Source organism: Gilliamella sp. ESL0250 (assembly GCF_013345045.1).
GTDB classification, from domain to species: domain Bacteria; phylum Pseudomonadota; class Gammaproteobacteria; order Enterobacterales; family Orbaceae; genus Gilliamella; species Gilliamella apicola_H.
Map to the genome: position 1 here is coordinate 173,015 of NZ_JAAEDV010000001.1, position 57,671 is coordinate 230,685.

The following is a 57,671-nucleotide window of genomic DNA, read 5'->3' on the forward strand; positions in this document are numbered from 1 at the left end:
AGGATATAGCGAATATTTTTCAATATAGGATTTAGCTTTATCTGATGGTGATGATTCAAAGCGAATATCCAATTTCGTGTCGCTAGTAATTGGGGCAATTTGCCAATTATTATCAACGGTAACATCCACTATGCCATATTTTTGGGTGGTATTGGTGATATAAGCCGAAAGAAGCAATCTTAAATCGTCAGGTGAATTAAATTTAATATTTTTTTCGCCTGTACCTGGGAATATGCCACTATAAGCACGATAATTATTGGTGGCAATCAAGAATTCTTGATTAGCATCAATGGATTTTTGTTGATAAGTCAGATTACTAATTCTTTCTGATGTTGGATTAATTAATTGACAATTTGCATCATAGCGCGGTGGTTTAGTTACATCTATTTGATAATTCACGCCATCAATCGTATCAAAATTATAGGTTCTGAATTTTTCCCAATTAATTAAATATTGCGGTTGTGTTAAATTTTTGTCAATTTGATTATAGATTCCAGCTGAACATTCCAGCCACTCTTTAACATCTTTACCTGTTACTTTCACGACAGATAAAATGTTAGGATAAAGGTAGATATCTGCCGCATTTCTAAATGATAAATCGCCTTTTTTGACATCAACAAAAGCACTAGGATCGTTTTTTCTGCCACCTGCTTTAAATGGTGCAATGGCTGATAGAACGGGTAGACCATCGAGATCAGGATCGCCTTGAATAAACTGCTTAACGTAATTGATTTGTGCGTCGCTAATAATTTGTAAGGCAGAAGTATCTTCAACCAGTGCTAAATAGCTGTTAATATCAGTTGACACTTTCCCTATTGGCTTACCAACAAACTCACGCGTACCTTGGTGGTCTTGTTTTAGAATATTGACAATCTTTTTGTCGGCTTCTACTAGCGCTTTCTTATTTTTTACATCATAAATTGGTCTAGCTTCGGATTTACCCGAGACGACTTGCCAATTAGATTTATCGCCATCAAGCACTAAATCCACCAAGCCCAAATGGCTACCCCAATGTCCAGGCATCACAGCTGGAATATGATTAATATTGCCAGTTTTGATATCGGTATTTGGTAGTGAATGAAACTCATCACTAGGGAATACGCCGTGAGAGTGACCAAACATAATTGCATTAATACCTTCTACTTGGCTCAAGTAGTAAACCGAATTTTCAGCTAACGCTTTATAAGGTTCAGTTGACACACCAGAGTGAGGAATCGCAATAATGACATTGGCGCCTTGTTTTTTCATTTCAGGCACTAATAATTTGGCCGTTTCAGTTATATCTTTAACGATAACTTTGCCATCAAGATTAAGCTTGTCCCATTGCATAATTTGTGGTGGTACAAAACCAATATAGCCAATCTTAATGGTGTGTTTATCACCATTTCTATCAATGACAGGGGTATCTACAATAATATATTGTTTAAAAAACGGCTTATTGGTTTTAGCATCATAAACATTAGCGTTAACGTAAGGAAATTTAGCACCTGAAAGGCTTTTCTGCAGAAATTCCAGCCCAAAATTAAATTCGTGGTTACCAATATTACCAACAACATAATCAAGCGTATTGAGAGCTTTATAAACTGGATGAATATCGCCATCATTAAGGCCTTTATTCACGGCATAATCAGCCATTGGGCTACCTTGAATCAGATCGCCATTATCCACAAGAACACTATTTTTAACTTCACTTCTTGCTTGATGAATTAAATTGGCTGTTTTTACTAATCCAAATGTATCTATAGGTTGATCTTTAAAATAATCATAGTTCATCATATTACCGTGTAAATCGGTGGTTTCTATAATTCTTAAATCAACCGTTGCAGCATTAACAATACCGGAAATAAATAGGGGTAAAAAGGTCAGGATGCGTTTATTTTTTTTCATGCGAATCTCCTATTATTCTGATAACTAAATTAGTTAACGGGCATGGCTAGCAACTGTTTCTGATATTCTAAAAATCGTTCAATGATTGCTGGGTGATATTTCTTATCATTAATGCATTTTTTCATCACCTGCTTATCATCAGAGGTAAAACATGAAAAAACATGCTCTATCAAACGACTTTTAACCAATTCTTCGGCAAATGCGGCTTGAATGCCACACAGCGTTATGTCGAGCAATTCTAATCGTGAAAATGCAAATATGGATTGGGCAATGTTATATTCTTTTTCAATATCGGTGCCAAAAATTCCTGCATCATCCGTATTGAGAGTAATGCGAACGCCTTGGTCATAAAGCCGTCTTATTGGGTGCAGATAGATATCGCCGTGTAGTTCATTAACCAAAATACGATTACTGGTGAGTGCAACTTCTAGGGTGATGTTGTTCTTAATCAGTTCATTAATTAGATTTTGATCATCAATGGCTTTAATGCCATGCCCAATTCTTGTTGCGCCATGTTTTAATGCTTGAATGATGCTTTCTGCTGGCTCAATTTCGCCTGCATGATAAGATTTTTGTAAGCCTAATTTAGATGCTAATTGATGTGAATCTTGAAAATCATCGAAATGACCTGCTCTTTCATTGCCTGCAATGTTGAATCCAGTAATAAAATGGTGAGGATTATTTTCAATAAATTTTAATGTTTCATGGACAATTTTAGCACCAAGATGTCGAACGCCGATAACATGATACCTAACGGTAATATTATGATTTTTTTGGACGTCAATAATGGCTTTATCCATTTGTGTTAAGGTTTGTTGGAATCGTTCTTTATCCCAAGTCATCTTGCCATCAAATTCGGTTGCACAGATATGGTAAGGAGAGATAAAAAGTTCACAGTAGATTAGTCCCTGTTTGGCATTTCTACTCAAAAAATCAAATGTAATTAAATAATAATCTTCCGGATTTTTTAAAAAATGAGAAACGGCATCATAAGTTTGAATAAATTCTATGAAATTTGTTTCATCATATCGATAACGTCCATTTTGATACTCTTGCTCATCATATTCTCCCTTTTTATAACATAAAGAACTAGGAAAGGGGATTTGATTTTTATCAGCTAACTTTTGAGCCATAATAGGAGTAATGCTTCCTTCAATGTGCTCATGTAATATGACTTTGGGTATTATTTGATCGTTCATTAGGTATTTAATCTATTTAAAATGAGCTAAATGGTTTTAGTAATAATGACATTAAAACACTTATTAAAACTAAAAATAGCATATTTATTGTTGCTAATTATAAGATTGGCTATTTTACCTTGATAAAACATCTTTCCGCCATAACTTTTGCATTACTTATTTATATTTTTGTTCGGTAAATCATATTTTTACGCTAATTTTGTGCTAGCAAAAGGCAACAACTAATATTGCTGCCTGCATATTGATTAAGTGGTGGGAATGAACAACCACTTAATGAATTATTAATTGATGGTCGTGGTTGATTGTGAATTAGGATTCTCGTTTTTAAAAATCAACATAAACACAATAGCTAAAACCAAAGCATAACTTGCAAAAACAAGCCAGACCGTTTGCCAATCAATGCCACTTGTAGTTGTGTAATGATCGACTACAAAGCCACTAATTACCGAACCTAAATAAGCACCAAGTCCATTAGTCATGGTCATAAATAATCCTTGAGCACTATTACGAATAGTTGGTGATACCGATTTTTCAACATACATTGAACCTGATATATTGTAAAAGTCGAAGGCACAACCATAAACGATCATTGAAAGAAGTAATAGTACAAAGCCGACAGGTGATGGGTCACCATAAGCAAATAAACCAAAACGTGCCACCCAAGCAAACATACTAATTAACATAACATATTTGATACCTAAACGTTTCATAAAGAAAGGTACAAATAAAATAAAGACCACTTCTGAAATTTGAGAAATCGACAACAATACAGAAGGGTATTTAACTACTAAACTATTAGCATATTCTGGGAATTTTTCAAAATCATGCAAAAATGGGTTACCAAAAGTATTGGTGATTTGTAAAATGCCACCTAATAAAACCGCAAATAAAAAGAAGATAGCCATTCTAGGTTGTTTGAATAAAACAAAAGCATCTAATCCTAATGAACTAATGATGCTTTTTTCTTCAGTAGTGTTTTTGGCAGTTGGAATCAGTGGTAATGAGAGAGAATAGAGGCTAAGTAACAAAGAAGATGCAGCAGCTATATAAAGTTGCATGCTACTAAGTTCTAACTGTAAAAAGCTCACAAGCCACATAGCAACAATAAAGCCGATGGTGCCAAATATTCTGATACAAGGGAACTGAGTAATAACATCAAGTCCTTGTGATTCTAAGCAGGAATAAGAGATTGAATTTGAAATTGCGATAGTAGGCATGAAAGCTAAGCAATGAATAAGTATTACAATCATCATCAAGAAAGGTGATGTTACAGAAGCAGCTATAAACAGTGTTATAGCACCTATCAAATGACAAAGTACATATAGACGATTAGCGGGGATCCATCTGTCAGCAACAATACCAAGCAAACTAGGCATGAACAACGAAGCGATGCCCATTGTGCCATATACTGATCCTACTTCAATGCCAGTAAAATCTAATTTACGCATCATGTAAGAACCCAAGGTAATTAACCAGCTTCCCCAGATAAAAAATTGTAAGAAAAATATAACTTTAAGCTGATACTTAATATTCATTTATGATTCCTTATTAATGAGATCTTGGTATAATCTATTATCTAAACACGAATATAATCATTATTTGATAAATAAAAATAAAAAATGGCAGATTACCTGCCATTTTTTTAGTTTTGATTTAATAAAACAGATTCTAGTGCAACTGTGATCATTTCTTTAAAGCCCAGCTGTCTTTGCTCTGCCGACATCGCCTCGCCTTTTCGAATATGATCCGAAACCGTACAAATGGTTAATGCCTTGGCTCCATATTCGGCAGCAACCCCATAAATGCCTGCAGCCTCCATTTCTACACCTAAAATATTATATTTTTCCATAACATCAAACATATCAGGCTCAACACTATAAAAAAGATCAGCAGAAAAGAGATTACCCACTTTCACATTTACACCTAACTTTTTAGCAGCATTAACAGCATTACAGGTTAAATCAAAATCAGCGATAGCGGCAAAATCATGATCTTTAAATCGTAATCGATTGACTTTTGAATCGGTACAAGCACCTAATCCAACAATCACATCGCCCACGTTAACATTAGGGCTAATTGCACCACACGAACCAATACGGATAATGTTTTCAACTCCGTAAAATTTAATCAATTCGGTTGCATAAATAGAACAAGATGGAATGCCCATTCCATGCCCCATAATAGAAACTTTTTGACCTTTGTAATAACCCGTAAAACCTAACATGGCTCTTACATTGGTAACTTCTTGTGCGTTTTCTAAAAAGGTTTCTGCAATAAACTTTGCTCGTAGCGGATCGCCAGGCATTAAAACGGTTTTTGCAAAAGCATTATCAATGGCATTAATATGCGGGGTAGACATCAACTTCTCCTGATATTTGTTTCTAAATCAATATTACTTAAACTTAAATTACTTATTTTTTTATAAACGATTTACCATAATCCATTGGTGATAAGTCAAAATAATCGGCAACACTTTGCCCAATATCGGCAAAGGTTTCACGATGACCTAAAGATCCAGTTGGTACACTATCTCCATAAACAATGACAGGTATATGTTCGCGAGTATGATCAGTGCCAGGCCAAGTTGGATCACAACCATGATCGGCACTAATAATAAGTAGATCGCCGGGATTCATAAGCTTTAACATTTCAGGTAGGCGACGATCAAAATATTCTAACGCAGCAGCATACCCCGAAACATCGCGACGATGTCCATAAGAAGAGTCAAAATCGACAAAATTAGTAAATACGATAGTGTTATCTTTTGCTTGTTTGATTTCTTCTAGTGATGCATCAAATAAAGCTTCAATACCGGTTGCTTTCACTTTTTTGGTAATTCCAACTTGGGCATATATATCGGCAATTTTACCGATGGACACCACTGTGCCTTGTTTTTCATCAACCAACTTTTTAATCATTGTTGGCGCTGGTGGTTCAACAGCAAGATCGTGACGATTACCAGTACGCACAAATTCGCCCGCTTTTTTACCAACAAATGGTCTAGCAATAACACGGCCAATATTGTAATTACCTTTATTTAGTTCATCACGTGCAATTTCACAAACTTCATAAAGTCTATCTAAACCAAATGTTTCTTCATGACAGGCAATTTGAAATACTGAATCAGCAGAAGTATAAAAAATAGGTTTGCCAGACGCCATATGTTCTTCACCAAGCTCATCAAGAATAATTGTGCCTGATGAGTGACAATTACCAAGATAACCGGGAAGCTTTGCGCGAGAAACAATCTTATCCAAAAGATCTTGAGGAAAGCTGTTAGTTGTATTAGTAAAATAGCCCCAGTCAAAAAGGACTGGTACACCTGCGATTTCCCAATGTCCTGAAGGCGTATCTTTACCTGATGAGATTTCACTGGCATACCCATATGAACCAATAATTTCGCCTTCTGTCATCATGCCTTTAGGATATGCTCCAGTTGACTCATAGGCGGCTTCTATTAAGCCTAATTTTCCTAGATTAGGTAATTTCAATGGTCCACTTCGACCTTGTTCCGCTTTACCTAATGCACAAAACTCAGCGATATGACCCAATGTATCTGCACCTTCATCCCCAAATTTTTTGGCATCTTCAGCGCCACCGATTCCAAAGGAATCTAGGATCATAATAAAAACTCTTTTCATAATTTCCTCTAACTCATAAGCAAAACTTAACTTGCGCACAATCAATAACTGCTAATCAAATAACAGTGGTTGTTTTTCGCGCTAGCAATAAGTAATTCAGACTATAATTTATAAAAAACATCGCTTGGTTAGTTATAATACACGATAACAAAAAACAAAAAAGATTTAAGCGTTACTTTAGTTGAATATTTGTATAAATAATGTGATGAATTTGATAATAGTCACACTTTTGTCGAAAAAAAGTAAATAGACTAATTTTATGAAGTGCACGATTAATAGTAAATTTAAAGAAAAATTAAAATTATTCGCGATTAAATAATTAATCAAATAAGCTTAACCAATGTGGTAATATAATCAGCAAATGCAATAGAGTCCAAACTATAAAAATAACAAATAAAATCGATTGACTTTTGGACATCTATTTTCACAAAAATAAAGGTAGTTATCAATGAAACAAAAAATTCCTAATACATTTGGTCTAACTGTTTTTGCACAAAAAGTTGTCACGATCACTACGGTCGAACAATTACAACGAGTTTGGCAAGATAACTCTCAAAATTTACCTATTATAATTATTGGTGAAGGCAGTAATACTCTTTTTACCTGTGACTTTGATGGTATTGTTATTGTTAATCGCCTAAAAGGTATTACCATAACCGAAACCGAACAAGCGTGGCATTTAAAAGTGGGGGCTGGCGAAATTTGGCATGATTTAGTATCAACAACTATTGCGCAAGATATATCAGGACTTGAAAACCTCGCATTAATTCCGGGGTGCGTTGGTTCTGCGCCCATCCAAAACATTGGTGCTTACGGTGTTGAGTTTCAAAACATTGCTGATTATGTAGAACTGCTTGAGCTTGCTACAGGTAAAATCATCACAGTCACCGATGGTCAATATGGATACCGTGAAAGCATCTTTAAAAAAGCATATTTGCAAGGTTATGCAGTTATCAATGTTGGTATCAAATTACCCAAACAGTGGCAATCAGTACTAACTTATGGTGAATTACGAAACTTTGATCCAAAAAATGTCACTCCAAAAATGGTCTTTGATAAAGTGTGCGAAATTCGCCGTAGTAAATTGCCCGATCCAAAAGTTCTTGGCAATGGAGGGAGCTTTTTTAAAAATCCCGTGGTCGATAAAATTGAGGCAGATAAGCTACTTGAAATTTATCCGAATATGCCAATATATCCACAAGCCAATCATCAAACAAAATTGGCCGCAGGTTGGCTTATCGATCAGTGTGGTCTAAAAGGCTATCAAATAGGCGGAGCTGCCGTGCATCAACAACAAGCGTTAGTGTTAGTCAACAAAAACCAAGCAACTGCACAAGATGTAGTTGAATTAGCTCGTTATATAAAAAAATGTGTATTACAAAAATTCTTGGTGAGTTTATCGCCAGAAATCCGATTTATCGGCAACTCGGGCGAAATTGATGCTGACAGTTATTTATAATTAACGCCAAATTATAACTGCCCGCAAATTATAACCCATAAATTATATGCGATAACATTATGAAACATTCGTATTCATTTCCTATTTTATTAACGAGTTTACTCTTTGTGACTATCTCGTTGTCAGCTCTCAATACGCAAGTACCATTGTGGCTAGTGCGTAATGAGTTTTCGCTTGGGCAAATTGGTCTTGTGGGATCAAGCTATTTTACTGGCAACTTGATTGGTACTATTTTTGCCAATTGGTTTATTAGTAAATTTAATGCTCGGCACACTTATACCTATAGTTGCATTATTTTTGCTATTGCAACTGTTGGCTTAAGTTTTTCAATGAATTTTTATAGTTGGATCATGTGGCGCTTTTTTATTGGCATTGCTTGCGCTGTCACTTGGGTGGTGATTGAAAGTTGCATATTACTCACAGGCCCAGTGCATACACGTGGAAAAATGCTTGCAGTTTACTTAACCACTTATTATTTAGGTACGGTTTTAGGGCAAGCATTGTTACAGTATTTTCCACAAGATGTCTTGTATTTTGGATTGGTTATTATGTTATTAATGGGGCTTGCGATTTTATTTATTTTGCGCACACATTATAAATTACCAAAAAGAAAAAAAAGCAGCTTTGACATTATGCCAATGATATTAAATAAACCCTCTCGGCTTGGGTTAATCGGTTGCGTTATTGCTGGTATGTTAATTGGGTCGTTATATTCACTGTTACCAGTTTATTATTCACACTTGGGTTATAGCGATACTCAAGTTGCTAATTGGATGATTTTACTTATTTTATCAGGGGTTGCAGCACAAATGCCTGCCAATTGGTGTGCCGACAAATTTGGACGGCAAGTTGTATTGCTAATTGAATCGCTGCTCATGTTGGTTGCATGTATCATGCTTATATTTAATTGGTTTGGTGCGTTGGCAATTATCTTATTAGGTGCAACAATTTACACCATTTATCCCATATCGATGGCTTGGGCTTGCTCATGTGTTAAAAAGCAAAATATTGTGGCTATGAACCAAGCAATGCTATTAACTAACACTTTAGGTAGCTTAGTTGCTCCTGCGGCGATAGCATTCATCATGGATAAAACGAGTAATACCTATTTATTTGTTAGTTTTGCTATAATTTCGTTATACTTCGTTATCTTATTAGTTAAAAAAAGAGGAACGGATGCGCAGCCACAAAAATCCACTTAAATTAATTGAAATATTGGCCGATGGACAGTTCCATTCAGGCGAAGAATTGGCAACCATTTTCGGCATAACACGTGCGGGTATTAATAAATATATCAAACAACTGCGTGAGTGGGGGATAGCATTAACGTCAGTGCAAGGTAAAGGCTATTGCTTGGCTTCTCCTCTTAATTTGCTTAATAAAGTCAAAATTGACCAGTATTACCAGTCGAATAGTCAGTGTGAAGTATTACCGATTATTGATTCAACCAACCAATATCTGCTTGATCGAATAGGGCAATTAACATCAGGTGATTGCTGTGTGGCTGAATTCCAATCAAAAGCGAGAGGAAGACGTGGGCGAAAATGGTTTTCACCTTTTGGTAGCAATTTATACTTCTCGATGTATTGGCGATTAGATCAAGGCGTGGCGGCGGCAATGGGGTTAAGTTTGGTGGTAGGGATAGTACTTGCCGATACCTTGCGCACATTATCAGGTCAAGAGATCAAAGTTAAATGGCCAAATGATCTTTATCTTCACGACCAAAAGTTAGCAGGTATTTTAGTTGAGCTCGCTGGTAAAACTGGTGACTGTGCCCATGTAGTGATTGGTGTTGGCGTCAATCTAACCATGTCAAACCCCGATACCAGCATAGTTAACCAAAAATGGGCTAATTTAGGTAATGTTGATCGTAATTTGCTTGTGGCTCAAGTCGCCAAAGTCTTAAGAAGTAAATTAATCGAATTTGAAAAACATGGTTTAGCACCATTTATTCATGATTGGAATAGACTAGATAACTTTGCCAATCGACCAGTAAAACTATTAATTGGTGATAATACCATTCGCGGCATTGCAAAAGGCATCAACGAGCAAGGTGCTTTATTGTTAGAACAAAACGGTCAAATTAATGCCCATATTGGTGGCGAAATATCATTAAGAATTGATGAATAATAAACTTAAAATTATTTAAAATAACTATTCCGCTTGTAACAAGCGGAATAGATTAAGTAAACATATTCTTAACTTTTATTTTTAAATTTCAAAACCCGAAGGGCATTAGCGGTAACAATCGCAGTCGTGCCTGAATCAGCCAACACTGCTAGCCACAGTCCAGTAAAACCAAACAAACTGGTAATCAAAAAGATCAACTTAATGCCTAATGCAATGGTAATATTTTGTTTAATATTACGACTCGCAAAGCGAGTTAAACGAATTAACTTAGGTAAACTGAGTAAGCTATTTTTAGTTAATGCGGCATCGGCAGCTTCTAGCGCAACATCTGTGCCACTTCCCATGGCAATACTCACAGTTGCGGCTTTCATGGCTGGTGAATCATTAATACCATCTCCCACCATAGCAATTGACGTTGTGTTGCGGATCTTTTCAATGGCAATCAACTTATCCGCAGGCAACAATTCAGCGCGGTAATCCATACCTAACTGATCGGCAATAGCTTTAGCCGCTCGCGCATTATCGCCTGTTAGCATCAAAGATTTAATACCCAGCAGATTAAGTTCATTCATTGTAGTCTTTGCATCTGACCGCAACATATCTTGCAGCGCAATAATGCCCATCAGTTGTTGATTTGTTACCGCAACCACCACGGTTTTACCTGCACTTTCAAGTTCCGCAATGATTTTAGCGTGTTCATCATTTAAAGGTGTTGAAACAGTTGCAACTTTGTTTGGAGAAACAATATAAAAAGTCTGATTATCAATCTCGCCTTGAATACCAATTCCCGCAATTGCTTTACGATTATCGGCCTGATTAATGACTAACTGATTTTGTAATGCGTAATCAACAATAGCTTTACCAATAGGATGATGCGAACCACTTTCAACCGAGGCAACCATTGCTAATAATTGTTCTTTGGAAATATCTTGAGGAATCACATCGGTTACTTGTGGTTTACCTTCAGTTAAGGTACCAGTCTTATCAAACGCAACCAGTTTAACCGAACCAATATGCTCTAATGCTGCTCCACCTTTAATTAACACCCCTTGCTTTGCCGCATTTGACAAGGCTGATGTTATCACCGCAGGGGTTGAAATCACAAGCGCACAAGGGCAACCAATTAATAACAACGTCAAGCCACGATAAAACCAAGTATACCAATCAGCATTAAGCAACAAAGGTGGCACAATAATCACCAATAATGCAAATAAAGCAATTGTAGGCGTATAGTAACGGCTAAATTTATCAATAAAACGTTCAATAGGCGCTTTGCGCTCCTCGGCATCTTCAATCATCTGTAAAATACGATCAACTGCATTTTGCCCGACTTCTGATACCACTTTAAGTTGAATTGTATTATCAACCACCAGCGAACCAGCCATAATTTTGTCGCCTGAAAGATAATTAACAGGAATGGACTCGCCAGTTAATGCGCTTTCATCAATATTGGCCTGCTCACTCATTAAAATGACATCAGCAGGCAAGCGTCCTCCAGATGAAATTTCAATAATATCCTCGGGTTTTAAACTATGACTGGCAACGGTTTTTCGTACACCGTCAATGATTATCACGGTCTCTTCTGGCATGAGCTGAGCAAGCGAGGAAATGCCTTTTTTTGCTTTACTTGTAGCAACACCTTCTAACATTTCACCAATCATAAATAAAAATATCACCATGGTGGCTTCTTCGGCAGCGCCAATAAATAAAGCACCAATAGCCGACACGCTCATTAACGACTCTATCGCAAATGGTGTACCACTGCGCGTTAAAACCAATGCTTCTTTCAAAATAGGAATGAGCCCAACAATTGCCGTCACCATAAAGGCATATTCGCCAACGGTTTGATTACATAACAAAAGGATATAACTCATAACAATTAAAGCGCCTAACACCGCTAAAGGGATTAATGCTTTATTATCAAAACGATGGGAATGCTCATGATGATGTGAATGTTCGGGGGATGATTCAAAAATGGGCTTATAGCCTAACTCGACGATTTTATCTTCGATCAATTTAATCGTTTTTTCATTCTTTTGTGGAACAAAAACAACTAATTTTTCGGTAGAAAAGATAATCTTGGTTTGGCAAATATTGAGTAATGTCTTTAAACTATTTTCAATTTTTTGCGCACAGTTTGCACAATCCATGCCTTTTATTTTCCATGTTAATTTAGTTTGATTGATTTGCCTGTCGGGGTCATCAGGGGGATCGCCAAACTCATTTTTGGGGTTAGTCTTATGGGTACTACCGCCACAACTCTGGGTTGATTCTTGATGACAATTTACAACATGAGAGAAATTTGCATGATTATGCGCCAGATTTTGATAATTATCATGACAACATTCATGGCGGTGATGTTTGTGGTACATTGATTTGTTATTATATAACATAACGTTACCTCTTTTTGGGGATGATTTTGATTGTACGCTAAAAAATAAAAAAGAAAATCATTTTATTTTTAATAATGAGGTAATGGGGGATGACAGATCTTTTGATCCTTTATTAATCTAATATATCTGCATAAAAAAATGTTTCTTCATAAGAAAAGATCATCTTATTGCTATTGGTAATTAAAAGAATACTTGATTCATCACTAGGATAAAAAAAATCACTCCATGCTTTAACAAAAATCTCCACGGGTACAATAGCACTCGCTTTTCGTCCCCAAAAGAAAAAAATCGATGAAATATTGGTTAATTTATTTTTAAAAAATAAAGAAGATTCTTGAGGAAAGTTAAAATCCAAATTGATTTTTTCTAGAATAGAATAACATGATGAATTGATGTTCATTAAATGTTCAAATGGCAACGTCATATCCCAAAAATGACTCGATTCTTCGGTATCAAGGAAAACAATCCTGTTTTTTTCATCAAAGGATAGCAAGCAATCTTGAGAATTAAATCTCCATGCAATAGGATATTTTTTTTCATCAATGGTGAATAAATTTTTATTCATAAAATATATACTATGCCGAACTATATTTTATCTAACTACTATTTTTTTATAAAATTTATACAGGAAATCTTTTATTCTTATAAGCGGACCATAAGTGTGTAATAGCCCAGTTAGTATATTCTCCTGCTATAAAGCTCTTGGCTATTATCTCAATATCGTCAGCGATTCGGGATGATATTTCAAAATCATTAATTGCTTTTAAAGATAGCATAAATGCTTTTTCTCGTAATGTGTTAATCAATTTGATTTCCTCATTATCAAAGCTTTTATTTTTTAATGCATTAAAGGTATTCATCCACTGATCATCAAATATATGTTCATCTCTTAGATCCAATTGATGATCTGCATCTAATAACTTTAAAAAATTGAAATTTGTTGGAACAGATAAATAATCATCAATTTCAGTAAGATATTTATTTTTCATTTTATGAATCCTTATCTTTTCTTAAAGAAAGTCATTATTCAATTGATAGTTTTAAAGTATATAGCATTATCAACTAAATTATAATCTTGATTCAGAGATTTAATATTCGCTTTCATGCATCTAAACTTGAATATGGTCTACAATAGGCATTAAAAATGTTTTTATCTAAAGCTATAAAATTATTTATTGAAATAATAATTTAGAATCTTGCTTTCCATACCTTTTAGCTGTTTTCAGTAGTAATATCTTACATTTCTTTCAAAAACATATCTGCATAAGAGCTTAAATCATCTTGATCGTTACCTAGTGGGTGTTTTTCCCCTAATTTAAGCAACCAATCACTAAAATTTTCTAAAAATGATTTATTATCATTATTGACTTCAAATATCGCTGAATCAGAATAAGATTCAACTAATATATCTAATACCTCCAAAAAACCTTGATCATTTTTTAATATCTCCTCAACTTTAAATGCTTGAAGATATTTCATTACATCTATTATCTGAGATAACGTTAAAATAGTTGGACCATTTCTTAGATTATTTAATATTTCTTGGATCATGACTATTTGCCTAAAAATTATCATCCTATTTTATTGATATTGTAGATGAGTTTTGTGTTTTTTTACTCTATTATTTTGCGGATAGTTACAGGTGCAATATAATTTGGGAATTAATATGATGAATATATTTGATTCATTAGAAAGTTTTTTAAATACTTTAACCTATAATGAAGAACAAGACTAAGATGAAACTATTGAATATAAAGATATTAAACCAAGAGCAAGTAACAAATTCTATGACTCTGAACAAGCAATAATACCGCTGACCTAAATGAGGTTGAAAAACTTTTAAAGATAACAATTTCTATGCAATAGTTTTAATGAATTTATTTCTAAATTAGTGTTTGAAGATGATTTATAGGGTTTATAAATCATAGCTATAAAACTGATTTTATCTTAGATGATATCTAGGTCTGTATTTAGACAGATTTACGCAACTAAAAAAGGAAATAGCAAATGGGGTTAAAACTTGAAGAATCAGAAAAACAATTATCTTTTGATGAGTTAAATGAATTTAGCAAATACTTTAACAAAAAGATTCCACTTTCGTTTTCTAATTTTTATATGGAATTTAATGGCGGTTACCCACCTGAAAATGGAAGACATAATTTCTTTTTATTAGGTGGCTTTAATTCGATAAAATATGGTGATGTAACTATAGAAAATATATACACTGACTTAGTGGATAGTTTCCCTAATTTAAAGAATATGATTCCTTTTGCTTATGATGAAGGTGGAAATTGCTTTGTACTTTCATTAAAAGATGAAAATTATGGAGAAATATATATATGGTTAATGGATGAAAAAGAATTAGTTTTGGTGTCTAAATCCTTTGATAACTTTATCACAAAATTATCACAAAGTTATTAACTATTGAATTTTTAGTTAATTGATTATATTTTATTTTCACCAGTTGGTAATGATTCAGCATAACTAAAATACAAATTCAATAATAACCAGATTAGACATAAATGGGATGTTTTCGTCGATTAATCACGCTATAACAAAAGAACGCAACGTACCTTTGGCTATTGTATTGATTGTGTTGGAAAATCATTGCCGCTAGAAGTCATTTTGGGGTTTTCAAACAAATACTATGAAGATCTTATTGAGATTAATGATACTTATTTAGATAGAACACCCGAAAATTATTTTGCCATAGCCAAGTTGAATTATATGATCAGTGAACCGCATCCAAATCTCTTAGAGGATAGAACAAAAATTTATGATGTTGGAATCCATTATATGGTGAAACAGGGGAAAATGACATAATGATACATGTCACAAATTTTAAGATAAAAGATTAATTATGAAATTTATTTATAAAGATGATAAAACAAAATCTATGCACTGGGCATTTTGTGAGAAAAATCATACTCCTTTTATAGAGTTAAGTATTATTAATCATAAATTCACTAATATCTTTTATGATATAAGCAATTATCATATCTCTTTAGAAGAAATTTCTGATGATATAAAAAAATTATATTTAGCTTACATCGAATTTTGTATGCTTTCCGATCCTATAATTGAAGATTCGTATAACCAATACTATTTTTTTAATTTAATCGTAAAAAGTGAGCATGCTAATTTTTTAGCAGAAAAATTATATGATTATCTTTTATTTAGATTAAGCAATTAAGTTAGAATATTTCCACTATTAATCAGGTTTAATTAAATAGTAGTCAAAACAGTTAGGGCAATATTTTTCTAGCCAATTTTTGGCTCTTGCACTAATAAAACAGCCTAGTATTTCAATTCCCATAAAAAAATCAGAATCATCAAGTTCGTTGCCAACAAAAGTAATATATTCCGAAGGGTTTTGCATATCGATAAGTTTATTTTTGTTTAAATGAATTTGGCTTTCTATACTAGACAAGTAATAATCTGGCATATCCTGATTTAATTTTACATCATTAATGCCATCAAAAATTAAATCCACTGGTTCATATAGATCATCTAAATAATCAGTTATATCTTTATTCACATCCCATTTTGTCCAATCAAGATTAATAATTTTCTTTTTTTCTATTTCATACAAAAATTTAATGCCTTTTAATGAGGAATTTTCGATTAGTTCCTTTATTTCTTTTGTAAAAATAAAGTTATTACTTGAAAAATAAGCTTTTGGAGTAAAAGGTCCGGTACGTTCGATAGCAATAGACTGCTTATTTTCATCCCAAGGTGTCAACCCTGTCCAAAGTATATCGCCCCAGTCGCCCCAAGGAGCGGTTTTATTTTCAATTAAGAATAGGAAGCGCTGATCTTTTGATTTCATGATTATGTACTTTTACATTGACACCCAAATAAACGTGTTATGACACTAGAAATGACAGCCTATATTCCATAGATCACTTAAGCTTTTTGTCAGACAATTAATTTATTTTTTCATCAATGCTTATAGCACCACAAAAACGGTTGCATAGTTATTACATACGCTGCTATATTTTTGTTAAAACATGGTCAAGCAAAAATCACTATCTATGAAACGATACTCTAGCCAGTTCCCAGATTTTTTACTGTATCCTTGTAATATAAAATTATTCTGTTCAAGCGATATTTTCTGAATATATTCAAAAAACTCTAATTCATGTTTGAATAACGTTTTCTGTTCAAAGCGATTATTCAAATGATTAACGATAAAAACATTTGCTTCAAAAAATGACCAATTAAAAATCGATAAACAAACATTAGTTATGCGTCGTTTTGTCTCTAATTGGTAAACTGATGCAAAATATATCTTAATTTCATGAGAAAATATTTTAGTAGCCAAGATATTGCAATCAGCTGTTTCTATATGTTGTATATTCATTTTTTAGCAGCTTAGTTTGTTTTAAACAATAGATTGCTTTAAATCAACAATATTATCGTAAATATCTAAAGCGCTTGTTACCTAATCATATAGAAGAACGTGATTGGTATAATATTACTTTATCTGGCGATAGCATTGAGTCAATTAAGAAGATTTGCTTTTTTAACTTATCTTAATTTACTCTCAGTGACGGTTTATTAAGCTTTATAGTTAACTCTTTGATACATTCATTCGCCATTTTTTTATATTGTATCGTATTTTCTTCAGAATAGTTTTCATCCACCATTTTTTCAAAATCTGCAAGTGTACCAAAAAAGTTCGTTGCTTGAATTGCAAATGCGCCATTAGCCCAACAAGCAAAAATAGTTTGTGAGTCATCTTCGCCAGTTTTACGATAAGCTATATTCTGTATTTGATCTATATCCAAATGTATGCCACGACCAACAGATAAGTTTTCGGGTAATGATGTGATTTTGGTTGACTGTATATTTAAATGCTCACCAACAAATAAATTTTTAGGCAATGCTTGAATTTCTGTATTCGCTAGACTTAAATACCCGCCTACAGATAAATGTTCTGGTAATGTTTGGATTTTTGTATTTCTTAAATTTAAATAACCACTAACAGAAAATTTTTCGGGTAGTTGTTTGATGTTTGTATTTCTTAAATCTAAATCACCACCGATTGTTAAGCCTTCAGGTAATGATTGAATATTTGTATAGGCTAAATCAAGATCGCCACCAACAAATAAGTTTTCAGATAATTTGTTGATCTGACTATTGATTAAATATAAATCCCCACCAACTGATAAATTTCTTGGTAGTATTTCAATTTCTGTATTTTCTAGATTTAAATTACCACCAACTGATAGGTTATCAGGTAATTCTTTGAGCTCTGAAAAGACAAGATCTAAATCGCCACCAATTGATAAATTTTCTGGTAATGATTGAATGTCTGTATTTCCTAGATATAAATCACCGCCAATAGATAGATTGTTAGGCAGTTCTTTGATATGTGTAAACGATAAATATAAACTACCACCTACAGATAAATTGTCGGGTAATAATTGAATTGCTGAATCTGTTAAATCTAAATCACCACTAACAGAAAAATTTTTAGGTAGTGCTGCAATTTTTGTATAAGCTAAAACCAAATCGCCGTTAATCAATAAATTATCGGGTAATACACAAATTCCTTTTTTTGTTAAATTTAAATTATTATTAACTATGATTTTATTATCGTTAATACAGTATTTTACGCCTTTTTTGTTTAATAACTCCAAAAACTTTTCCATTATATCTCGCATAAATAATAAAGGTTGTTATAATTTTATTCTTATTCTGATATTAATATAAAATTACATATAATTACTACATTCGTGTTCTAAATCAAGCAGTAAACTTTCAGCATCAACAACTGGGGTATTAGATAGACCTGGAACTGAGAAAATACCGACTTGAGTCCCTTTTGATGATAATTTAGGCAACAAATCATCCATTATATAATCAAGCGATAATGCTTTTGGTTTGTAATTCTCCCAACCATCTATAGCACAATTTGCAGCATATTCACGAGCTGGCCATAATATAAGAACTTCACTATTGTCACCATTTATGCCACTCAAGGCAAAACCATCATAATCCAAAACCCAAGCTTTTTCGTTATCAACAATTCTTTTTATAGAATAAATGTATCTCTCCTTGCTGCCTTTATTTGACATAGCTTCGATTTCTTTGGCTGATACTTTCATAATTAGTCCTCGTATTTTTTGCTTACGTTTGGTAAGCATAGGTAATAATAATTATCATGTCAATGTTGAAAATTTGTATAAATTAGAGTATTGAAATACAGTATATTGATATCCATGTTTTTTTATAACCTGTTAAATTTTAAAATAAAATGAAAGAATAATTTGAAATGACTGTCCACTAAAATGAGGACAGTTCACATTATTTGGTAGTATTCGGCATTGTAATCATTTTGCCGATCTTATTGGGGTAATCAAGGAAGGTTGTTTTTTTACCTTATCTTAATTTACTATCGATGACGGTTTGTTAAGCTTTGTAGTCAGCTCTTTGATACATTCATTCGCCATTTTTTTGTATTGTATCGCATTTTCTTCAGAATAGTTTTCATCCACCATTTTTTCAAAATCTGCAAGTGTACCAAAAAAGTTCGTTGCTTGAATTGCAAATGCTCCATTAGCCCAACAAGCAAAAATAGTTTGCGACTTATCTTCATCAGTTTTACGATAAGCTATATTCTGTATTTGATCTATATCCAAATGTATGCCACGACCAACAGATAAGGTTTCGGGTAATTCTTGAATTTCTGTCGATTCGATGTTTAAGTGACCATCAACGGATAAGTATTCAGGTAACCTAGTCATTTTGGTAAATTTCAAATCTAAGTCACCTTTAATAGAAAAGTGTTCTGGTAATGCTTCTATTTCTGTAAATCCTAAGTATAAACTCCCACCAACTGATAAGTTTTCGGGTAGCATTTTGATGTTTGTCACTGTTAAATTGAGATCACCTTGGACAGATAGGTTTTCTGGCAGTGCTGTTATTTTTGTTTTTGCTAAATTTAGACTACCACTAATCGAAAAATTCTTAGGTAATGCTTTGATTTCCGTATTTGTTAAATATAAATAGCCACCAATAAGTATATTTTCAGGTAATTTTTTAATTTCTGTATTTGTTAAATCTAAATCACCACTAACAGAAAAATTTTTAGGCAGTGCTTCAATTTTTGTATGAGTTAAAATCAAATTCCCGTTAACAAACAAGTTTTCAGGTAATGCTTTAATTCCTTTATTTCTTAGATTTAAATTACCATCAACTGTGATCTTATTGTCTTCAATGAGGTACTTTATACCTTGTTTATTTAGTAATTCTAAAAATTTTTTCATAATTTCTCTTTAGTGATAAAAACTGTTTTAAATCGACTGCATTAATGCGGTTAACAACGGTAAATTTTACTACTACAGATTTTTGCTTAAAAATGGAAAGATCTTTTTTTGACCTTCCCATTTCGGATTAATCCGAAAAATCATCATTTTCAAGGTAATAAATAACAGCATCTAATAAATCTTTTTTTGTAGCATTAGGATGATGTTCAAGTTTATTATCGATAATGGCTTGAAATGTCGGATATTCTAACCATGGGTTATATTTATCAGGTGTATCATCCATTTCATCAAATTCATCTTCCGTCTCTGCAACGTAATAATTGGCATTTTTAATGCAATTGATCTCATTTATAAATTCAGGTTCCACAAAAAAGCGCCATGGTTCATCCAGATTTTTATAAATACGGAATAAATTTTCAATTCCTCTTATAGTTTTCATTCATAATCTCCAATTATTATTTACAATAAATTGTATCTGGCTATTTTCTGCAATTATCACAACTATCATTTTGATTTATTTAATTATTCCACTCTAAATTGACTTGCTCATCATAGCATGGTGGAATTTCTTTATCTAGAACAGGTAAATATTCGCCGTTTATTATATTATATGCATGTTTTCTATAAGGATACTTAGATATTATATTTTTAATATCATCATACAAATTTTCTTTTTTTAACCAGACGTTACCACATTCACCACACCCAAAAAATGGAGGGATATCTTCAATATAAGATACTATACCCGTACATGTTTCTTTAGGGCATCTTAACCCATTAACAACAGGGATTTTTTTATTGTCTAGGTTAGTTAACTGCATTGGATTAAAAGCATAACTCATAAAACAATAAGGGCACTGTATCATAATGAATTTCATGTTTTTTTCACGAGAAACTAAGATGAATCGGTCTTGCTCCTCTGATGCTATAAATGCTTTATTACAATTATCGCAGAATAAATTCATACCGACCTCTTTTAATTAACACCAAATAAGGGATTCATTCTTGTAGGATACTTGTGTAAATCTTTATTATTGACGAAATAATGGGTTTTTATGATGTACAACCATATTATCAGCCAATTTTCCTTCCAAATTATTACAAACGTTAATAACTATTTGTAGCTTACTTCACATTGACCAATCACATCAAAAATATGATCATAAGTACTTAAAACATAATGTTCATCTTGTTCCTTATCAAATACTTTATCGAAACAAGATTTTTGTACCAGCTGATATTTTGATTCATCAATCATCGTAATAGTTAAACTTTTTATATTTTTAAATTTAAAACAGATTAAAGCCTCGCCTTCTAATCCTCTGCTGGGTTGGCAATGTGGTAACCACAAAGAAGCTACTACCTTTAATTCCAGTGGAAACATATCAAATATGATGTCTTTTAATATTAAAGCGTCTCTTCCATATATTTCCCCATAGATTGTTTCAATTGCCTGATTGTTTACTTCTGGCATTTTATTTTTCTCCTATTTCGACTATTCCCAAGCTGTCGTCATGTAGTTTAATTATTATTTTTAATTGACCGATAAACCGAATGAAAACAACACTGCTAAAACTGATGCTTTTTTACCCTCAAAACCAAAAGCCGAGGAATTTATATCAACGGTATATAAAAGCTCATTTTTGTTTAATAACACAAAATGATAATCATGTAATATATCAATCAGTTCAGGCAATATTTGATAAATATCATCATTACAATCAATAACTTTATTTTCATAAAATAAAAAAGCATAGGCCGATACTAAAGATAAATATAAATACATTGATTTATTATGATAATTAAATTTTAGCGATATACATACGTCATAGTTTAAATCAGTATTATCTTCTACTTTAAATAAAGCATGGATATCATTTAGTAGACATTTATATTTTAGGGAGTTATAGGATTCCATCACGAAATGGAAATCTGGGTTGCTTAAATCGCCATATGCTTTTTGAAGTGCATATAAGATCTTTTCTCTTTGAATATGCATTAATATTAAAACTCCCATTTTATGGAATACTTATGTACTTCACTTTTGCAATCCACATGAATGCTGGTTTTAGTTTGCACGTTCCCATTAGGCTCAGTCTCAACCGAACTATTTTTACTCAAACCGCTATAAAGGATCACTTAATAAATTGTGCTAATTACTCATCACCACATATTCATAATTAGCATATTTTTTTAGGGTTATTTCATACCATCATATTCCCAATAAAAACTACTGGCTAATTTATCCAAGGCTTGTATTTCATCAGTGGGATTTATCAAAGCAAGCTGCTGATCTATTGTGCGTCTAACCTTATTCCAATCGTATTGGTATAGTAACAACATTTTATATAATTTAGGTTGTTGTATTCTGTTGTTATTTAAATTCATTATCCCTTCTGGAGTAGCAATAATAATTGAATAAATATCTGTTTCATCCTTTCCTGTAATACCAATATTCATTTCTAATAAGTAAAATACTGCATTGTCTTCTGGTTTCCATCGCCAAGGGTCATGTATATCTGGGGACCAGTAATGTTTCACTTCAAATTTTTGTTGCCTAATTTTCAATTTATTCATGATATATCGCTTGAGATTTTGCTAGTTATGGCAACCCGATAGAATTATTATTAAATCATATCGTCGTGTTGCCAGTTAGTTATTGTTTATGTTGATTGCTCAAAAGTCATATATGTATTTTTCTTTTCATCTAAAAATATATATAAATAGGATATATCATGGCTAATTTGGGTTATATCTAATTGACCTATAAAAATTAACGGTTTGTTATTTACGGTTGGCCAGTTTGGGGATTGAAGCCATTTAGGTCTATTTTTTAAGAATTTAAAATCTTTCTTAATTTCTAATTTTAACGCTCTTTCTAATTCAACTCCAACTTTATCCCGATGTTTATTCATGATTAAATTAAAGTATGGTTCAGTTAAATTTAACCAGCTTGGCTGAATTTTCATAAATAGATCATACTTTTTTTTATGTTCATTATTTAGCGAGAAGTTAATATTTCTTTTAGTAAGAAACTTTGAAAGTAAATCTTTACTATCGAGTTCACCTGATGGCAATAAAATATCAATTTCAATAAGATACAAAAATGCATTTTTATATCTGCTGGTATAGGGGGGAATTTGATGCTCTTCCGATAAAAGATCTTCAATATCCTTATTATAATAAAGTTCTTTTTGAAAATCCTGCGGAGAAAGTGTGCCTGCCAAATAGCTTTTTATAATATCGATAGAGTTCATTTTTTATTACCTTTTGGGTATCGCAACAGAACAAGGGCAACATTTCTTTTTTCATGTGACTCAATTTTAATTGATTAAATTTTGAGATCTTCTTTTGAAATGTTATCTCCATTTTTCCTTATATAATCAATAATAATCATATATTAATTGATGACGATAAACAAATCACACATTATTCCAATTCAAAAAATGACGCCCTTTAATGTATTGGATATCACCGCAGGCGGTAAGTCAGCCCGCTGATAAATTATAGTGCTTCCACTACAGAAGTGTATTTCAATTTGTTCTATATTATCTATATGGTTTACTGTATGCTCAGGCAATAGTTGGATAATATTAGCTGGTAATAAAGCATTAAAATTTGTTTTCATTATTCCATAAGTATCATGGATAGCGATACCACTAACTTCATGGTTATCTTCAGATAAATTAATGAGTTCATAGCCACTATGTTCTTTTTTATCAAGACCTATTTCTATATCAAAAAGTCCGATTTTAGCCGTGTACAAAATGGCTGATTTCATTGTTTCTATTTGGCAATGTCGAAAAAAAGCATCTTGCGCTAAAGCAGGCAGGCATTTTAAAAAGCCGCCATTGTTAATAATATCAATAAGATCAATATTTAATCTTTCCATATTTCACTTCTATCTTTTTTATTGTTCCAGTTTTTCATTTATCATAAGCATAAAATAAAAAGCGAAGTAGTGATCAAACTGTATTTTTGATAAATTAGGTAATTTATCATTGTTCACTTTAACTCAATGAAGACGCTCAGCCGAAAACTCGCTTTAACACTGTTAGCTATCGAAATGATTGCACAATCTTCAAAACAGGATATTGAGAATATTCTCTTTGCAAATTATCTTGATAAAGATGGTCAACCTTTAGCATATACAAATATGTATGATGATGCTATCCAACCGTTTTTATTAGGCTATTTTATTGATATTAAATTGAAAGGCTATTCTAATCAATATTTAAAACAATATGTTAGTGCTTTATATGGTAAACCTATTACCATTATAGGGGACGAAGATATTTTGCATGCATGCCCTTGTTGCCATTATTTAACCCTAACTCATCAAGGACAATACGATGTTTGTCCATTATGTTATTGGGAGGATGATGGTACACTCAGTACTGAATTAGAGCATTATAGTTCAGTTAATCACTCGACATTAAGCAAATATAAAGTAATGTTCGACAAAAAACAAAAGGCTACTTTGATGAATATTCCGTATAAATTAGCTAATAGAGATTTATAATACTTGCATCAAATCTAGATTTGATTATGTAATAAATTAACTACGCTTTTGGGGATTAACGTATCAAAGGGTGCTTAGATGACAAAAATATTGGCGTTATGGAATAAACAAACGTTACCTATAAAAGACGGGATTTACTTTTCTACTGGTGAATCAATATCCCTTTCAGCCCAGTTTTATCCCCAATTATTAATTAAAAAAGGGAAACCATTCAATCTTAATCTTTTTTTGGATAAAGATCCTGATAATATCACTAACATAGATATCATCCAAAAAATCACCCTAACAAATGGTAATAAATGCTTTTTAGGTGAAGGAAGCTATGGCTCGGAAGGTTTTATCGCCTATTTAACACCTAAGGAAGATTTAAAATGGGTGATCTATTTCGAAACATCAAACCCATTCATTAATGCAATTGAATTACCCAATCACTTTCTTAGGGTGGAATCAAGCGCCAATTTCAAAATAGTAATTGAATTAAATAACCCATTTAATCTTATTTTTAGTTAAATAAGTTTTGTTATATTCTTTTTTAGTCATATAGATAACACCGAAAGACCTCATGAAGCATTAAATAATATGCTATCTACTAAAACAGGCAGGGTATTTACCCAACAGTTCACTTTTTCGGTCATATTTTTGTAAAAAATATTCAGGATTCTATACCGTTTGGCGGTTAATTGAGACTTCGCCGTATTTATTGGTTAAAACCTATGATACTAACGTATCACCAAACATTCACAAAACCTGCTAGCCGACAAAAGAATGGGAAAGCTGAAAGACATGTCATTTAATGAAGATGTGAGGCTCATTTCTTCGGTCATATTTTTGTAAAAAATATTCAGGATTCTATGCCGTTTGGCGGTTAATTGAGACTTCGCCGTATCTATTGGTTAAACCTATGATAACTAACGTAACACCAAACATTCACAAAACCTGCCCGACCAAAGAATGGGAAAGCTGAAAGCGATAGGTACTTTAATGAAGATGTGAGTCTCAATTTTTCGGTTATATTTTTGTAAAAAATATTCAGGATTCTATACCGTTTGGTGATTAATTGAGACTTTGCAGCATCTATTGGTTAAGACCTATGATACTAACGAATCAATTAAACATTCACAAAAGATGCTAGCTAATAAATGAATGAAAAAGCAGAAAAATATGTTTACTTTCATGGAGATGTGGCATAATCAGCAAATAGTTAGTGATGTAAAAAATAGAAAACAAAACTTAAGCGATTTTTAGTAAAACGCCGTGTAAGTGTTAGCGGATTAGTTTAATCATGTGGTGTAAACAATCCAACGGTTTCCTATATTTAATTTGATGATTTTATAGTGTGTAAAAGTGGGTATTGTTGATGGAAAAAAACAAACAGCAGGTTGTAGATTTATTAATATCTCATAGTCAAATTTTGGTTAGATCAAGACCATACAGTGAAGAATTATCGCAATGGGGCAAACAAAATATCGAACAAGGTGCCGTTATTCATCACAATTATGTTATTTTTGATCCATTACCTGATGATGCTTTCGGTGCGAATGTCGTTTTAACCTTAGCAGATAGTTTTATAATGGATAATCAAACCCAACGTTGCATCGTTGTTCCTTTTTATACACATCCTGACAATGTTATTGAAGTTGCCTCGGCGACAGAAAAATTTACTGTTAACCTACAATTAGATGCACCATTATATTCACTATATTATGAAATTTGTGAAGGTGATGAAGTTTTTTATAAATTTACCTTTGTACCTGCACTTGTGCCGATTACAGCTCATTACATTATTGATGACCAATGGGGTGGTCAAAAAGGGAAAATGCTTCAATCAGGTAGAGTATAATGTTAACTTCAACAAGTTTAGCGCTAATCGGAACATACTTGCCAAAAATTTAACCGAGATTAATAAATGGAAAAGAACAATCGCCAAAATATAAACAGCTATATTATTGAAGACGAAGGCCTAGCAATAGATATTATGTTGGATAGTTTTAACCAACAATGTATCCCGATTATTTATCTAGAATCCTTTGAGTCTGATAATAAAATGCAAAATAATATCGATTTTATTAAATCTCACCAAGTCGAACTACATCACATCATCAATAATGAAATCACGGCTTATATTACTCAAGCTTATAAGCAAGATGGCGGTAAAGCATTATCGCAAATTTCACTCATTAAAATTTACTTATTACCAGAAAAGGATGAATATGGCTTTATGTTTGCCTGGTCTGGCGATAGTGAACATGGTATCGGCGTTAAATTAAAAAATCTCTCAATGATAAAAATAGGTTATGCTGAAACGGCCTTTTTATAAAAGTAGAGATTATATTCGCAATATTATAATGTTCCAAAATGATATAGGGGTATTAGAAACATGCTTATTAAAGAAAATCTTTATTCAATAAACGATATAATCAACTATATGAAAAATAGTCTTGAACGAGATGATGATTTTTGTGTATATGGCGTTGAAGACAAAGCGTTGGAAAATCAAGAAAGCTATTATATTGATGACTATCCTGAAGTCGATGATGATGGACAAGAAATTTACCCTCCTCTTGTACGGCAAAAGCATTTACATTATCTCTATTCAGGTCAACAATTTGCTGATGTTGTTGATGTTGTCTTAGATCAAAAGCCGTCAGCCACGATAGATGACTTTATTCAATCATTAAATTATTATGCAGAAAATGATAATTTTTTAGAGCTGTAACGCAACAAGCAACAGGAGATATTATCAATTATAGCTTCATCAATAATGAAAGAATAAAATATGTGTGAACTAAAACAGCTATGTAACGATCTACATTTACCACTCGGTGATAAATTCACTCAAGATTGGGCGTATGAACTGCCCGATCAGTATCGAACGCAAACATGGCTCGATAAATACCTCTATGCTTATGTTAATTCAACATATTCAAAGTTACAAAAGCACATACTCATGACTTTATTACTTGATGTGACCAATGATTTATTATCATCTGGAATTAGCGCGTCATCGCCAAAAATTAGCCAAGTATTAGCGCTTTTATTTCATAATCATGATGATTATATGGATCTCATTGATTATTGGTCGTTATCTGATGAGCCTATAGAAGACTGCTTTGCATTAACGCCTGAAATAAGAAAGTTAAAACGACGATTAAATAACAAATGATAAAGACTATTTACTCTAGTTACTTATTTTAAAACAATTTAAAACAAAACTATTTAGTTCCCAATTTTGTATCAGAGCAAACAACTGCGTTAAGATTCGTTTAAAATGATAATAGAAGAATAGCCGATTAATTTTTTGAACTGGATTATGCAGAAACATAAAATGATTAATGGATATAAGTTTGTTAATAATAAAATTTGATTAAAGTATAGGATGCTTTTACCTAGAAATATAAATCATTATGTTTGTTTATCGAGATGATTTACTGGTTTTAAATTTATTTAATGATCAATTTATGGTTATATACTGCATTTAGCAATCAAGATAATCAACTTTTCCCATTATTTTACCGTGCTTAGCTAAAGAGGTGTCAATGCAACGAACAACGAATATCTCTGATGACGAATTAGAATTGATACAAATGCGATGTAATAACGCAACTAAAGGACCTTGGGTGTCTTATGTTGAGGGTAGAAATCATACTAGTGGTGGTAATTTTATCATGACAGGCGGTAACAATAATCGAGGCGAAGACATCGAACTTATTGGCGCAACTATTGCCGATCAAGAATTTATTGCTCATGCACGACAGGATATACCAAGATTAATTAATGAAATTAGACGATTAAAGCAGTTAATTACAGATATTAAGTCATCGTAAATAGATCAATGAAAAATAATTACGTATTTAAAAATTTAGCCAACAAAGAATTTGTATTAGGAACTGATAAGCAAGATATATTTTTCAACATGTTAGACGTTGTGCGTAAGGGCAATTTAACTTTATTTACTCAGTCATTTTCAGACCTTGTTTATCTCCTTGAAAAGGATAGCTATTATATTGCACATCACTTAATTGTTTATAAGGGTAAAAAAGCTATATTTGCAGGGCAACTAGTCAGGGCATTTAAAGCACAATTGATCGATTTTATTCAGCACGCCATTAATCATGATGACCTCAGGCCGTTTTTGATATCTTCCATATTTATGCAAGATTGCAAACGGGCTTTTTATCTTACTGAAGAGGGATTTTATTTATATGATGTTAAATAGTACTCAACATAAATAGTACTAAAAAACCAATAAATACTCATTGTGATAACAAAACGTTAAGGTAATAATACCGCGTGTTTTTTTGTGTGTTATATCTATTCCCCATGTCATGGATAAATCAATGAATATAAAAAACTTTCTAGAAACAGGTAGTTATTTAGGCTTAAAAGTAGGGTTATCCGAACAAGCATTATATGCAATTTTACCCCCCAAAGTATTAGGTAAAAAACATTATTTTGATGAATCTAATAAAGACGAAGGTTTTAGCTATTTTTATCATGCAATAGAGATTATGATAATAGAAGCCAAAATATACTCATTAGGCGTTGATGTCGAGCGTAGCTCCCTTACATTTTTAAATGATTTTACTATCAATGCTAATAGTAGTTTTGAACTTATCTTAAAATATCTAGATATTGCAAATATAGCATGGCAATTTGAACAGCAGTATTGTTATCAGCGTGAAATAACCATAAAAACCCAAGGGAATGTTTTACTTGGATGTGTGTACGATAAAGGCGATTATCGATTATCAAAGTTCAAAGTATTTGAATAAAATAACAAAGACAACCAGTTAATAAATATTTAATCTATTAATATACAATCAAGAATATCATGCATCAAAAATTTTTAGATTTTCAGTATAGATTTTATATAGCAAAAATAGGATAAATGATGATTCAACTACCTGATTGGTATGACGATTTATTGCAATTTGAAAGTGAAGCAAAAGGTATCATTTTAAATTTTAGCGTCACCATAAATAACCGTCACTACACCTTCAATTTTTATGATCCTGTGCGATTTGTTCAAGATGCTAATCATGAAATAACTAATAACGGCTATTTTCAAGATAAAAATGCAGTGATTTTAGAAAAAGTGACCAAAAAGAATATTATTCAATATCTATCAAAATTTTAATTTATTTATATCAAATAGATAGGTAAATAAATTGGGTTATTTATTGGTAAAATTGCGCGCCTCACTATTGCTTAATTGTCAATTAGCTATCATATTGCAAATCTTATTGCCTTATTTTTTGGAAAACAGATTAATCATTACAACATCAATCATAATAAATTCAAATTATTACAGCTGTAAAATTTAAAGTCACATTAGCGTCGATTTAAACCATAATAAATGGTCAAAAAAATCGAAGAAAGCTTATTTTAGTTCGAATTTTAGTTCGAAATTTTGTTACGTGTATGTCGATTTTAAGTATATAATTGGCATAAACTCTCCTCTATTATTTATTGATATGGCTAATGTATCTTCGTTTCGCCAAAAACAAGGCACTATTTTTTTTGCTTTTCTAGTTACCACTTTTATTGTGGGTATTGCAGGCGCTTTACAATCTCCCACATTAAGTCGATTTTTAACCTTTGAAGTCAACGTTGATTCTCGTTTAGTAGGGCTTTTTTTCTCGATTAATGCTTTAGCGAGCATTGTGGGTAGCTTTTTATTGGCTAAATATTCTGACCAAAAAGGTGACAGGCGTTATATTGTCATTTTCTGCTGTTTAATGGGTATTGCTAACAGCGTCATCTTTGCCTTTTCACGTCACTATTTGGTGTTAATCACCCTTGGGGTGCTGTTTGCTGCGTTATCTTCTGCTGCTATGCCACAAATTTTTGCCTTAGCGCGCGAATATGCGGTAAAAACGGGGCGTAATGTTGTGGCCTTTAATTCACTCATTCGTGCTCAACTTTCGCTAGCTTGGGTGTTTGGTCCGCCAATTTCATTTGGTTTAGCCGTTAAATTTGGCTTTACGGTTATGTATTTAACTGCCATGAGCATGTTTATGATCGCGATGCTGTTTGTTGCCATTTTTTTACCTTCGGTTGCAAAAAATCCCACTTCACAACTAAATAGCGCAACAGAGCTACAAGCGGCAAATCAACCAATTTGGCAAAACAGAAATGTGCTTTGCTTATTGTTATCCACCGTATTTATGTGGACAGCAAACATGATGTATATCATTGATATGCCAATTTATGTGGATGTTGTATTGCATCTATCTGATTCATTACCAGGGGTGTTAATGGGGCTTGCTGCAGGTATTGAAATTCCCGTTATGATTATTGCTGGCTATTTAGTGCCTTATTTAGGCAAACGAAACCTATTTTTTATTGCGATTATCTGTGGCTTAATTTTTTATATTGGTATGATTTTTTGCACCGATAAAACCGCATTGTTAGCATTACAGCTATTTAACGCGCTATTCATTGGGATTGTGGCCAATATTGGCATTATCTATTTTCAGGACTTATTGCCAACTCAAATGGGCGTGGCTTCAACCTTATTTAATAATGGTGTTGTCTTTAGCATAATTATCGCTGGAATGCTACAAGGATTTGTCTCAAAAGCCTATGGGCATGAGGTCATCTATTGGATTGCGTTAGTTATGGTTGCAGTATCATTATTCTTTTGTGCATTGGTAAAAGATGCAAACAATAAAGTGGATTAAAGATAATTAATAGCAAATTTGTCTTCCTAATAGTAAGGAAGACAAATCGCCAAAAAATAATTAAAGATTAAATGTGTTTAATAGTTTTTCGTAAAAGGCATAATCTGTTCTTTCATAACTTAATGGTGTAATGGTAATAAAGTCGGCATTAACGGCATCAAGTTCTTTATTATCATCAATTACTCGCAAATTGCGTTTAGCTCTAAACCAAAAATAGTCATTGCCTTCGGGATCTTGGGTTGGCATCACCACAAAACGACTTACATCGCTATCGCCTTGTTTGGTTATTTTCAAATCTTTAACTTGATGTGCTGCACAGGCAGGAAAATTGACATTAAAGCAGATATTTTGCGGAGCCGATAACGAAAGTAATTTAGCGACAACTGATTGTGCATGGTGCTTAGCACAATCCCAATTAGTTGGCTGATTATCTTCACTGGTTACTTGACTTAAAGCAATCGCAGGAATGCCCAACGTCATTGCCATCATTGCCGCACCAACCGTGCCAGATAAGATTGTTTCAAAGCCTACATTCGAACCATTATTAATTCCCGATAGCACAAGATCAGGTAAATGATCCGCCATCAAATATTTTATCGCAAATAACGCACAATCGGCAGGTGTGCCATAAACGGCAAATTCGTGTTTACCACGCTGAGTAACTCTAAATGGCGATTTTAGGCTTACCGAACACGATACACCACTTTGATCTATCGCTGGCGCAACAAGCCAAACCTCGTGGGCTATTTGCTTTGCGATTTCTTGCAATAACTTAATGCCCGGTGCATCAAATCCGTCATCATTCACTAATAAAACGCGGTTAACTAACTTATTTAGCATATTCTTTCCTTATTGGGCAAATGTATTGCATTCATTAATTGCACCACTATCAAATCCTCGTTTAAACCAACTATAACGTTGTTTAGATGTGCCGTGCGTAAAACTATCGGGCACCACATATCCTTCGCTTTGTTGTTGCAAGCGATCATCGCCAATAGCTTTTGCTGTGTTTAAGGCTTGTTCAATGTCACCTGTATCGAGTCGATTTTGTTGCTGCATTGCATTGCCCCACATACCAGCAAAACAATCAGCTTGCAGTTCTAACTTAACGGATAATTGATTATTTGTTATTGTTGATTGATCCTGCTTTAAATGCTCAACTTGGCTAAATGTACCCAGCAAATTTTGTACATGATGACCAATTTCATGCGCAATCACATAGCCCTGAGCAAAATCACCACCACCGCCAAGTCGCTGTTTCATCTCTTGATAAAACGACATATCAAGATAAACGGTTTTATCAATACTGCAATAAAACGGCCCCATAAAGGTTTGCCCAGTGCCGCACGATGTTCTTGTTGTGCCTTTATAAAGTACTAATTTTGGGGGAACATAGGTTTTGCCTAAACGTTGAAATTCTTGATGCCAATAATCCTCAGTACTGGCTAAAATGATTGATGTAAATTTAGCAGCATCTTCATCATCAATTGAATATTGATTGGTACTTTGCTCAGTACTGCTAGTATCAATTAGATTTGAATTTAACAAGCCGGTTAAATCAACGCCATAATAGCCCGCTACTAACACGACAATAAATAAAACAACTTTACCTTTACCACCAATGGGGATTTTTGTTCCCATTTCACTTCCTGATTGTGAGCGGCGATCTTCGATGTTATCACTCTCTCTTTGGTCTCTCCAGCGCATAGGGATTACCTTATCAGTTTGGGTTTAATTATTTTAAAGGATAACAAATAAGGATTCTAGATTAAGTTGATATTCTTATCTAAATTTACATAAATTAGCCGAAATCAGTGAACCTAAATTAGGTGGCATGTTTGTTTTTCGAATCCGTTATTTTCTGACTATTTTTAGGTATATAATACGCTCAACAATCATTATATCTTCATTTTAATGTTAGGGTATTATTATGCCATATTTGTTACTTACATTAGCGGCTTGCTTTTGGGGCGGAAATTATGTTGTTGGGCGCGTTTTAGTTACACAAGCCGATCCTATGATAATATCCGAAGGTCGATGGGTTCTTACTGCACTGTTATTATTGTGTTTATACCATCAACAACTCGGCAGTGATCTGCCTAAAATTAAAAAATCGATTTGGCCAATATGTTTGCTTGCTATTTTTGGGCAAATTTTGTTCCCGCTAACACTTTATATTGGATTGCAATATACCTCATCGCTTAATGCCTCAATTTACCTTTCGGCAACACCATGCATGGTATTGGTTATGAATAAATTATTATTTAATGATACGATTTCAAAAAATAATATTTTAGGGGTTTTATTTAGTACTATCGGTGTGATTTATTTAATTTTACAAGGAAACCTAACCAATTTAACTGAACTTAGCAATATCAATAAAGGCGACCTGTGGGCAATGGCATCTGCACTAAGCTGGGCTTGTTATAGCGCATTTTTGCGGTTAAAAGATAAATCGATATCGGGTAATGCTTTTGTAACTATCAGTGCAGTGTTAGGTTCAGCAATGTTATTGCCCATTGCTTTAGTCTATTTTTATTGTTATCCAGTTTCTAACCTAGCACATTATACTACCCCTGACTTTTTGCTGGGTTTACTTTATATTGCTATTTTTGCATCTTGGCTATCTTATCTATTTTGGAATAAAGGCATAGTTGAAATTGGCGCAACAAGAGGGCAAATTTATACCCACATCATCCCCTTATCAGCCGGCATTTTCAGTATTGTGTTTTTACATACAGCAGTTGCCTATTTTCATCTTGTTTCGATAGTATTCATTGTGATTGGGATCTATTTTTGTTCAAAAAAATAAACTGCTAATTATGTTTACACAGCTACATGATTAGCAGTTTATTTGCTGCATTTTACAAAATAGGGTTATTTTGCTATAATTGGTGTTCAATATTCACGAAAAGGAATTGTTTTGTTGTGATTTGGTAAAAAACAAAATAGACAATAAAACATTAGTTTTTGCTTTTTTATTATCCTCTTTTTTTATCTTTGCTGTCTTTTGCTTCAATTTTAATTAGCTGATAAACACATTTTGATGTGTAATCCAAAAAGTATTGTTTTTTTATGTATTAAAAGGTAACCGTTTACCTTGTTGCATCATTCCTTTTTATTATTTTTAGGTAAACAGGCGGTATTTTATGAAAAAAACAAGAAAGTCCAAAAACAAACCATTAAACATCAACGATATTCTAATAATTGATGATAGCAAGTTAAAAAAAGCCATTACTGCAGCAGCATTAGGTAATGCAATGGAGTGGTTTGATTTTGGTGTGTATGGCTTTTTAGCTTATGTATTAGGGCAAGTCTTTTTCCCTGATGCCTCGCCAAGTGTTCAAATGGTGGCAGCGCTTGCCACATTTTCGGTTCCGTTTTTAGTTCGGCCGTTAGGGGGATTGGTTTTTGGTATTCTTGGCGATAAATTTGGACGACAAAAAGTATTATCAATCACCATTATCATAATGTCATTAAGCACTTTTTGTATCGGCTTAATTCCATCTTATGCATCAATTGGCATTGCTGCCCCTATATTATTACTGCTAGCTAAATTTGCGCAAGGTTTTTCAATTGGTGGCGAATATTCTGGCGCTGCTATATTTGTTGCCGAATACTCGCCAGATCGCAAACGTGGCTTTATGGGGAGTTGGTTAGATTTTGGTTCTATTGCTGGGTTTTTAGTTGGTGCTGGCTTAGTGGTATTATTATCAAGCATTCTTGGAAAAAATGCATTTCATGATTGGGGCTGGCGAATTCCATTCTTATTTGCTTTGCCACTTGGATTAATTGGGCTTTATTTACGTCATGCATTAGATGAAACACCAGCATTTCAGCAGCACACCGATTTAATGGATCAAAATGATCGTGATCATATTACCAATCAACCTAAAATGACATTTAAAGAGATCATAACCAAATATTGGCAGAGCCTATTGGTCTGTGTGGGACTCGTGATTGTCACTAATGTGACTTATTATATGTTGCTTACTTATATGCCTAGCTATTTATCTCACAACCTAAATTATCATACGGAACATGGGGTGCTAATTATTATTGCCATTATGATAGGCATGCTATTTGTGCAACCATTGATCGGTTTTATTAGCGATAAAATTGGTCGCCGACCATTTATTATTGGCGGTAGCTTAGGTTTATTAATTCTTTCTTATCCCTCTTTCATTATGATCAATAGTGACATTATTGGTCTTATTTTCTTAGGATTATTGATTTTAGCTGTATTACTTAACTGTTTTACTGGCGTTATGGCTTCCATTTTACCGGCTATCTTTCCAACTAGTATTCGTTATAGTGCATTGGCGATATCTTTTAATATCTCGGTATTAGTTGCTGGTGCGACACCTACCGTTATCGCTTGGCTGGTTGAAGAAAGTCATAATCTATATATGCCAGCATATTATCTAATGGTCGTGGCATTAATTGGTTTACTTACTGGCATAAAGATGAGAGAAACCGCAAATCAACCATTGCGTGGCGCAACGCCAGCGGCATCAGATCGTTCAGAAGCCAAAGAAATCTTATCGGATCACTTTGACACAATAGAGCACAAAGTCGAAGATATTGAACAGAAGATCGAAACCCTGCAGGCTCAGCGACAGAATTTAGTGGATCAGCATCCTAAGTTAGATTGATTTTTTATTTTTTTGGTTTTGTATATTTTGCTTTAAAAATATACAAAACTAAAATTTAATAAAATCAATACTCTACCTGAATAATTTTTAATAGTAAAATTAACCCATCATAAAAATAACCAAAACGCTGCCAATCCTTTTTTTTGTTAATAAATTAAAGTAAATAAAAACAATATATTAGTAAAGCGATACAAAAAAGGGTTTTTGAAAACAGAAATCCTATTTGCCTTTTGCTAAACAAGGTTTATAGTATATCGGTTTCTAGTTTACCGCCGCATAGGCGGTTTAGAAATGCACGGGATAACAAATTAAATTTACTAGTTAGTTTACCGCCGCATAGGCGGTTTAGAAATCATTGGTTATGCTATTCAGTGATTATTTCGCCCGGATAGGTTTTGTTATAGTGTTTAGTTAGCTTGTTGTCTTAGTTTATCTTCAATGGACTTTTTAACTTTAACCAGATGTTTAGATTCATAACTAATTGTTTTATAACGTTTACCTTTACTGGTTAGAGGCACAAACAGCTTCAATCGGGCTTTCTTTAGTACGTTATAAATAGTCGGACGACTAATCATAAAGCGTTTAGCCAAATCAGTGACAGTTATTTTTTCTTTATGATTTATGTGACAAATCTCTTGTCTTTGATAAAGTGTTAATTTTGTTTTTTATTTATATTCATTACAATGCCTTATCAAATTACTATAAACAACTAAGCAAATAAACTGGCTGATGAATTAGCAGATCGTCCATATTCTAGCGGTAAAAAAGAATCTAAATCTAAAGTTATGAGAAAAATTTCGTTTGAAATTGATGAAAGCTAATATGAAGAATTAGACGATATTGAAATAAAAAATAAACGAGCAAAGTTGCCTTTAAAAACAATATCTGATTTGCTAAGATTAGCAGTAAATGATTTCTTAACGAAACACAATAGATCTTAATTTAATATTAACCCACAATTATAAGGAATTTATATGAAAAAAATACTAGTAATGATTACTGCCATGTTTTTATTCGGATGTAATGAAAAGACCTATACTGTAGAAGACTTCAAAAATAATAAAGAACTACTAGATGAATACCGTAAAAAATGTGAGAACGGTGAAATTGATGGTGATAGCTTAAATTGTCAAAATTCTCACAAAGCGATAGTTTCAAAAAATAGAGTTGGTAATGCAAGTTGGAATTAATCAAGTTTTAGAAGCCACTCATGTGGTTTTTAGATTTCTATCTGTGATAAGTTTATAGTCTTAATTTGCTTCTTATTTATTATAAACTTATCACCTTGTATTATAATCTTATCTCCTTTTTCTGCTTTATTTTCATTTAAAAATCGATTAATCTGTTTCGACCAAATAGTCTTTTCATTGCCGTTGTTATCAACTAATTTTGCAAATGCTGATTGCTTATCGTTTATTGGAAATTGATAATTAGCCTGACCAAAATCATTAATAATAAATTCTTGAGCTTCCAATGGTTTAACTTTTTCTATAGCTCATTGCAAAAAACAAAAGCGTTTGAACGTTAACTGTGAAAAAACTATTTGCACATTAACTTACTATGATATTGTCGACGATATTCGGTTGGTGTTCGCTCTGTCTTTTTTTTGAAAATCCGACAAAAATAATTACTATCTTTAAAACCTGATGCAAGGGCAATTTCCTTTACATTCAGCTCATAATCTTTTAACAGCGATTTGGCATATTCCAAGCGAATATGATTAAGGTACTGGTTTAATCCTATTTTTCCCTCGCTTTGAAATAGATGTGATAAATAATTGGGTGAGATATAAAACATATTTGCCAAAAAGTCACGCGTTATATCTTCACGAAAGTGTATATCGATATATTGGCGAATAGCTTCATATAGGCTGGTTGTTTTGGATGAAGTTTTGATGTCAGTATTGAGCAAATCTAACGTATTGCTAAGTAAACTGTGAATAAGGTAGTGAGCGGTTTGATTGTGTTTGCATAGTGGGTTATGCCAAATGAGTTCGCTCAGTGCTTGAATGATAAATGTGCCAATCCGAGGCCCTCGTCTTGGCGTATTGACTTGATCTTGAGGAATTAACTGCAATCCATCCCAATGCAATAAGCTTATACCGATTTGTTGTTTATCAAATAAGATACTTAATAAGGTCGATGGTGTATGCCAAAGGGGCTTGTGCCAGCTGTGAGCGGAAATATATAAAAGATCATTAGTCGATAATATTTTTTCAATAATTTTTCCATTGTTATCCGCCCATTGCATTTGTTGAGTTCCTTCTAATATGATTTCAATTTGTGGAAAGTCGATGGGGTGGGTATGCAAAGGGGCGCAATTGCTGTTATTTACAAAATAGATACGATTGATTGTTTGCTGACGAATTACAAACTTGGTTAATGCGTTGTTGATGGATTTTGTCATAAGGATAAATTAAGAGGTGTAGGTTTATTTAGATTATATACAGTTAAAAAAAGATGAAAATTGTTATAAATCTTTTTTATTTAATAAGTTATTTTAAAGTTTTAATTGTGTGATCTAAGTCTCATTTTTTTATATAGCGTATAAAAATCCAGTAAATGGCAAATTCGTCTTCTAGGCGGTAGAGTTATTTTTTTCTACGATGTTTGTTATGCAAATGTTGTTATATGTTAACAAGTGATTGTTTATTCTGAATTAGGAGTTAACCATGGAATTATATTTAGATACCGCCGATATTGCCGATATCAAACGTTTAGCTAAAGTGTTACCTATTAGTGGGGTTACCACTAATCCAAGCATTGTAGCAAAATCGGGCAAGCCAATTTTTTCGTTATTAGATGAATTACAAGAGGTGTTAGGTTCAGATAAATTGCTGTTTGCCCAAGTGCTTTCAAGTAATGCCGACGAAATGATAAAAGAAGCTCATCAACTTAGAAAGACGGTGCCGTCGATTGTGACTAAAATCCCTGTTAATGCGCAAGGCTTGATTGCAATAAAAGCACTAGCCCAGCAAGGTATTCCTACGTTAGGCACGGCTGTTTATGGTGCAGGACAAGGCTTTTTGGCAGCATTAGCAGGAGCTAAATATATTGCACCTTATGTCAACCGCATCGATGCTCAAGGTGGAAATAGCAAAGATACCGTGCTTGAGTTGCAAAAATTGTTAGATTTGCATTGTCCACAGGCAATGGTATTAGCCGCCAGTTTTAGAACACCAAGGCAAGCGTTAGATTGTATGCTTGCAGGTTGCAAGTCTATTACGTTGCCGGTAGATGTGGCAGAACAGTTTATTTCTGATCCAGCTGTGGACGCAGCAATTACTAAGTTTAATCAAGATTGGTGTGGTGCTTTTGGTAAGTTAACGTTTTAGATTTATTTGACAATTAGTTTTTTGCCTGAGCTTGTTCTTCCACTATTAGGTCGAACAAGTGTATCTATTTTTTCAATTGTAAAAATAGCATAACTCTAACATTTTTTGTTGTATGATGATTTTAATTAACAATAAAAATAAGGGTGGACATGATGGATGAAAAAAAACAAAAAATCAAAATAAACAAAAAAGTCATTGTTAATGCGTTATTAACAGTATTGAATGTTGAAAAAATCTCACCGAGCTTTATTCGCATTGAGTTTGGTTGCAATAAACCAGTTAATATTGATCCATTATGGATTTGTCCGTATTTAAAATTGTTGTTCCCAGATCCTTTAACTGGCTTAATTGAGTTTCCACAACTTGATGAAAATAATAAAATCCTTGTTGACGATAAGTTGCGTCAGCTTGTTCGTAGCTATAGCGTGCGCGAGTTTGATCATGTTGCCAATCAATTTTTTGTTGATTTTGCCATTCATGACACTGGTTTAGCTTCGGTTTGGTCGCAAAAAGCTAAGGTTGGCGATCAAATTGGTTTGATTGGCGCTGCCGGTAAGTTGAAATTTACTGATGATTGTTTGGTGTTGATGGGCGATATTTCAGCAGTGCCTGCCATTTGTTATACACTTGAGCATCTGCCTAAAAAACAAAAGGTTTTTGCTTTTATGCAGGTTAATCATAAAAGTGATATGGTGTCATTACCAGTTAATAAAAGTGTTGAGGTTAACTGGTTGGTGCAAAATTCGGATAAACCTCATCAGTTAATTGATGCGGTGATCAGTGCCGATTTATCAGGGCAAGATAAGTTATTATTTTGGGGGGGAATGGAACGTTCATTGGCACAAGCTGTTCGTCATGCCGTTAAGGATAAGTTTACACATTTGCAGCCAGATGCTTTTCATATTACTAGCTATTGGCGAGAAGGTTTTGCCGAAGGCGAATTTAAGCATCGTGAATAATGAATGTTGCTATTTTATGAATATTTTGGCTCATTTACATTTGGCTACGTTGGCGCGTAGTTCGTTAATTGGTAATACTGTGGCGGATTTTGTTAAAGGTGATCCTTATTTAACTTATGAGCCCACTATTGCTGATGGCATTATGTTGCATCGCAAAATTGATAGTTTAACTGATAGCCTATTTGAAGTTAAACAGGCCAAATTGCTATTTCGAAAATCGCATCAGCGCGTTGCTCCCATTACGTTAGATATTGTGTGGGATCACTTTTTGTCAAAACATTGGGCTAATTATGGGGTGTTGCCAAGTGTGGCTCAATTTAATCAAGTAACAAAAGCGCATATCCAGCCTTATATTGATGCTTATCCGGCCGATTATCAACATTTTATGAACGCGATGTGGCAAGGTGCATGGCTGGAAAATTATGCTTCTATCGATTTTGTCGGTGATGTGCTAGGTCGCATGGCCAATAGACGGCCAAAGTTGTATTTGTTAAGCGAAACTATTGTTGATATTAAACAACATTATACACAATTAGCCTCGCTGTTTTTTGTGTTATATCCCAAAATTTGTTTAGCGGTAAAAGAAAGCATGAACTAAGATGGATTTTGCTGCTATCGGTTTAAGCTGTTATACAGCCACTTAAACCGATAGCGGTTTTGGGATATTTACTGTCAATTTGGTAATATCAGTTTGCCATCGTTTGTTTGGATGACATCATTGCGATTCGGCGTTTGCGTTATCGATTTTAAATTTTTACTGGTTACTTGTGGAGCATAACCACTTTTGCCACCGCGCGCTTTGGCTCGCACTACTTGACTTACCGGTAGTGTGGCGTTGGTGGTTAAATTGGCCCATAACCATTCAATGGCATCTTCGCCATAATAATCAATTGGTAGTAAAGTGTTGTCAAATGGTGGTCTGCCGTCTAAGTAACTGGCATTTTCAACTTCAATGTACCGTAGTTGCGATTGTTTTCCTTCAACTAAACTATTTAAAGCAACATAAGCACGCGATGTATAGTTGGGTAACTGTTTAACATTATTGCGTCCATGTACAATAAAAGTTTTTATGCCATTTAAGTTGCCCGATGCCATAACTTGTTTTATGCCTTGCTTAACGCGCGGATCTTGTGATTTTTTATAAACACAAATTGCGCCTTTAGTGCCATAATCAACCATATTTTTGGTTTGCGAACTAGAATAAAATTCACGTCTTGGCGTGTTGAGATCTTCGTTTTCAACCAGATCTAAAACCGTTGCATCTCGGCCATTCCAAAGCGGCAAATGTCCGTTTGCCATGCCCCATATTTGTTCAAACGAAATTTCTTCTAATGGCGCGACTTTTCCACTGTAATATATTGGATTTTGCTGAGTACTAGCGACCGAAAAATCACACATGTTTTCAGTGACATCGTATTTGCCATAAGCACTAATATATTGGTAAGGTAGACCAATCGATTCCGTGTAGTAAAAATAGGGTAGTTGGATGTCCATATCAGGTGTCCAGCCATTTTGGTGTAGTTTTTCTAGGGCTTCTTCGGGCGTACCTGTCGTGAGTAGTTTTGCCTTTTTTAGGGCATTACAACGTTGTTGTGAGTGAAGAAAATAACTGGCATAAGGCACGTAAGCATTGTCTTTATAAGGTTTTATTGCGGGAATTGCACACGGTATATATAGTGCGCCATAAGCACTGTAATTGGCAATGGATTTTGTTTCTAGTTTTTGTTTGTTGCTGTTACCTATTTTGAGGGTAACTCGGGATTTATCAATATTTGGCTGAATTTGTGGATTAACTGCTACAATGCCGTCTATCATATTTTGGTCATCCAATTCGCCTGCTTTTAATGCGGCACCGCCACCATCACTCGCTCCATAGACTAAAACAAGGGTATTGTCTTTATTAAATATAACCTGTTTATTGGGCGAAAACATACTATTAAGTTCATAAAAGGCAAACTCAAGAGATTTTAGAACATGTTCGCCCCAACGTGCTTCGGCATTGATTTTTGAGTGCAGTTGTTTTATGGCATAGCGATGGGGATATTTTTGAATATATTTTTCTTTATTCTTTATCGAAGGATGAAATAAGATATTACCGCTATCCACTTCGCCCCATACGGTAAAACCAAGCTTGCGTTTGATATCATAAATGCCATTGCCTAATCCTTTGTCGTTATAGACCACTGCGCAGTTGTGCCTAAGTCCCCATAATCCACGAATTTGTACATCTTTGGCATTGAGTACTCCATCTGAATCAATGGCAGGAACGGCAACAATGCAAGGTTTGTTTTTGTCAAAATCAATCGGAATTTGTAGCAGCATGCCCACGCCGTCTTGCCTTTGTACCGCTAATATTTCGGTACCTGCAATTTTGCCGTCAAACAAAGGAGTTAATTCTTGCTTTCTAAAACCGAATAGTGTTCCCTCGCCAATTTTGGTGTCAATATAGCGATTTAATTTGGCTTGTCGTCGTTCTTGAAAGTGTGGTTTGCTCGGAACTTCGACTTCAGGAGTAATAATGGTGGTTGATAACGGCGTAAAGCCCAGTCCAGCGGTAACAAGATCGTTGCTATCGCCATCATAATAAGCCAATGTACTGCGAACTAACCACTTAGGTTTATGGATTGTGTTGTCATTTTGGACTGGGGTATCACTGTTAGTGTCAATCTTGGTATTGGTTGTAGCTGTAGCTGCAACTGTTTTGTTGTCGGTTTTTATGCTGGTATCTGTGTTTGTCCCAGATGTGGTCGCTTTTGTCTTTTTAACTGGTTCGATTGATTCTGTCGTGTTGGCCTGTGTTACTGATGGTAGGGTAACACCAGCAAGAAGTATCAATGAGGCTAACATTTTTATCTGTTTCATTTGGAATTCCATTACAATCATATTTATCAGATTTAATTGTTATATCTTGCAAAAAATGAGTCGTTTCTCAGTAATTTAATACGTCCATTATGATGGTTTTAGTTTTTAATGCGCGATTATACACTATATTTTTGTTATTCGTTATTAGGTAGATTTAAATTGCAAATTGCCCAAAAGGCAGCGATGATTTTTTCAGATAACCGTCTCTTTTGTACGCAAATACCTACATCAAACGGTTCCATTAAGTTGGTAGACCATTCGGTTATGCGTTCTCTTACTCGCTCTGGGCTGTTATCCATTACAACTTTTGGCAATAAAGCGACGCCACATCCTAAAGCAACCATTGATACAATGGCTTCGTGCCCCGCAACTGTTGCATAAATTTTGGGATTGGTGATTTTTTTTTGCTTAAACCATAAATCGATACGGTGGCGACTTGGCCCGTGTTCTGGCAGTATAAACGGAATATTATGCCAATCGGGTTGTTTTTGATGTAATTTGTCGCTAAATGTGCTGTTAAGTTTGGGGATCAGCAAGACCATTTCAATTTCACCAAATTTTAAAAACTCAATGCCAGTTGGGAGTTGTTTAGGTTTGCCAGCAATGGCTAAATCGGCTGCATTGGCTTGTATTTTTTCAACTGCGTCGGCGGCATCACCGGTTGAAAGCTTGATTTCAACAAGTGGATAGTGGCTTCTAAATCGATCGAGTATTTCGGGCAAGTGGCTATATGCGGCCGTGACCGAACAAAAAAGCGTAAGTTCGCCGACAAGCTGTTGGTTGGATTGATCTAAATCATATTTTAGCTGTTGGTGCATGTTTATTACTTGCTGAGCAAAGCGTTTGACTTTTTCGCCGACTTGAGTGATTTGTACTTGCCTGTTATCGCGAATAAATAGCGGATGACCAAAATGTTCTTCAAGCCGTTGGATCTGTCTTGATAAGGTTGAAGGACTAACATGCATGGCATGTGCGGTGATACCAAAGTGACAGGTTTCGCATAAATGTAGGTACAATTTTAAATCACGAATGTTCATAGCTAGTTCCGGTTTTATACTAAAACGCATAGTTTCCTGAAACTTTTTGTCAAGAAGCAGTAAATTATGCATGACTTATTAGGCAAATATTATGCATAGTTCAACAAATAAGGCAAATGGGCTTGTGCATAACATCAATGGCAAAACAGACAGATACCTGCTAAAATAGATGATTATTTTTGTGTGGATTAAAACAGTTTTATGACAGAACAAGCTTATTTAGACGAAGTTAATGCACGTCGCACTTTTGCGATTATTTCTCACCCTGATGCCGGTAAAACCACCATTACCGAAAAGGTACTTTTATTTGGACACGCAATCCAAACAGCAGGTACAGTCAAAGGCCGTGGCGCTAATGCCCAGCATGCTAAATCAGACTGGATGGAAATGGAAAAACAACGTGGTATTTCAATTACCACCTCAGTTATGCAGTTTCCTTATAATGATTGTTTGGTTAATTTATTGGATACTCCCGGACACGAAGACTTTTCTGAAGATACTTACCGCACGCTAACTGCGGTTGATAGTTGTTTGATGGTGATTGATGCGGCAAAAGGGGTAGAGGATCGCACACGTAAATTAATGGAAGTCACGCGTTTGCGTAATACACCAATTTTAACCTTTATGAATAAGTTAGATCGTGATATTCGCGACCCGATGGAATTGCTTGATGAAGTCGAAAACGAGCTAAATATAATGTGCGCGCCGATTACGTGGCCGATTGGTTGTGGCAAGTTATTTAAAGGTGTTTATCATTTAGCGAAAGATGAAACATATCTTTATCAATCTGGTCAAGGCCATACTATACAAGAGGTGCGAATTATTAAAGGGTTAACTAACCCTGATTTAGATTTAGCGGTCGGTGATGATTTAGCACAGCAACTGCGCGAAGAGCTTGAATTAGTGCAAGGGGCTTCCAATGAATTTGATCTAGATGCTTTCTTGTCGGGTGATTTAACGCCAGTCTTTTTTGGTACGGCATTGGGTAATTTTGGGGTTGATCATATGCTTGATGGCTTAACTGCTTGGGCACCAACTCCTCAACCTCGTCAAACCGATAAACGTGAAGTTGAATCATCAGAAGAAAAATTCAGTGGTTTTGTCTTTAAAATTCAAGCTAATATGGATCCTAAACATCGTGACCGCGTGGCATTTATGCGCATTGTATCAGGTAAATATGAAAAAGGTATGAAGTTACGTCATGTGCGTATTGCCAAAGATATTAATATTTCTGATGCCTTAACATTTATGGCCGGTGATCGTGAACATGTTGAAGAAGCCTATGCCGGCGATATTATTGGTTTACATAATCATGGTACGATTCAAATTGGTGATACCTTTACGCAAGGCGAAGATTTGAAATTTACTGGTATTCCTAACTTTGCACCAGAACTATTCCGTCGCATTCGTTTAAGAGATCCTCTCAAACAAAAACAATTATTAAAAGGACTTGTTCAACTATCAGAGGAAGGAGCGGTACAAGTATTCCGCCCATTAGCGAATAATGATTTAATTGTGGGCGCTGTTGGTGTGCTACAGTTTGATGTGGTCGTTGCGCGTTTAAAATCGGAATATAACGTTGAAGCCATTTATGAGCCTGTTAATGTGACAACTGCTCGTTGGGTTGAGTGTTCTGATGTGAAAAAATTAGAAGAGTTTAAGCGTAAATGCGAGCAGAACTTGGCTTTAGATGGAGGAGATAATCTTTCTTATATTGCACCAAGTATGGTTAATTTGAATTTGACCGAAGAACGATATCCTGATGTTGAATTTCGAAAAACTCGGGAACATTAATTGTATTTATCACATAATAGCGGAATTTATCATCATGCCTAGGTGTTTTGATAAATTCTCTTTCTTTTCTTTTTAAAACTTATTTTTTTACGATAAAGTCAAGCGAGTGAATATGATGGATTTGAAAAATAAAAGAGTAGTGAATTTAATAATTGGTAGTTTTATTGGACTATTAACTATGACTACTTCACCTATATCTTTTGCTATTGAAAATAAACTTGCAAGACCAGTTTTGTTAGAAAAAGTACAACAAAGCGATCGTGACAAGCGTCAATATGAAGTGATTGAGCTCTCAAATAAAATGCGAGTGCTGCTTGTGTCTGATCCTAATGCAGTTAAGTCACTCGGTTCATTGGCGTTGCCTGTTGGATCATTACAAGATCCGCAAGAACAGCAAGGATTGGCACATTATGCTGAACATATGGTGCTAATGGGATCAAAAAATTACCCAGAGCCTGCTAGCTTTTCTCAGTTTTTAAGCCTTCATGCAGGCAGTTATAATGCTAGCACTGCGGCACATCGAACCGCGTTTTATTTTGAGATTGAAAATAGTGCATTTGATAAAGCACTCGATTATTTAGCCGATGCGATTGCTGAACCTAATTTAGATCCTAATTTTGCCGATAAAGAACGCAATGCCGTTAATGCCGAAATGACTATGGCCAGATCTAATGATGGTTTTCGAATTGGGCAAGTTGATTCCGAAACAATTAATCAAAATCATCCAGCTTCGCAATTTTCAGGCGGTAATTTAGAAACGTTAAGCGATAAAGACGGTAGTAAGTTGCAAGATGCATTAGTTGGATTTCATCGTAATTATTATTCCTCCAATATTATGGTAGGCGTGATTTATAGTAATCAGTCAATCAATAAATTGGCAAAATTAGCTGAAAGCACTTTCGGAAAAATTCCTAATAAAAATATCAATGCGCCTAAGGTTGATAAACCAGCAATCACTGCTGATAGTTTAGGTAAGCAAATTGCCATGATACCAGCTCAACCCAAAAAGTTATTGTTGTTGCAATTTCCAATTGAAAATAACTTGTCTAAATTTGCAAACAAAAGTGATGAATATATTGCTTATCTAATTAGTAATCGTAGTCAAAATACGTTGGCTGATCAGCTACAAAAACAAGGATTGATTGAAGGTATTCAAGCTGGAAGCGATCCGATTCGCTATGGTAATAGTGGCATTTTTAGTATCAATGCGACTTTAACTGATGAGGGGCTTGCACAAAAAGATAAAGTTATTGGGGCTATTTTTAATTATTTACAGCTGATGCAAAAAGAGGGAATTTCTGACACTTATTATCAAGAAATGCAAAAAGTGTTAGCGTTAGGGTTCAAATATCAAGATGTTGAGCGTGATATGTCATATGTAGAATGGCTATCCGACCAGATGTTGTTATATCCCGTACAAAACGTATTAAATTCAGATTATGTTGCTACTTATTTTGATAAATTAGCCATTACGGCACGTTTAAAAAGTTTGACGGCAGATAATGCTAGAATTTGGGTGATTGCACCAAATCAAACTACCAATAAGACCGCTTATTTTGTTGATGCACCGTATAAAGTGGATAATATTACCCGCGATCAAAAATCGAATTGGGCAATGTTAGGAAAAAATTATGCGTTTAATCTGCCCGAATTAAATCCTTATATTCCTGATGATTTTTCAATTATGAAGCAAAACCGTGATCAAGCTCAACCAGCTGAGTTTAGTAAACGTGGTAATCATATCCATTTTGTTAGTCAGTATTTTAATAATGAACCTAAAGCTGCTATTGTTGCTTCGTTACGCAACAATCAAGCTTTTAGTGATGCTAAATCAGTGGTAACATTTGATTTGCTTGACTACATTGTTGGTCGTGATTTAGCTAAGTTACAGTTTCAAGCTGGCGTTGCTGGTATGTCATTGTCAACAAGTAGTGATAACGGATTGATGATCACAGCGAGTGGTTTTAATCAGCATTTATCCGAAATGGTTTTGGCAATTCTTGATAGTTACAGACAAGTTAATATTGATGAACAAAGTTTGGCTTTGGCTAAATCATGGTATTTGCAACAACTTGACGCTGCTGAGCATGCTAAAAGCTATTTATTAGCTATCAACCCAGTAAAAGCCTTATCGGTAATGCCACGTTATTTTGAACGAGGTGAAAAACGTAAAATTATAGACAATATCAGTATTGATGATATTTTAGCTTATCGGGATCAGTTGTTAACAAGTTCAGTACCTTATATGCTAAGCGTTGGTAATTTATCAAATGATCAATCATTAGATCTTTATCATGCCATTCAAAAAACGTTGGTTCGTAGTGCAGAGTTTACACCGATAGAAGATATCAAAATCAAAAATGCGTTAACAGCTAGGCTCACTCAGCAAGCTAAAACAACTGATAATGCTCTGATGATGAGTTATATCCCTGCTAATTATGACCAAATCACCGGACGAACATTAAGTTATCTACTGTCAAAAATTATTTCACCATGGTTCTATGACCAACTGCGCACTAATGAACAGCTTGGTTATGCTGTATTTTCTCAACCAGTGACCGTAGGTGAGTCATCAGGAATTGGATTTTTAATTCAAAGCAACCAATATGATCCAGCTTATTTGCTAAAACGTTATCAAGAGTTTTTCCCAATCATGCTAAACAAATTGCAAGCATTATCGAAAGACGATATTGAGCAATATAAAAAGGGTGTGCTTGATGAATTAAATATGCCACCACAAACATTGGATGAAGAGTTAGGGCGTTATATGGCAGATTATCGGTTATCTCGATTTGCTTTTGACTCTAGAGCTAAAAAAATAGCGCAGGTAAAAAAAATAACCAAGCAAGATTTGATTGATTTTTATACTCGAGCTGTAATGGAGTCAAAAGGTTTCGTTTTTGCTTCTCAAGCATTAGGTAATATCGCTGATTTATCAAAACAACCACAAGCAATAACCGAGTATACCGAGTTTGAAAATGCATCGGCTTTACAACAAATTTTGTTAAAATATTAGACTCAAATGTATATTAATCCGAACCATTTTGACAAAAATTGGCATTGTTATCACCTTGTGATACACTGCCAAAATCCCAATAGTTTGAGTGTATTATGATTACTGGATCGATTGATTATTGTGCTATAGGTCAGCGTTTACGAGCGTATCGGATTGCCGCTTCATTGAAGGCTGAAGATGTCGCAGAAAGTCTTAAAATTTCAAGAGCAGCAGTCTATCGGTTAGAAAAAGGTGAAATTGTTAAAATCGAAACTTTAGAGCGACTGGCATCTTTACTCGATACGTCTTTTGCAAGTCTGCTTGGCATTGATACCGAATATTATTCGAGTGGTGAAGGTTTTTTTGAGCGCATGCGTCAGTTAGAAGAGCAATCAACGCATATCTATTCTCACTTCGATCCATTTTCATTTTTATTAACTTCACCTGATTATCTTTCTCATTTAGCTCTGATGCTCAATGAATCAAGCGAGTCGATTGATCATCAAAAATATTCAGTCATTTTGTCAATTTTAAAAGAACGTAAAAAGCAGTTTCATCAATCAGTTCCAAAGGTGATTAATTTAATTAGTTTGCGTAATGTAGAGCGATTTTTGCATATTGGTTTAGTGGGAAATTTGACAATTTCACCAGGTAAGAAGTCAGAAAGGGTGTTATTAGCACGTAAAGAAGTTTATCATTTAATTGAGCTAATAGAACAACAATCTTTTGCCCCCACTATTGCTATTACCCAAGAAGCGATTCCATCAATTGCTTTTCAGATTTTTTATCAAGATGGAAATCCCATCTCATTAGCAATGAGCCCATTTCGATTAGGTGAGTTACCTAACGTGACTACTGGTATTGCGTCAATCACGTCATCTTATGATGCCATTAAACGGTATCGTCATTTATTTGATAAGTTATGGCAAAATAGTGCGAAAGATAAGCAAGCAATTGATTTATTAAAAACGACGTTAGAAAAATTTTAAAGAATATTAAAGAGAGTCATTATGTTATCCTTAACATTACAACCAATAAAAAAATTTAGTGGTACGATTAATTTGCCAGGTTCGAAAAGCGTTTCTAATCGTGCGTTATTATTATCAGCACTAAGTAAAGGTAATACTCGTTTAACTAATTTACTAGATAGTGATGATGTGCGTTATATGCTTGATGCACTTGCAGCATTAGGTGTTAAGTATCAGTTATCGCACGATCGCACCATTTGTGATGTTCAAGGTATAGGGGGAATGTTGCAATCTGACCATACATTAGAGCTTTTTTTAGGTAATGCTGGTACGGCAATGCGTCCTTTAGCTGCTGCATTATGTCTTGGTTCTAATAATATTGTGTTAACTGGCGAACCTCGTATGAAAGAACGTCCAATTGGTCATTTAGTTGATGCATTGCGTCAAGGTGGAGCTAATATTGATTATCTCGAAAATGAAGGTTATCCACCACTACATATTCAAGGTGGTTTTACCGGTGGTAACATCCAAGTTGATGGTTCAGTATCTAGCCAATTTTTAACAGCCTTGTTAATGGCTTCGCCACTGGCACAAAATGATACTGAAATTACTATCATTGGGGATTTGGTATCTAAACCTTATATTGATATTACTATCAATATGATGGCTATTTTTGGTGTATCGGTCACAAATCACAACTATCAAAAATTTACGGTTAAAGCAAATCAGTGTTATCAATCGCCGGATCATTATTTAGTTGAAGGCGACGCCTCATCGGCTTCTTATTTTTTAGCTGCTGCTGCAATTAAAGGTGGCACAGTTAGGGTAACAGGCATTGGTAAAAAAAGCTTACAAGGTGATACACAATTTGCCCATGTGCTTGAAAAAATGGGTGCTACAGTAACTTGGGCTGATGATTATATTGAATGTTCACACGGTGAATTACACGGTATTGATATGGATATGAATCATATTCCTGATGCAGCAATGACGATAGCAACAACTGCTTTATTTGCTAAAGGACCAACTACAATCCGTAATATTTATAATTGGCGAGTTAAAGAAACTGACCGTTTATATGCAATGGCAACTGAATTGCGTAAAGTAGGGGCAACGATCGATGAAGGCAAAGATTATATTACTATTTTGCCACCTGCAAAATTAACTCATGCCGAAATTGAAACTTATAACGATCACCGTATTGCTATGTGCTTTTCACTCGTGGCGCTTTCTGATACAGCTGTAACAATATTAGATCCTAAATGTACCATGAAAACTTTTCCTGATTATTTTGAACAATTTAAACGATTAAGCGAAAAATAAAATGAATAAACCTGTTCCCATTATTGCTGTGGATGGACCAAGTGGTGTTGGTAAGGGCACATTATGCCAAGCGTTAGCCAATCATTTTAAATGGCATCTTTTAGATTCTGGCGCTATTTATAGGGTGCTAGCACTTAGTGCGATTAAACAAGATGTTGCACTCGAAGATGAAAGTCAGCTTGTGCAATTAGCGCTTAATTTGCCGTTAACGTTTAATACTGATGGTTGTGAAGTTAAGGTGCTATTAAATCATGTTGATGTCACGAAAGACATCCGCACAGAACAGATAGGTGGCGCAGCATCAAAAGTGGCGGCTATTAATACGGTTAGAGCTGCTTTATTACAACGCCAACGTGACTTTAGACAAGCGCCGGGACTGATTGCCGATGGACGTGATATGGGCAGCGTGGTATTTAGCGATGCGCCTGTTAAGATTTTTCTTGACGCAAGTGCACACTCTCGTGCAGAAAGACGGATGAAACAGTTGCAAGATAATCAAAATCATGTTAAATTCGCCCAAATTTTGCAGGAGATAACTGAGCGTGATTTGCGCGATCGTAATCGAACTGTTGCGCCACTAAAACCTGCAATTGATGCTCTAATAATTGATACCACATCACTGTCTATTCAAGATGTTTTTAATCAATCTATTAAGTATATAAACGAAAAACTTGCGTTGTAAGGTTACTTTCAGCGTTTATCAAGCTCCAATATAGGGATATTTGGAGTATTTTAAACAACCCCACAAGACATGATGTAATGTGGACGTTAATATTAATTTAAGTATATAAATATGACTGAATCTTTTGCTCAACTCTTTGAAGAGTCTTTAAATCAACTAGACACTCGTTCTGGTAATCTTATCCGTGGTACTGTTGTTGCTATTGACAAAGACGTTGTTTTAGTTGATGCTGGTTTAAAATCTGAATCAGCAATTCCAGTAGAGCAGTTTAAAAATGCCCAAGGCGAATTAGAAGTTCAAGTCGGCGACATTGTTGATGTTGTGCTTGACTCAATTGAAGATGGCTTTGGTGAAACAATCTTATCTCGTGAAAAAGCTAAACGTCATGAAGCGTGGCTAATTCTAGAAAAAGCAGTTGAAGATGCTGCAACAGTTTTAGGTGTTATCAATGGTAAAGTTAAAGGTGGCTTTACGGTTGATCTTAACGGCGTTCGTGCGTTCCTTCCTGGTTCGCTTGTAGATGTGCGTCCATTACGCGATACGTCTCATATTGAAAATAGAGAAATCGAATTAAAAGTAATTAAATTAGATCAAAAACGTAACAACGTTGTTGTATCACGTCGTGCGGTTATTGAATCAGAAAATAGTGCCGAAAGAGAACAACTTCTTGAAAATCTACAAGAAGGTTCTGAAGTTAAAGGTATTATCAAAAATCTTACTGATTACGGTGCGTTTGTTGATCTTGGTGGCGTTGATGGTTTACTTCATATCACTGATATGGCTTGGAAACGTGTTAAACACCCAAGTGAAGTGGTTGAAGTGGGTCAAGAATTACTTGTTAAAGTACTTAAATTTGATAAAGAACGTTCACGTGTTTCTCTTGGCTTAAAACAATTAGGCGAAGATCCATGGGTTTCAATTGCTAAGCGTTACCCAGAAGGTACTAAAGTAACAGGTAAAGTAACTAACTTAACTGATTACGGTTGTTTCGTTGAAATTGAAACAGGTGTTGAAGGCTTAGTTCACGTTTCTGAAATGGATTGGACAAACAAAAATATTCATCCTTCTAAAGTTGTTAGTCTTGGTGATGAAGTTGAAGTGGTTGTACTTGAAATTGACGAAGAGCGTCGTCGTATTTCTCTTGGTCTTAAACAATGCAAACCAAATCCATGGTTACAATTTGCTGAATCACACAATAAAGGTGATAAAGTTAGCGGTAAGATCAAATCAATCACTGATTTTGGTATCTTCATTGGTTTAGATGGTGGTATTGATGGTTTAGTTCATCTTTCAGACATCTCTTGGAATATGCCTGGCGAAGAAGCAGTTAAAGCTTATAAGAAAGGTGATGATATCGAAGCAGTTGTGTTACAAGTTGATGCTGAACGCGAACGTATCTCTCTAGGTATTAAACAATTAGAAGACGATCCATTTAGTAGCTTTGCTTCTAACTTCAAAAAAGGCACAATTGTTAAAGGAAGTGTAACAGCAGTTGATGCTAAAGGTGCAACTGTTGAAATCGCTGAAGGTATTGAAGGCTACTTAAAAGCACAAGATATCGCTCGTGAACGTATTGAAGATGCAACAACGGCATTAAAAGTTGGTGATGAAGTTGAAGCTAAAATTGTCAATATCGATCGTAAAACTCGTGCAATTTCTTTATCAGTACGTGCAAAAGATGAAGCTGACGAAAAAGAAGCACTTGCTGCGGTAAATAGTACGGCAACTCAAGAAGAGGCAGCATTTACTAATGCAATGGCTGAAGCATTCAAAGCTGCTTCAAAAACTGAGTAAAAAATATTTATGTAAAGAGTAAAGAGGGCTTGCCCTCTTTTTCTTTTATGGTATAAACTGAATAAGTTACATGACACATAAATAAATTAGGAGTGACCATGAACAGATCAGATTTAGTAGAACGAATTGTTAACTGGCGCACACATCTCCCTGTGCAATTAGTTGATGATTCTGTCAGAGATATTATTGAGCAGATCGCTTTAGCCATGGAAAGTAACGATCGTGTAGAAATCCGAGGCTTTGGTAGTTTTAGTTTAAACTATCGTGCTCCACGTAAAGCAAGAAACCCAAGAACGGGCGGAAGTGTTGAAGTGAAACATAAATATATCCCTCACTTTAAACCAGGTAAAGAGTTGCGAGAAAGAGTAAATAAAGCTGCAAACGCATAATCTTTAAATTCTATGTTTAATTAAAAGCCTTTGAGTCGAATCATTGGCTTTTTTATTTTGAGCAAGCTAATTCATTGAGCAATGTCCTCTCATTTATTCAATCCAATCCGCCCATGAAAAATCCATCAACTCAATAACTATGTTGTATTTTTTAATTAGGAACATGACAAACAAATTTTAATTAATCTTATCTAAATTAATGATCAAATTGGAAGACTGATCGAAAAAATCAAACTCATTTATCTTGTTAGGCATATTAAGTGATAGGCTGGCTATTGATTGAAAATAAATATGGCGGGCACTAATGCGACAATTTTATTCTCTTGATTTATTGGCTATCATGTTTTCGCTAGGCTGCTTGCCATTATTGTTTTTGCCATATTTATTGTCTGATTGGCAGTGGTATGGTATTGCCGTGATCTTGATAATTTTGGTGCTGGTTGTTCCAGTTAAATTACACTCTATTTTGTCTATTTTTATTGTATTTGGTTTAGGCTTTTTATGGTCTACGGCATATTCTAAACAATATTTAACGAGTATTTCGCCTTATATTGATAAATCCCTTGTTGTTAAAGCCAAAATAGTAAATATAAATACACGACAAACAGCAACAGCGGTTGATCCTTATTATTTGTCATTTTCTGTTTTTTCCATTTCAGATGTTATGCTATCTAATAATATTCCGATTTCGGTTTATTGGGATAAGCCAGACATTCCCAAATCGGGACAAATTTGGCAATTAACACTAAAAATCAAAGTTGTACATAGCTATTTAAATGAAGGAGGATTTGATAGCCAGCGCTTTTCAATAGCAAACCGAAGTTTACTATCAGCTAAATTAGTTGATGCCAAACTATTAGATAGTAAATCTGATCTAAGACAATTTATTACTGATTCAGCACTACCTTACATTGATTTGTTTCGTTATCGAGGCATCTTGTATGCCCTTGCTTTTGGTGATAGAACTCAATTAGATGACTCACATCGTATGGTGATGAAGCAAACAGGTGTCGCCCATTTAATGGCTATATCGGGTATGCATATTTTAGTGGTTTTCGGCCTGAGCTGTTTTATGGTTAAAGTGTTACTATTTTTTATTCCAAAGCGCTTTATCTATTTTTTTGTGCCGATTGTTATAGGGTGGTTATGCGCTCTCTTTTACGCATGGTTAACGGGTTTCAATCCTCCTACATTGCGCGCTATACTGGCTTTATCAATTTGGATTTATTTACGTTATACAAAACATCATATAAGTCCATGGCAAAAAGTTAATCGAATTATTGCGTTATTATTACTGTTTGATCCGTTGATGATTTTATCTGAAAGTTTTTGGTTATCTTGCTATGCGGTAATTAGCTTAATTTTTTTGTTTGATTGGTTGCCGCTCCCTAAAGCAGTAAAGAACAAAAAGCGCTGGTATGTACTTAGGTTATTGCATTTACAGTTTGGGTTAACCTTGTTGTTGCTTCCCATTCAATTTTTAGTCTTTCAAGGTGTTAGTTCGGTTTCAATTTTAACTAATTTGATTGCGATTCCTGTTATTTCGTTATTTACATTTCCTTCTGTTTTACTAGCGTTAATATTTAGTGTTATTAACTGTTTTTCCATCGCATTGTGGTTTTGGGTGATTGCTGATAAATCTTTGCAATGGTTATTTTTTAGTTTAAATCGGCTTAATTGGTTGTGGCTTAACATTCCTTCAGACTTTTATTGGTTAAGTCTTTTAGGCTGGTTAGGTGTAGTTATAATGCGCACTGGGCTTTGGCAACACTTTAGTATTACTTTGTTAGTTATTTTAGCGATATTAGTCACACCATTTTTTAAACAGCAACACTATCGTTGGCGGTTAGATATGTTAGATGTTGGCCATGGCTTGGCAATTGTTATTCATGATGGCAAGTCAGCTATTTTGTATGATACGGGAGCCAACTGGGAAAAAAGTTCAGCTATGGAAAGGGTCATTATTCCTTTTTTGCAATGGCATAATTTGAATGTACAAGGCATTATTATTAGTCATCAACATAATGATCATGTTGGAGGTTTAAAATTGCTTCAACAAGTTTACCCTAAGGCATGGTTAATGAGTTCTTCTTCTAATTTAAATAATAACTATCCCTGTTTAGCCGATAATCGTATTAATTGGAACGGGCTGACATTTAATATATTGTGGCCTAATAAATTGGTTGAATATGCCCAAAATGAGGATTCTTGTGTAATACAAGTAACTAATGGGCACTTTTCTGCATTATTAACTGGAGATTTAGAGCGTAATCAGGAATATCAATTAATTACAAAATATCGAGATCAGTTAGCATCCACCATCTTGCAAATTCCGCATCATGGTAGTAGTACTTCATCAAGTTATGCATTTTTAAACCATGTTAAACCAGTAAAATCATTGGCGTCAACATCTCGTTATAACCCTTGGAAACTGCCTTCCAATAAGGTAATAACGCGGTATCAAAATTTACACTTAGATTATTATGTTACTGCTAGAACTGGTCAAATAAGTCTATTTTTTAATAAACACACTTGGAAGTTAAAAACCATGCGAGGCGAAATTAAACCTAGATGGTATCATGATTGGTTTGGTAGTTTACCAATTTATGAGTAAAATAGGCTATCGTTTGCTATAGGCAACCATTTTAATAATTGTTATGTCGACATTAAAAGATAAAACAATTTTACTGAATGTAATTAAGTGATGTTAAAGTTATGATTGAAAAACTGTGGTATGGTAAAAATCGATTATTTTGGTTGTTCATACCATTTTCTTTATTATATGGTTTGATTGCTTTTATTCGTCGCTCTTTGTATCGATTAGGTATTTTCAAATCTTGGCGCTCTCCTGTACCTATTATCGTTATTGGCAACTTATCCGTTGGTGGTAATGGCAAAACCCCCCTGGTTGTTGGTTTAATTGAATCATTAAAACAAAAAGGATTAAAAGTTGGCGTTGTTTCGCGGGGGTACGGTGGCAAGGCTGACAGCTATCCGCTTATTTTAGATAATACAACCACAACCGAACAAGCCGGTGACGAGCCGGTACTTATTTTTCAACGTACTAATGTACCTGTTGCTGTATCGCCTCATCGCCCTGAAGCTGTTCAAGCATTATTAAAGCAGTATGAGTTAGATGTTATTTTGACCGATGATGGTTTGCAACATTATGCATTAGCGCGTGACATTGAGGTCGTAGTGGTTGATGGAAAGCGCTTATTTGGTAATGGATGGTGGATGCCTGCAGGGCCAATGAGAGAACGAGAAAGTCGATTAAAATCAGTTGATTTGATTATCATAAATGGTGATAGTGTAAATCATTTAACCCAGCAGTACTCAGAAAAAACTTTCACAATGCAATTAGCACCACGATATGCAGTAAATTTGCTTACTAAAGAACAAAAAGTATTATCTTCGCTGCAAAATATTTGTGCTATTGCGGGTATTAGTCACCCGCAACGTTTTTTTGATATGTTGATTAAAATGCAAGTGGATGTGGTTAAAACTGCTTCTTTTGCCGATCACCAAAAATTTACTTTATCGTTGTTAAACAATGTCGCAAGTAGTGAACAAACACTTTTAATGACTGAAAAAGACGCCGTTAAATGTAGGCAATTTGCCCAGAAAAATTGGTGGTATCTACCCATTGATGCGGTAATACCCGTAGAGGCGGTTGATCAGATCTGTTTGT

At 34.3% G+C, this 57,671-nt stretch carries 60 protein-coding genes (2 of these 60 running past the window's edge); 32 read left to right on the forward strand and 28 right to left on the reverse strand.

The genetic code is table 11. The features are described 5' to 3' along the window. The 5 genes from GYY69_RS00790 to GYY69_RS00810 form a co-directional block, all read right to left on the reverse strand. Window positions 1-1,887: the 5' portion of a bifunctional 2',3'-cyclic-nucleotide 2'-phosphodiesterase/3'-nucleotidase gene (locus tag GYY69_RS00790; protein WP_174795968.1), read on the reverse strand. 87 nt of this gene lie to the left of the window's left edge; only the first 1,887 of its 1,974 coding nucleotides appear in the window; the start codon lies at window positions 1,885-1,887; its stop codon lies beyond the left edge, outside the window. Between the two features lie 29 nt (window positions 1,888-1,916). Continuing rightward, entirely contained in the window at window positions 1,917-3,086 is a 1,170-nt protein-coding gene (gene add / locus GYY69_RS00795; protein ID WP_174795969.1) for an adenosine deaminase, read from the reverse strand. A gap of 281 nt (window positions 3,087-3,367) precedes the next feature. Beyond that, a complete protein-coding gene (locus GYY69_RS00800; RefSeq protein ID WP_174795970.1) occupies window positions 3,368-4,621 on the reverse strand; it encodes a nucleoside permease in 1,254 nt (417 codons plus the stop codon). A gap of 107 nt (window positions 4,622-4,728) precedes the next feature. Further along, window positions 4,729-5,445 (reverse strand): purine-nucleoside phosphorylase, encoded by a 717-nt coding sequence (gene deoD / locus GYY69_RS00805; protein ID WP_174795971.1) that lies wholly within the window; start codon window positions 5,443-5,445, stop codon window positions 4,729-4,731. Between the two features lie 52 nt (window positions 5,446-5,497). After that, on the reverse strand, window positions 5,498-6,727 hold the full coding sequence (locus tag GYY69_RS00810; protein WP_174795972.1) for a phosphopentomutase: 1,230 nt from the start codon (window positions 6,725-6,727) through the stop codon (window positions 5,498-5,500). A gap of 448 nt (window positions 6,728-7,175) precedes the next feature. On the opposite strand from GYY69_RS00810, the gene murB reads away from it, so the two are divergent. The 3 genes from murB to birA are packed head-to-tail and all read left to right on the forward strand — an operon-like array spanning window position 7,176 to window position 10,316. Beyond that, window positions 7,176-8,186, forward strand: a complete 1,011-nt coding sequence (murB, locus tag GYY69_RS00815) for a UDP-N-acetylmuramate dehydrogenase (RefSeq protein WP_174795973.1) — start codon at window positions 7,176-7,178, stop codon at window positions 8,184-8,186. Between the two features lie 59 nt (window positions 8,187-8,245). Then, window positions 8,246-9,388, forward strand: coding sequence for an MFS transporter (locus tag GYY69_RS00820; RefSeq protein ID WP_174795974.1), 1,143 nt, complete (start codon window positions 8,246-8,248; stop codon window positions 9,386-9,388). Continuing rightward, window positions 9,363-10,316 carry a bifunctional biotin--[acetyl-CoA-carboxylase] ligase/biotin operon repressor BirA gene (gene birA, locus GYY69_RS00825; RefSeq protein ID WP_174795975.1) on the forward strand — a complete coding sequence of 318 codons (954 nt, stop codon included), beginning with the start codon at window positions 9,363-9,365 and terminating at the stop codon, window positions 10,314-10,316. Before GYY69_RS00820 ends, birA begins: the two co-directional genes overlap by 26 nt. Before the next feature lie 68 nt (window positions 10,317-10,384). On the opposite strand, the gene GYY69_RS00830 is transcribed toward birA, so the two are convergent. The 4 genes from GYY69_RS00830 to GYY69_RS00845 all read right to left on the reverse strand — a co-directional run bounded on the left by GYY69_RS00830 (window position 10,385) and on the right by GYY69_RS00845 (window position 14,260). Next, window positions 10,385-12,709 (reverse strand): zinc/cadmium/mercury/lead-transporting ATPase, encoded by a 2,325-nt coding sequence (locus GYY69_RS00830; protein ID WP_174795976.1) that lies wholly within the window; start codon window positions 12,707-12,709, stop codon window positions 10,385-10,387. Between the two features lie 112 nt (window positions 12,710-12,821). Continuing rightward, the gene (locus GYY69_RS00835; RefSeq protein WP_174795977.1) at window positions 12,822-13,274 is read right to left on the reverse strand and encodes a hypothetical protein; all 453 of its coding nucleotides are present in this window, start codon (window positions 13,272-13,274) and stop codon (window positions 12,822-12,824) included. Window positions 13,275-13,329: 55 nt separating this feature from the next. Then, the gene (locus GYY69_RS00840) at window positions 13,330-13,698 is read right to left on the reverse strand and encodes a hypothetical protein (protein ID WP_174795978.1); all 369 of its coding nucleotides are present in this window, start codon (window positions 13,696-13,698) and stop codon (window positions 13,330-13,332) included. A 247-nt stretch (window positions 13,699-13,945) separates the two neighbouring features. Continuing rightward, complete coding sequence (locus GYY69_RS00845) at window positions 13,946-14,260, reverse strand: hypothetical protein (protein WP_174795979.1); 315 nt, start codon at window positions 14,258-14,260, stop codon at window positions 13,946-13,948. Between the two features lie 456 nt (window positions 14,261-14,716). Between GYY69_RS00845 and GYY69_RS00850 the strand changes: the two genes are divergently transcribed. The 3 genes from GYY69_RS00850 (at window position 14,717) to GYY69_RS00860 (ending at window position 15,902) form a co-directional block, all read left to right on the forward strand. Further along, entirely contained in the window at window positions 14,717-15,130 is a 414-nt protein-coding gene (locus GYY69_RS00850; RefSeq protein ID WP_174795980.1) for an SMI1/KNR4 family protein, read from the forward strand. A gap of 186 nt (window positions 15,131-15,316) precedes the next feature. After that, window positions 15,317-15,532: a hypothetical protein gene (locus GYY69_RS00855; protein WP_174795981.1), complete on the forward strand. Its 216-nt coding sequence runs from the start codon at window positions 15,317-15,319 to the stop codon at window positions 15,530-15,532. A 37-nt stretch (window positions 15,533-15,569) separates the two neighbouring features. Next, the gene (locus GYY69_RS00860; RefSeq protein ID WP_174795982.1) at window positions 15,570-15,902 is read left to right on the forward strand and encodes a hypothetical protein; all 333 of its coding nucleotides are present in this window, start codon (window positions 15,570-15,572) and stop codon (window positions 15,900-15,902) included. Between the two features lie 18 nt (window positions 15,903-15,920). Here the strand turns inward: GYY69_RS00860 and GYY69_RS00865 are convergent, their stop codons facing one another. The 12 genes from GYY69_RS00865 to GYY69_RS00920 all read right to left on the reverse strand — a co-directional run bounded on the left by GYY69_RS00865 (window position 15,921) and on the right by GYY69_RS00920 (window position 23,875). After that, the gene (locus tag GYY69_RS00865; RefSeq protein ID WP_174795983.1) at window positions 15,921-16,538 is read right to left on the reverse strand and encodes a hypothetical protein; all 618 of its coding nucleotides are present in this window, start codon (window positions 16,536-16,538) and stop codon (window positions 15,921-15,923) included. A 174-nt stretch (window positions 16,539-16,712) separates the two neighbouring features. Next, a complete protein-coding gene (locus GYY69_RS00870; RefSeq protein WP_174795984.1) occupies window positions 16,713-17,072 on the reverse strand; it encodes a hypothetical protein in 360 nt (119 codons plus the stop codon). Between the two features lie 172 nt (window positions 17,073-17,244). Further along, window positions 17,245-18,366 (reverse strand): hypothetical protein, encoded by a 1,122-nt coding sequence (locus GYY69_RS00875; RefSeq protein ID WP_174795985.1) that lies wholly within the window; start codon window positions 18,364-18,366, stop codon window positions 17,245-17,247. Window positions 18,367-18,429: 63 nt separating this feature from the next. Continuing rightward, window positions 18,430-18,822 carry a DUF2750 domain-containing protein gene (locus GYY69_RS00880; protein ID WP_085164754.1) on the reverse strand — a complete coding sequence of 131 codons (393 nt, stop codon included), beginning with the start codon at window positions 18,820-18,822 and terminating at the stop codon, window positions 18,430-18,432. Window positions 18,823-19,101: 279 nt separating this feature from the next. Then, window positions 19,102-19,983: a hypothetical protein gene (locus GYY69_RS00885; protein ID WP_174795986.1), complete on the reverse strand. Its 882-nt coding sequence runs from the start codon at window positions 19,981-19,983 to the stop codon at window positions 19,102-19,104. Window positions 19,984-20,110: 127 nt separating this feature from the next. Then, the gene (locus GYY69_RS00890; protein WP_174795987.1) at window positions 20,111-20,422 is read right to left on the reverse strand and encodes a DUF7716 domain-containing protein; all 312 of its coding nucleotides are present in this window, start codon (window positions 20,420-20,422) and stop codon (window positions 20,111-20,113) included. A 79-nt stretch (window positions 20,423-20,501) separates the two neighbouring features. Then, on the reverse strand, window positions 20,502-20,948 hold the full coding sequence (locus GYY69_RS00895; protein ID WP_174795988.1) for a hypothetical protein: 447 nt from the start codon (window positions 20,946-20,948) through the stop codon (window positions 20,502-20,504). 149 nt (window positions 20,949-21,097) lie between these two features. Beyond that, window positions 21,098-21,457: a hypothetical protein gene (locus tag GYY69_RS00900; protein ID WP_065638937.1), complete on the reverse strand. Its 360-nt coding sequence runs from the start codon at window positions 21,455-21,457 to the stop codon at window positions 21,098-21,100. A gap of 60 nt (window positions 21,458-21,517) precedes the next feature. Then, the gene (locus GYY69_RS00905) at window positions 21,518-21,982 is read right to left on the reverse strand and encodes a hypothetical protein (RefSeq protein WP_174795989.1); all 465 of its coding nucleotides are present in this window, start codon (window positions 21,980-21,982) and stop codon (window positions 21,518-21,520) included. A 200-nt stretch (window positions 21,983-22,182) separates the two neighbouring features. Then, complete coding sequence (locus GYY69_RS00910; protein ID WP_174795990.1) at window positions 22,183-22,560, reverse strand: Imm8 family immunity protein; 378 nt, start codon at window positions 22,558-22,560, stop codon at window positions 22,183-22,185. Window positions 22,561-22,646: 86 nt separating this feature from the next. Then, the gene (locus GYY69_RS00915) at window positions 22,647-23,240 is read right to left on the reverse strand and encodes a hypothetical protein (protein WP_174795991.1); all 594 of its coding nucleotides are present in this window, start codon (window positions 23,238-23,240) and stop codon (window positions 22,647-22,649) included. A 182-nt stretch (window positions 23,241-23,422) separates the two neighbouring features. Further along, window positions 23,423-23,875, reverse strand: coding sequence for a hypothetical protein (locus GYY69_RS00920; protein WP_174795992.1), 453 nt, complete (start codon window positions 23,873-23,875; stop codon window positions 23,423-23,425). Between the two features lie 174 nt (window positions 23,876-24,049). On the opposite strand from GYY69_RS00920, the gene GYY69_RS00925 reads away from it, so the two are divergent. From GYY69_RS00925 to GYY69_RS00975, 11 genes are all read left to right on the forward strand, one after another. Further along, entirely contained in the window at window positions 24,050-24,505 is a 456-nt protein-coding gene (locus GYY69_RS00925) for a CPCC family cysteine-rich protein (protein ID WP_174795993.1), read from the forward strand. Between the two features lie 78 nt (window positions 24,506-24,583). Beyond that, window positions 24,584-25,015, forward strand: coding sequence for a hypothetical protein (locus GYY69_RS00930; RefSeq protein ID WP_174795994.1), 432 nt, complete (start codon window positions 24,584-24,586; stop codon window positions 25,013-25,015). Window positions 25,016-25,862: 847 nt separating this feature from the next. Further along, on the forward strand, window positions 25,863-26,345 hold the full coding sequence (gene comJ / locus GYY69_RS00935; protein ID WP_174795995.1) for a competence protein ComJ: 483 nt from the start codon (window positions 25,863-25,865) through the stop codon (window positions 26,343-26,345). A 66-nt stretch (window positions 26,346-26,411) separates the two neighbouring features. Next, window positions 26,412-26,822 carry a hypothetical protein gene (locus GYY69_RS00940; RefSeq protein ID WP_174795996.1) on the forward strand — a complete coding sequence of 137 codons (411 nt, stop codon included), beginning with the start codon at window positions 26,412-26,414 and terminating at the stop codon, window positions 26,820-26,822. Between the two features lie 60 nt (window positions 26,823-26,882). Then, window positions 26,883-27,221: a DUF7716 domain-containing protein gene (locus GYY69_RS00945; protein WP_174795997.1), complete on the forward strand. Its 339-nt coding sequence runs from the start codon at window positions 26,883-26,885 to the stop codon at window positions 27,219-27,221. A 60-nt stretch (window positions 27,222-27,281) separates the two neighbouring features. Continuing rightward, window positions 27,282-27,668 carry a hypothetical protein gene (locus GYY69_RS00950; protein ID WP_174795998.1) on the forward strand — a complete coding sequence of 129 codons (387 nt, stop codon included), beginning with the start codon at window positions 27,282-27,284 and terminating at the stop codon, window positions 27,666-27,668. Window positions 27,669-28,041: 373 nt separating this feature from the next. Then, window positions 28,042-28,329, forward strand: a complete 288-nt coding sequence (locus GYY69_RS00955; RefSeq protein WP_174795999.1) for a hypothetical protein — start codon at window positions 28,042-28,044, stop codon at window positions 28,327-28,329. Window positions 28,330-28,337: 8 nt separating this feature from the next. Beyond that, the gene (locus GYY69_RS00960; protein WP_174796000.1) at window positions 28,338-28,721 is read left to right on the forward strand and encodes a hypothetical protein; all 384 of its coding nucleotides are present in this window, start codon (window positions 28,338-28,340) and stop codon (window positions 28,719-28,721) included. 121 nt (window positions 28,722-28,842) lie between these two features. Further along, window positions 28,843-29,277 carry a hypothetical protein gene (locus GYY69_RS00965; protein ID WP_174796001.1) on the forward strand — a complete coding sequence of 145 codons (435 nt, stop codon included), beginning with the start codon at window positions 28,843-28,845 and terminating at the stop codon, window positions 29,275-29,277. A gap of 116 nt (window positions 29,278-29,393) precedes the next feature. Then, a complete protein-coding gene (locus GYY69_RS00970) occupies window positions 29,394-29,642 on the forward strand; it encodes a hypothetical protein (protein ID WP_174796002.1) in 249 nt (82 codons plus the stop codon). Between the two features lie 337 nt (window positions 29,643-29,979). Then, window positions 29,980-31,188 (forward strand): MFS transporter, encoded by a 1,209-nt coding sequence (locus tag GYY69_RS00975; RefSeq protein ID WP_174796003.1) that lies wholly within the window; start codon window positions 29,980-29,982, stop codon window positions 31,186-31,188. Between the two features lie 60 nt (window positions 31,189-31,248). Here the strand turns inward: GYY69_RS00975 and surE are convergent, their stop codons facing one another. Then, window positions 31,249-32,028 (reverse strand): 5'/3'-nucleotidase SurE, encoded by a 780-nt coding sequence (surE, locus tag GYY69_RS00980; protein ID WP_174796004.1) that lies wholly within the window; start codon window positions 32,026-32,028, stop codon window positions 31,249-31,251. 9 nt (window positions 32,029-32,037) lie between these two features. After that, complete coding sequence (ypfJ, locus tag GYY69_RS00985; protein ID WP_174796005.1) at window positions 32,038-32,895, reverse strand: KPN_02809 family neutral zinc metallopeptidase; 858 nt, start codon at window positions 32,893-32,895, stop codon at window positions 32,038-32,040. A 223-nt stretch (window positions 32,896-33,118) separates the two neighbouring features. Here ypfJ and GYY69_RS00990 point away from each other — a divergent pair, with 223 nt between their 5' ends. Both GYY69_RS00990 and proP read left to right on the forward strand, forming a co-directional pair. Then, window positions 33,119-34,000: a DMT family transporter gene (locus GYY69_RS00990; protein WP_174796006.1), complete on the forward strand. Its 882-nt coding sequence runs from the start codon at window positions 33,119-33,121 to the stop codon at window positions 33,998-34,000. Window positions 34,001-34,337: 337 nt separating this feature from the next. Beyond that, complete coding sequence (gene proP, locus GYY69_RS00995) at window positions 34,338-35,843, forward strand: glycine betaine/L-proline transporter ProP (RefSeq protein WP_174796007.1); 1,506 nt, start codon at window positions 34,338-34,340, stop codon at window positions 35,841-35,843. Between the two features lie 407 nt (window positions 35,844-36,250). On the opposite strand, the gene GYY69_RS01000 is transcribed toward proP, so the two are convergent. Continuing rightward, entirely contained in the window at window positions 36,251-36,475 is a 225-nt protein-coding gene (locus GYY69_RS01000) for an HTH domain-containing protein (protein WP_342354055.1), read from the reverse strand. A gap of 342 nt (window positions 36,476-36,817) precedes the next feature. Between GYY69_RS01000 and GYY69_RS01005 the strand changes: the two genes are divergently transcribed. Further along, window positions 36,818-37,033, forward strand: a complete 216-nt coding sequence (locus GYY69_RS01005) for an EexN family lipoprotein (RefSeq protein WP_174796009.1) — start codon at window positions 36,818-36,820, stop codon at window positions 37,031-37,033. 29 nt (window positions 37,034-37,062) lie between these two features. On the opposite strand, the gene GYY69_RS01010 is transcribed toward GYY69_RS01005, so the two are convergent. Then, entirely contained in the window at window positions 37,063-37,317 is a 255-nt protein-coding gene (locus tag GYY69_RS01010; protein ID WP_174796010.1) for a hypothetical protein, read from the reverse strand. A gap of 65 nt (window positions 37,318-37,382) precedes the next feature. After that, the gene (locus GYY69_RS01015) at window positions 37,383-38,249 is read right to left on the reverse strand and encodes a helix-turn-helix transcriptional regulator (protein ID WP_174796011.1); all 867 of its coding nucleotides are present in this window, start codon (window positions 38,247-38,249) and stop codon (window positions 37,383-37,385) included. Window positions 38,250-38,514: 265 nt separating this feature from the next. On the opposite strand from GYY69_RS01015, the gene fsa reads away from it, so the two are divergent. The 3 genes from fsa (at window position 38,515) to GYY69_RS01030 (ending at window position 40,734) form a co-directional block, all read left to right on the forward strand. Beyond that, window positions 38,515-39,177 carry a fructose-6-phosphate aldolase gene (gene fsa, locus GYY69_RS01020; protein WP_174796012.1) on the forward strand — a complete coding sequence of 221 codons (663 nt, stop codon included), beginning with the start codon at window positions 38,515-38,517 and terminating at the stop codon, window positions 39,175-39,177. Window positions 39,178-39,326: 149 nt separating this feature from the next. After that, complete coding sequence (locus tag GYY69_RS01025) at window positions 39,327-40,136, forward strand: siderophore-interacting protein (protein ID WP_174796013.1); 810 nt, start codon at window positions 39,327-39,329, stop codon at window positions 40,134-40,136. 16 nt (window positions 40,137-40,152) lie between these two features. Then, window positions 40,153-40,734 carry an acyl carrier protein phosphodiesterase gene (locus GYY69_RS01030; RefSeq protein WP_174796014.1) on the forward strand — a complete coding sequence of 194 codons (582 nt, stop codon included), beginning with the start codon at window positions 40,153-40,155 and terminating at the stop codon, window positions 40,732-40,734. A gap of 74 nt (window positions 40,735-40,808) precedes the next feature. Here the strand turns inward: GYY69_RS01030 and GYY69_RS01035 are convergent, their stop codons facing one another. Together GYY69_RS01035 and ilvY are read right to left on the reverse strand one after the other, a co-directional pair. Then, complete coding sequence (locus GYY69_RS01035; protein WP_174796015.1) at window positions 40,809-42,998, reverse strand: 3-hydroxybutyrate oligomer hydrolase family protein; 2,190 nt, start codon at window positions 42,996-42,998, stop codon at window positions 40,809-40,811. A 134-nt stretch (window positions 42,999-43,132) separates the two neighbouring features. Beyond that, complete coding sequence (gene ilvY / locus GYY69_RS01040) at window positions 43,133-44,035, reverse strand: HTH-type transcriptional activator IlvY (protein ID WP_065638941.1); 903 nt, start codon at window positions 44,033-44,035, stop codon at window positions 43,133-43,135. 201 nt (window positions 44,036-44,236) lie between these two features. Here ilvY and prfC point away from each other — a divergent pair, with 201 nt between their 5' ends. From prfC to lpxK, 9 genes are all read left to right on the forward strand, one after another. Beyond that, complete coding sequence (gene prfC, locus GYY69_RS01045) at window positions 44,237-45,829, forward strand: peptide chain release factor 3 (RefSeq protein WP_174796016.1); 1,593 nt, start codon at window positions 44,237-44,239, stop codon at window positions 45,827-45,829. Window positions 45,830-45,941: 112 nt separating this feature from the next. Then, window positions 45,942-48,845 (forward strand): pitrilysin, encoded by a 2,904-nt coding sequence (gene ptrA, locus GYY69_RS01050; RefSeq protein WP_202984913.1) that lies wholly within the window; start codon window positions 45,942-45,944, stop codon window positions 48,843-48,845. Between the two features lie 95 nt (window positions 48,846-48,940). Beyond that, window positions 48,941-49,813, forward strand: a complete 873-nt coding sequence (locus GYY69_RS01055) for a helix-turn-helix domain-containing protein (RefSeq protein WP_174796017.1) — start codon at window positions 48,941-48,943, stop codon at window positions 49,811-49,813. Between the two features lie 21 nt (window positions 49,814-49,834). Continuing rightward, window positions 49,835-51,115, forward strand: coding sequence for a 3-phosphoshikimate 1-carboxyvinyltransferase (gene aroA, locus GYY69_RS01060; protein WP_174796018.1), 1,281 nt, complete (start codon window positions 49,835-49,837; stop codon window positions 51,113-51,115). A gap of 1 nt (window position 51,116) precedes the next feature. Beyond that, the gene (gene cmk / locus GYY69_RS01065) at window positions 51,117-51,797 is read left to right on the forward strand and encodes a (d)CMP kinase (RefSeq protein WP_174796019.1); all 681 of its coding nucleotides are present in this window, start codon (window positions 51,117-51,119) and stop codon (window positions 51,795-51,797) included. A gap of 111 nt (window positions 51,798-51,908) precedes the next feature. After that, window positions 51,909-53,591 carry a 30S ribosomal protein S1 gene (gene rpsA / locus GYY69_RS01070; RefSeq protein ID WP_174796020.1) on the forward strand — a complete coding sequence of 561 codons (1,683 nt, stop codon included), beginning with the start codon at window positions 51,909-51,911 and terminating at the stop codon, window positions 53,589-53,591. Window positions 53,592-53,689: 98 nt separating this feature from the next. Beyond that, window positions 53,690-53,980 carry an integration host factor subunit beta gene (ihfB, locus tag GYY69_RS01075; protein ID WP_065638907.1) on the forward strand — a complete coding sequence of 97 codons (291 nt, stop codon included), beginning with the start codon at window positions 53,690-53,692 and terminating at the stop codon, window positions 53,978-53,980. Window positions 53,981-54,284: 304 nt separating this feature from the next. Continuing rightward, entirely contained in the window at window positions 54,285-56,594 is a 2,310-nt protein-coding gene (locus tag GYY69_RS01080) for a DNA internalization-related competence protein ComEC/Rec2 (RefSeq protein ID WP_174796021.1), read from the forward strand. 101 nt (window positions 56,595-56,695) lie between these two features. Beyond that, window positions 56,696-57,671 carry the 5' portion of a tetraacyldisaccharide 4'-kinase gene (lpxK, locus tag GYY69_RS01085; RefSeq protein WP_174796022.1) on the forward strand. Its footprint extends 32 nt past the window's final position, so 976 of the gene's 1,008 nt are visible here — the first part of the coding sequence; it begins with the start codon at window positions 56,696-56,698; its stop codon lies beyond the right edge, outside the window.

Bases quoted from the DNA above. Each gene is read 5' to 3' on its own strand.
- GYY69_RS00810 (WP_174795972.1), bottom strand. From the start codon at position 6,727: ATGAAAAGAGTTTTTATTATGATCCTAGATTCCTTTGGAATCGGTGGC.
- birA (WP_174795975.1), top strand. From the start codon at position 9,363: ATGCGCAGCCACAAAAATCCACTTAAATTAATTGAAATATTGGCCGAT.
- GYY69_RS00940 (WP_174795996.1), top strand. From the start codon at position 26,412: ATGGAAAAGAACAATCGCCAAAATATAAACAGCTATATTATTGAAGAC.
- GYY69_RS00865 (WP_174795983.1), bottom strand. From the start codon at position 16,538: ATGAAATCAAAAGATCAGCGCTTCCTATTCTTAATTGAAAATAAAACC.
- GYY69_RS00910 (WP_174795990.1), bottom strand. From the start codon at position 22,560: ATGAATAAATTGAAAATTAGGCAACAAAAATTTGAAGTGAAACATTAC.
- GYY69_RS00955 (WP_174795999.1), top strand. From the start codon at position 28,042: ATGCAACGAACAACGAATATCTCTGATGACGAATTAGAATTGATACAA.
- GYY69_RS00875 (WP_174795985.1), bottom strand. From the start codon at position 18,366: ATGGAAAAGTTTTTGGAGTTATTAAACAAAAAAGGCGTAAAATACTGT.
- ypfJ (WP_174796005.1), bottom strand. From the start codon at position 32,895: ATGCGCTGGAGAGACCAAAGAGAGAGTGATAACATCGAAGATCGCCGC.
- surE (WP_174796004.1), bottom strand. From the start codon at position 32,028: ATGCTAAATAAGTTAGTTAACCGCGTTTTATTAGTGAATGATGACGGA.
- GYY69_RS01030 (WP_174796014.1), top strand. From the start codon at position 40,153: ATGAATATTTTGGCTCATTTACATTTGGCTACGTTGGCGCGTAGTTCG.
- GYY69_RS00820 (WP_174795974.1), top strand. From the start codon at position 8,246: ATGAAACATTCGTATTCATTTCCTATTTTATTAACGAGTTTACTCTTT.
- GYY69_RS01005 (WP_174796009.1), top strand. From the start codon at position 36,818: ATGAAAAAAATACTAGTAATGATTACTGCCATGTTTTTATTCGGATGT.
- add (WP_174795969.1), bottom strand. From the start codon at position 3,086: ATGAACGATCAAATAATACCCAAAGTCATATTACATGAGCACATTGAA.
- GYY69_RS01015 (WP_174796011.1), bottom strand. From the start codon at position 38,249: ATGACAAAATCCATCAACAACGCATTAACCAAGTTTGTAATTCGTCAG.
- GYY69_RS00845 (WP_174795979.1), bottom strand. From the start codon at position 14,260: ATGATCCAAGAAATATTAAATAATCTAAGAAATGGTCCAACTATTTTA.
- GYY69_RS01025 (WP_174796013.1), top strand. From the start codon at position 39,327: ATGATGGATGAAAAAAAACAAAAAATCAAAATAAACAAAAAAGTCATT.
- GYY69_RS00840 (WP_174795978.1), bottom strand. From the start codon at position 13,698: ATGAAAAATAAATATCTTACTGAAATTGATGATTATTTATCTGTTCCA.
- GYY69_RS00975 (WP_174796003.1), top strand. From the start codon at position 29,980: ATGGCTAATGTATCTTCGTTTCGCCAAAAACAAGGCACTATTTTTTTT.
- aroA (WP_174796018.1), top strand. From the start codon at position 49,835: ATGTTATCCTTAACATTACAACCAATAAAAAAATTTAGTGGTACGATT.
- GYY69_RS00950 (WP_174795998.1), top strand. From the start codon at position 27,282: ATGTGTGAACTAAAACAGCTATGTAACGATCTACATTTACCACTCGGT.
- GYY69_RS00990 (WP_174796006.1), top strand. From the start codon at position 33,119: ATGCCATATTTGTTACTTACATTAGCGGCTTGCTTTTGGGGCGGAAAT.
- GYY69_RS00905 (WP_174795989.1), bottom strand. From the start codon at position 21,982: ATGCATATTCAAAGAGAAAAGATCTTATATGCACTTCAAAAAGCATAT.
- comJ (WP_174795995.1), top strand. From the start codon at position 25,863: ATGGAAAAAAACAAACAGCAGGTTGTAGATTTATTAATATCTCATAGT.
- GYY69_RS00925 (WP_174795993.1), top strand. From the start codon at position 24,050: ATGATTGCACAATCTTCAAAACAGGATATTGAGAATATTCTCTTTGCA.
- GYY69_RS00895 (WP_174795988.1), bottom strand. From the start codon at position 20,948: ATGAATTTATTCTGCGATAATTGTAATAAAGCATTTATAGCATCAGAG.
- GYY69_RS00850 (WP_174795980.1), top strand. From the start codon at position 14,717: ATGGGGTTAAAACTTGAAGAATCAGAAAAACAATTATCTTTTGATGAG.
- GYY69_RS00945 (WP_174795997.1), top strand. From the start codon at position 26,883: ATGCTTATTAAAGAAAATCTTTATTCAATAAACGATATAATCAACTAT.
- GYY69_RS00965 (WP_174796001.1), top strand. From the start codon at position 28,843: ATGAATATAAAAAACTTTCTAGAAACAGGTAGTTATTTAGGCTTAAAA.
- GYY69_RS00830 (WP_174795976.1), bottom strand. From the start codon at position 12,709: ATGTTATATAATAACAAATCAATGTACCACAAACATCACCGCCATGAA.
- GYY69_RS00930 (WP_174795994.1), top strand. From the start codon at position 24,584: ATGACAAAAATATTGGCGTTATGGAATAAACAAACGTTACCTATAAAA.
- ptrA (WP_202984913.1), top strand. From the start codon at position 45,942: ATGATGGATTTGAAAAATAAAAGAGTAGTGAATTTAATAATTGGTAGT.
- GYY69_RS01055 (WP_174796017.1), top strand. From the start codon at position 48,941: ATGATTACTGGATCGATTGATTATTGTGCTATAGGTCAGCGTTTACGA.
- deoD (WP_174795971.1), bottom strand. From the start codon at position 5,445: ATGTCTACCCCGCATATTAATGCCATTGATAATGCTTTTGCAAAAACC.
- GYY69_RS01035 (WP_174796015.1), bottom strand. From the start codon at position 42,998: ATGAAACAGATAAAAATGTTAGCCTCATTGATACTTCTTGCTGGTGTT.
- GYY69_RS00970 (WP_174796002.1), top strand. From the start codon at position 29,394: ATGATGATTCAACTACCTGATTGGTATGACGATTTATTGCAATTTGAA.
- ihfB (WP_065638907.1), top strand. From the start codon at position 53,690: ATGAACAGATCAGATTTAGTAGAACGAATTGTTAACTGGCGCACACAT.
- GYY69_RS00890 (WP_174795987.1), bottom strand. From the start codon at position 20,422: ATGAAAACTATAAGAGGAATTGAAAATTTATTCCGTATTTATAAAAAT.
- GYY69_RS00870 (WP_174795984.1), bottom strand. From the start codon at position 17,072: ATGAATATACAACATATAGAAACAGCTGATTGCAATATCTTGGCTACT.
- cmk (WP_174796019.1), top strand. From the start codon at position 51,117: ATGAATAAACCTGTTCCCATTATTGCTGTGGATGGACCAAGTGGTGTT.
- GYY69_RS00920 (WP_174795992.1), bottom strand. From the start codon at position 23,875: ATGGAAAGATTAAATATTGATCTTATTGATATTATTAACAATGGCGGC.
- murB (WP_174795973.1), top strand. From the start codon at position 7,176: ATGAAACAAAAAATTCCTAATACATTTGGTCTAACTGTTTTTGCACAA.
- ilvY (WP_065638941.1), bottom strand. From the start codon at position 44,035: ATGAACATTCGTGATTTAAAATTGTACCTACATTTATGCGAAACCTGT.
- GYY69_RS00960 (WP_174796000.1), top strand. From the start codon at position 28,338: ATGAAAAATAATTACGTATTTAAAAATTTAGCCAACAAAGAATTTGTA.
- GYY69_RS00885 (WP_174795986.1), bottom strand. From the start codon at position 19,983: ATGAAAAAATTTTTAGAATTACTAAATAAACAAGGTATAAAGTACCTC.
- prfC (WP_174796016.1), top strand. From the start codon at position 44,237: ATGACAGAACAAGCTTATTTAGACGAAGTTAATGCACGTCGCACTTTT.
- fsa (WP_174796012.1), top strand. From the start codon at position 38,515: ATGGAATTATATTTAGATACCGCCGATATTGCCGATATCAAACGTTTA.
- GYY69_RS01080 (WP_174796021.1), top strand. From the start codon at position 54,285: ATGCGACAATTTTATTCTCTTGATTTATTGGCTATCATGTTTTCGCTA.
- GYY69_RS00835 (WP_174795977.1), bottom strand. From the start codon at position 13,274: ATGAATAAAAATTTATTCACCATTGATGAAAAAAAATATCCTATTGCA.
- GYY69_RS00860 (WP_174795982.1), top strand. From the start codon at position 15,570: ATGAAATTTATTTATAAAGATGATAAAACAAAATCTATGCACTGGGCA.
- GYY69_RS00800 (WP_174795970.1), bottom strand. From the start codon at position 4,621: ATGAATATTAAGTATCAGCTTAAAGTTATATTTTTCTTACAATTTTTT.
- GYY69_RS00880 (WP_085164754.1), bottom strand. From the start codon at position 18,822: ATGAAAGTATCAGCCAAAGAAATCGAAGCTATGTCAAATAAAGGCAGC.
- proP (WP_174796007.1), top strand. From the start codon at position 34,338: ATGAAAAAAACAAGAAAGTCCAAAAACAAACCATTAAACATCAACGAT.
- GYY69_RS00900 (WP_065638937.1), bottom strand. From the start codon at position 21,457: ATGCCAGAAGTAAACAATCAGGCAATTGAAACAATCTATGGGGAAATA.
- rpsA (WP_174796020.1), top strand. From the start codon at position 51,909: ATGACTGAATCTTTTGCTCAACTCTTTGAAGAGTCTTTAAATCAACTA.
- GYY69_RS00915 (WP_174795991.1), bottom strand. From the start codon at position 23,240: ATGAACTCTATCGATATTATAAAAAGCTATTTGGCAGGCACACTTTCT.